General features: G+C 68.2%; 59 protein-coding genes, 2 pseudogenes and 1 riboswitch (1 of these 62 cut by a window edge). Of the genes and pseudogenes, 32 read left to right on the top strand and 29 right to left on the bottom strand.

Features of this window, described 5'->3' with window-relative positions:
- Positions 1-248 (top strand): ClpB D2-like domain containing protein (locus D5S18_RS25230; protein ID WP_120043585.1); only part of this gene is annotated, 248 nt, incomplete at its 5' end.
- Between the two features lie 59 nt (positions 249-307).
- Here D5S18_RS25230 and D5S18_RS25235 read toward each other — a convergent pair.
- From D5S18_RS25235 to D5S18_RS25245, 3 genes are all read right to left on the bottom strand, one after another.
- Positions 308-1,102, bottom strand: a complete 795-nt coding sequence (locus D5S18_RS25235) for an LLM class flavin-dependent oxidoreductase (protein ID WP_203236905.1) — start codon at positions 1,100-1,102, stop codon at positions 308-310.
- Positions 1,103-1,173: 71 nt separating this feature from the next.
- The gene (locus D5S18_RS25240; protein ID WP_120043586.1) at positions 1,174-1,836 is read right to left on the bottom strand and encodes a response regulator transcription factor; all 663 of its coding nucleotides are present in this window, start codon (positions 1,834-1,836) and stop codon (positions 1,174-1,176) included.
- 20 nt (positions 1,837-1,856) lie between these two features.
- On the bottom strand, positions 1,857-3,269 hold the full coding sequence (locus D5S18_RS25245) for a histidine kinase (protein WP_345789818.1): 1,413 nt from the start codon (positions 3,267-3,269) through the stop codon (positions 1,857-1,859).
- A 117-nt stretch (positions 3,270-3,386) separates the two neighbouring features.
- On the opposite strand from D5S18_RS25245, the gene D5S18_RS25250 reads away from it, so the two are divergent.
- From D5S18_RS25250 to D5S18_RS25260, 3 genes are all read left to right on the top strand, one after another.
- A complete protein-coding gene (locus tag D5S18_RS25250) occupies positions 3,387-4,289 on the top strand; it encodes an ABC transporter ATP-binding protein (RefSeq protein ID WP_120043653.1) in 903 nt (300 codons plus the stop codon).
- Positions 4,286-5,134 carry an ABC transporter permease subunit gene (locus D5S18_RS25255; protein WP_120043587.1) on the top strand — a complete coding sequence of 283 codons (849 nt, stop codon included), beginning with the start codon at positions 4,286-4,288 and terminating at the stop codon, positions 5,132-5,134. The genes D5S18_RS25250 and D5S18_RS25255 overlap by 4 nt, the downstream gene beginning before the upstream one ends.
- 139 nt (positions 5,135-5,273) lie before the next feature.
- Positions 5,274-5,717: an OsmC family peroxiredoxin gene (locus tag D5S18_RS25260; RefSeq protein ID WP_120043588.1), complete on the top strand. Its 444-nt coding sequence runs from the start codon at positions 5,274-5,276 to the stop codon at positions 5,715-5,717.
- Between the two features lie 48 nt (positions 5,718-5,765).
- Here D5S18_RS25260 and D5S18_RS25265 read toward each other — a convergent pair whose 3' ends face one another.
- From D5S18_RS25265 to mhuD, 4 genes are all read right to left on the bottom strand, one after another.
- Positions 5,766-6,233 carry a hypothetical protein gene (locus D5S18_RS25265; RefSeq protein WP_120043589.1) on the bottom strand — a complete coding sequence of 156 codons (468 nt, stop codon included), beginning with the start codon at positions 6,231-6,233 and terminating at the stop codon, positions 5,766-5,768.
- 35 nt (positions 6,234-6,268) lie between these two features.
- On the bottom strand, positions 6,269-7,027 hold the full coding sequence (locus D5S18_RS25270; RefSeq protein ID WP_120043590.1) for a CbtA family protein: 759 nt from the start codon (positions 7,025-7,027) through the stop codon (positions 6,269-6,271).
- Entirely contained in the window at positions 7,018-7,212 is a 195-nt protein-coding gene (locus D5S18_RS25275) for a CbtB domain-containing protein (RefSeq protein ID WP_120043591.1), read from the bottom strand. Before D5S18_RS25275 ends, D5S18_RS25270 begins: the two co-directional genes overlap by 10 nt.
- Positions 7,213-7,243: 31 nt before the next feature.
- Positions 7,244-7,374: riboswitch (cobalamin riboswitch) on the bottom strand.
- Positions 7,375-7,417: 43 nt separating this feature from the next.
- Positions 7,418-7,729: a mycobilin-forming heme oxygenase MhuD gene (gene mhuD / locus D5S18_RS25280; protein ID WP_120043592.1), complete on the bottom strand. Its 312-nt coding sequence runs from the start codon at positions 7,727-7,729 to the stop codon at positions 7,418-7,420.
- 56 nt (positions 7,730-7,785) lie between these two features.
- Between mhuD and D5S18_RS25285 the strand changes: the two genes are divergently transcribed.
- On the top strand, positions 7,786-8,523 hold the full coding sequence (locus D5S18_RS25285; RefSeq protein ID WP_120043593.1) for an alpha/beta fold hydrolase: 738 nt from the start codon (positions 7,786-7,788) through the stop codon (positions 8,521-8,523).
- A 154-nt stretch (positions 8,524-8,677) separates the two neighbouring features.
- Here D5S18_RS25285 and D5S18_RS25290 read toward each other — a convergent pair whose 3' ends face one another.
- Positions 8,678-9,562 (bottom strand): HhH-GPD family protein, encoded by an 885-nt coding sequence (locus D5S18_RS25290; protein ID WP_120043594.1) that lies wholly within the window; start codon positions 9,560-9,562, stop codon positions 8,678-8,680.
- 97 nt (positions 9,563-9,659) lie between these two features.
- Here D5S18_RS25290 and D5S18_RS25295 point away from each other — a divergent pair, with 97 nt between their 5' ends.
- The gene (locus tag D5S18_RS25295; RefSeq protein ID WP_120043654.1) at positions 9,660-10,283 is read left to right on the top strand and encodes a carbonic anhydrase; all 624 of its coding nucleotides are present in this window, start codon (positions 9,660-9,662) and stop codon (positions 10,281-10,283) included.
- Positions 10,284-10,470: 187 nt separating this feature from the next.
- The gene (locus D5S18_RS25300; RefSeq protein WP_120043595.1) at positions 10,471-11,193 is read left to right on the top strand and encodes a hypothetical protein; all 723 of its coding nucleotides are present in this window, start codon (positions 10,471-10,473) and stop codon (positions 11,191-11,193) included.
- Between the two features lie 119 nt (positions 11,194-11,312).
- Here the strand turns inward: D5S18_RS25300 and radA are convergent, their stop codons facing one another.
- Complete coding sequence (gene radA, locus D5S18_RS25305; protein ID WP_120043596.1) at positions 11,313-12,848, bottom strand: DNA repair protein RadA; 1,536 nt, start codon at positions 12,846-12,848, stop codon at positions 11,313-11,315.
- A 135-nt stretch (positions 12,849-12,983) separates the two neighbouring features.
- Complete coding sequence (locus tag D5S18_RS25310; RefSeq protein ID WP_239003991.1) at positions 12,984-13,742, bottom strand: copper chaperone PCu(A)C domain-containing protein; 759 nt, start codon at positions 13,740-13,742, stop codon at positions 12,984-12,986.
- 303 nt (positions 13,743-14,045) lie between these two features.
- On the opposite strand from D5S18_RS25310, the gene carD reads away from it, so the two are divergent.
- From carD to D5S18_RS25340, 6 genes are all read left to right on the top strand, one after another.
- Complete coding sequence (carD, locus tag D5S18_RS25315) at positions 14,046-14,534, top strand: RNA polymerase-binding transcription factor CarD (RefSeq protein ID WP_120043598.1); 489 nt, start codon at positions 14,046-14,048, stop codon at positions 14,532-14,534.
- Between the two features lie 2 nt (positions 14,535-14,536).
- Positions 14,537-15,232, top strand: coding sequence for a 2-C-methyl-D-erythritol 4-phosphate cytidylyltransferase (gene ispD / locus D5S18_RS25320; RefSeq protein WP_120043599.1), 696 nt, complete (start codon positions 14,537-14,539; stop codon positions 15,230-15,232).
- 11 nt (positions 15,233-15,243) lie between these two features.
- Positions 15,244-15,711 (top strand): 2-C-methyl-D-erythritol 2,4-cyclodiphosphate synthase, encoded by a 468-nt coding sequence (gene ispF / locus D5S18_RS25325; protein WP_120043655.1) that lies wholly within the window; start codon positions 15,244-15,246, stop codon positions 15,709-15,711.
- Between the two features lie 64 nt (positions 15,712-15,775).
- On the top strand, positions 15,776-17,179 hold the full coding sequence (gene cysS, locus D5S18_RS25330; RefSeq protein WP_120043600.1) for a cysteine--tRNA ligase: 1,404 nt from the start codon (positions 15,776-15,778) through the stop codon (positions 17,177-17,179).
- Positions 17,179-18,150 (top strand): 23S rRNA (guanosine(2251)-2'-O)-methyltransferase RlmB, encoded by a 972-nt coding sequence (gene rlmB / locus D5S18_RS25335; RefSeq protein ID WP_120043601.1) that lies wholly within the window; start codon positions 17,179-17,181, stop codon positions 18,148-18,150. The genes cysS and rlmB overlap by 1 nt, the downstream gene beginning before the upstream one ends.
- 43 nt (positions 18,151-18,193) lie before the next feature.
- A complete protein-coding gene (locus tag D5S18_RS25340) occupies positions 18,194-18,472 on the top strand; it encodes a DUF4190 domain-containing protein (protein WP_120043602.1) in 279 nt (92 codons plus the stop codon).
- A gap of 69 nt (positions 18,473-18,541) precedes the next feature.
- Here the strand turns inward: D5S18_RS25340 and D5S18_RS25345 are convergent, their stop codons facing one another.
- From D5S18_RS25345 to kstR, 7 genes and pseudogenes are all read right to left on the bottom strand, one after another.
- A complete protein-coding gene (locus D5S18_RS25345; RefSeq protein WP_120043603.1) occupies positions 18,542-19,345 on the bottom strand; it encodes an enoyl-CoA hydratase/isomerase family protein in 804 nt (267 codons plus the stop codon).
- Positions 19,346-19,369: 24 nt separating this feature from the next.
- Positions 19,370-20,560 carry an acyl-CoA dehydrogenase family protein gene (locus tag D5S18_RS25350; RefSeq protein ID WP_120043604.1) on the bottom strand — a complete coding sequence of 397 codons (1,191 nt, stop codon included), beginning with the start codon at positions 20,558-20,560 and terminating at the stop codon, positions 19,370-19,372.
- A 75-nt stretch (positions 20,561-20,635) separates the two neighbouring features.
- Positions 20,636-21,472: a metal ABC transporter permease gene (locus tag D5S18_RS25355; protein WP_439651173.1), complete on the bottom strand. Its 837-nt coding sequence runs from the start codon at positions 21,470-21,472 to the stop codon at positions 20,636-20,638.
- Between the two features lie 206 nt (positions 21,473-21,678).
- A pseudogene (locus tag D5S18_RS25360) lies at positions 21,679-22,500 on the bottom strand (metal ABC transporter ATP-binding protein); the annotation flags it as partial.
- 8 nt (positions 22,501-22,508) lie between these two features.
- The gene (locus tag D5S18_RS25365; protein ID WP_120043607.1) at positions 22,509-23,393 is read right to left on the bottom strand and encodes a metal ABC transporter solute-binding protein, Zn/Mn family; all 885 of its coding nucleotides are present in this window, start codon (positions 23,391-23,393) and stop codon (positions 22,509-22,511) included.
- Positions 23,394-23,605: 212 nt separating this feature from the next.
- Complete coding sequence (gene otsB, locus D5S18_RS25370; protein WP_120043608.1) at positions 23,606-26,176, bottom strand: trehalose-phosphatase; 2,571 nt, start codon at positions 26,174-26,176, stop codon at positions 23,606-23,608.
- A 279-nt stretch (positions 26,177-26,455) separates the two neighbouring features.
- On the bottom strand, positions 26,456-27,100 hold the full coding sequence (kstR, locus tag D5S18_RS25380; RefSeq protein ID WP_120043610.1) for a cholesterol catabolism transcriptional regulator KstR: 645 nt from the start codon (positions 27,098-27,100) through the stop codon (positions 26,456-26,458).
- Between the two features lie 145 nt (positions 27,101-27,245).
- On the opposite strand from kstR, the gene D5S18_RS25385 reads away from it, so the two are divergent.
- The 8 genes and pseudogenes from D5S18_RS25385 to D5S18_RS25420 all read left to right on the top strand — a co-directional run bounded on the left by D5S18_RS25385 (position 27,246) and on the right by D5S18_RS25420 (position 35,183).
- Entirely contained in the window at positions 27,246-29,591 is a 2,346-nt protein-coding gene (locus D5S18_RS25385; protein WP_120043611.1) for an acyl-CoA dehydrogenase family protein, read from the top strand.
- A gap of 20 nt (positions 29,592-29,611) precedes the next feature.
- Positions 29,612-30,676 (top strand): acyl-CoA dehydrogenase family protein, encoded by a 1,065-nt coding sequence (locus D5S18_RS25390; RefSeq protein WP_120043612.1) that lies wholly within the window; start codon positions 29,612-29,614, stop codon positions 30,674-30,676.
- Positions 30,661-31,821: an acyl-CoA dehydrogenase family protein gene (locus tag D5S18_RS25395; protein WP_120043613.1), complete on the top strand. Its 1,161-nt coding sequence runs from the start codon at positions 30,661-30,663 to the stop codon at positions 31,819-31,821. The genes D5S18_RS25390 and D5S18_RS25395 overlap by 16 nt, the downstream gene beginning before the upstream one ends.
- Before the next feature lie 16 nt (positions 31,822-31,837).
- The gene (locus D5S18_RS25400; protein ID WP_120043614.1) at positions 31,838-32,770 is read left to right on the top strand and encodes a bifunctional MaoC family dehydratase N-terminal/OB-fold nucleic acid binding domain-containing protein; all 933 of its coding nucleotides are present in this window, start codon (positions 31,838-31,840) and stop codon (positions 32,768-32,770) included.
- The gene (locus D5S18_RS25405; protein ID WP_120043656.1) at positions 32,770-33,177 is read left to right on the top strand and encodes a MaoC family dehydratase; all 408 of its coding nucleotides are present in this window, start codon (positions 32,770-32,772) and stop codon (positions 33,175-33,177) included. Before D5S18_RS25400 ends, D5S18_RS25405 begins: the two co-directional genes overlap by 1 nt.
- On the top strand, positions 33,170-34,348 hold the full coding sequence (locus D5S18_RS25410) for a lipid-transfer protein (RefSeq protein ID WP_120043615.1): 1,179 nt from the start codon (positions 33,170-33,172) through the stop codon (positions 34,346-34,348). Before D5S18_RS25405 ends, D5S18_RS25410 begins: the two co-directional genes overlap by 8 nt.
- Before the next feature lie 170 nt (positions 34,349-34,518).
- Positions 34,519-34,650: pseudogene (locus D5S18_RS36645) on the top strand (type II toxin-antitoxin system prevent-host-death family antitoxin); the annotation flags it as partial.
- Between the two features lie 113 nt (positions 34,651-34,763).
- On the top strand, positions 34,764-35,183 hold the full coding sequence (locus tag D5S18_RS25420) for a type II toxin-antitoxin system VapC family toxin (protein ID WP_120043617.1): 420 nt from the start codon (positions 34,764-34,766) through the stop codon (positions 35,181-35,183).
- A 93-nt stretch (positions 35,184-35,276) separates the two neighbouring features.
- Here D5S18_RS25420 and zapE read toward each other — a convergent pair whose 3' ends face one another.
- Positions 35,277-36,299 carry a cell division protein ZapE gene (gene zapE / locus D5S18_RS25425; protein WP_120043618.1) on the bottom strand — a complete coding sequence of 341 codons (1,023 nt, stop codon included), beginning with the start codon at positions 36,297-36,299 and terminating at the stop codon, positions 35,277-35,279.
- Positions 36,300-36,362: 63 nt separating this feature from the next.
- Here zapE and D5S18_RS25430 point away from each other — a divergent pair, with 63 nt between their 5' ends.
- Positions 36,363-36,938: a TetR/AcrR family transcriptional regulator gene (locus D5S18_RS25430; RefSeq protein ID WP_120043619.1), complete on the top strand. Its 576-nt coding sequence runs from the start codon at positions 36,363-36,365 to the stop codon at positions 36,936-36,938.
- Positions 36,939-37,064: 126 nt separating this feature from the next.
- On the top strand, positions 37,065-37,769 hold the full coding sequence (locus tag D5S18_RS25435; protein ID WP_120043620.1) for a VC0807 family protein: 705 nt from the start codon (positions 37,065-37,067) through the stop codon (positions 37,767-37,769).
- Here the strand turns inward: D5S18_RS25435 and chsH3 are convergent.
- Together chsH3 and kstD are read right to left on the bottom strand one after the other, a co-directional pair.
- Complete coding sequence (chsH3, locus tag D5S18_RS25440; RefSeq protein ID WP_120043621.1) at positions 37,753-38,616, bottom strand: enoyl-CoA hydratase ChsH3; 864 nt, start codon at positions 38,614-38,616, stop codon at positions 37,753-37,755. The genes D5S18_RS25435 and chsH3 overlap by 17 nt on opposite strands.
- The gene (gene kstD / locus D5S18_RS25445) at positions 38,616-40,289 is read right to left on the bottom strand and encodes a 3-oxosteroid 1-dehydrogenase (protein ID WP_120043657.1); all 1,674 of its coding nucleotides are present in this window, start codon (positions 40,287-40,289) and stop codon (positions 38,616-38,618) included. Before kstD ends, chsH3 begins: the two co-directional genes overlap by 1 nt.
- 104 nt (positions 40,290-40,393) lie before the next feature.
- On the opposite strand from kstD, the gene D5S18_RS25450 reads away from it, so the two are divergent.
- From D5S18_RS25450 to dmpG, 4 genes are read left to right on the top strand one after another with little or no spacing between them, the layout of a single operon-like run.
- The gene (locus D5S18_RS25450) at positions 40,394-42,025 is read left to right on the top strand and encodes an FAD-binding protein (protein WP_203236906.1); all 1,632 of its coding nucleotides are present in this window, start codon (positions 40,394-40,396) and stop codon (positions 42,023-42,025) included.
- 3 nt (positions 42,026-42,028) lie between these two features.
- Positions 42,029-42,814, top strand: coding sequence for a 2-keto-4-pentenoate hydratase (locus D5S18_RS25455; RefSeq protein WP_120043622.1), 786 nt, complete (start codon positions 42,029-42,031; stop codon positions 42,812-42,814).
- 9 nt (positions 42,815-42,823) lie between these two features.
- Complete coding sequence (locus D5S18_RS25460) at positions 42,824-43,735, top strand: acetaldehyde dehydrogenase (acetylating) (protein ID WP_120043623.1); 912 nt, start codon at positions 42,824-42,826, stop codon at positions 43,733-43,735.
- Between the two features lie 10 nt (positions 43,736-43,745).
- A complete protein-coding gene (dmpG, locus tag D5S18_RS25465) occupies positions 43,746-44,777 on the top strand; it encodes a 4-hydroxy-2-oxovalerate aldolase (protein WP_120043624.1) in 1,032 nt (343 codons plus the stop codon).
- Between the two features lie 38 nt (positions 44,778-44,815).
- On the opposite strand, the gene D5S18_RS25470 is transcribed toward dmpG, so the two are convergent.
- From D5S18_RS25470 to D5S18_RS25480, 3 genes are all read right to left on the bottom strand, one after another.
- Complete coding sequence (locus D5S18_RS25470; protein WP_158607954.1) at positions 44,816-46,084, bottom strand: sensor histidine kinase; 1,269 nt, start codon at positions 46,082-46,084, stop codon at positions 44,816-44,818.
- A 77-nt stretch (positions 46,085-46,161) separates the two neighbouring features.
- Entirely contained in the window at positions 46,162-46,524 is a 363-nt protein-coding gene (locus tag D5S18_RS25475; protein WP_120043626.1) for a hypothetical protein, read from the bottom strand.
- On the bottom strand, positions 46,524-47,717 hold the full coding sequence (locus D5S18_RS25480; protein ID WP_120043627.1) for a 3-ketosteroid-9-alpha-monooxygenase, oxygenase component: 1,194 nt from the start codon (positions 47,715-47,717) through the stop codon (positions 46,524-46,526). The genes D5S18_RS25475 and D5S18_RS25480 overlap by 1 nt, the downstream gene beginning before the upstream one ends.
- A gap of 195 nt (positions 47,718-47,912) precedes the next feature.
- Here D5S18_RS25480 and hsaA point away from each other — a divergent pair, with 195 nt between their 5' ends.
- From hsaA to hsaB, 4 genes are read left to right on the top strand one after another with little or no spacing between them, the layout of a single operon-like run.
- Positions 47,913-49,076, top strand: coding sequence for a 3-hydroxy-9,10-secoandrosta-1,3,5(10)-triene-9,17-dione monooxygenase oxygenase subunit (gene hsaA / locus D5S18_RS25485; protein ID WP_120043628.1), 1,164 nt, complete (start codon positions 47,913-47,915; stop codon positions 49,074-49,076).
- A gap of 31 nt (positions 49,077-49,107) precedes the next feature.
- Entirely contained in the window at positions 49,108-49,980 is an 873-nt protein-coding gene (hsaD, locus tag D5S18_RS25490; RefSeq protein ID WP_120043629.1) for a 4,5:9,10-diseco-3-hydroxy-5,9,17-trioxoandrosta-1(10),2-diene-4-oate hydrolase, read from the top strand.
- Positions 49,980-50,885 (top strand): iron-dependent extradiol dioxygenase HsaC, encoded by a 906-nt coding sequence (hsaC, locus tag D5S18_RS25495; protein ID WP_120043630.1) that lies wholly within the window; start codon positions 49,980-49,982, stop codon positions 50,883-50,885. Before hsaD ends, hsaC begins: the two co-directional genes overlap by 1 nt.
- Complete coding sequence (gene hsaB, locus D5S18_RS25500; protein ID WP_120043631.1) at positions 50,882-51,484, top strand: 3-hydroxy-9,10-secoandrosta-1,3,5(10)-triene-9,17-dione monooxygenase reductase subunit; 603 nt, start codon at positions 50,882-50,884, stop codon at positions 51,482-51,484. Before hsaC ends, hsaB begins: the two co-directional genes overlap by 4 nt.
- A 4-nt stretch (positions 51,485-51,488) precedes the next feature.
- Here hsaB and D5S18_RS25505 read toward each other — a convergent pair whose 3' ends face one another.
- Positions 51,489-51,899: a PIN domain nuclease gene (locus tag D5S18_RS25505; protein ID WP_120043632.1), complete on the bottom strand. Its 411-nt coding sequence runs from the start codon at positions 51,897-51,899 to the stop codon at positions 51,489-51,491.
- The gene (locus D5S18_RS25510) at positions 51,896-52,111 is read right to left on the bottom strand and encodes a type II toxin-antitoxin system VapB family antitoxin (protein WP_120043633.1); all 216 of its coding nucleotides are present in this window, start codon (positions 52,109-52,111) and stop codon (positions 51,896-51,898) included. Before D5S18_RS25510 ends, D5S18_RS25505 begins: the two co-directional genes overlap by 4 nt.
- A 98-nt stretch (positions 52,112-52,209) precedes the next feature.
- On the opposite strand from D5S18_RS25510, the gene D5S18_RS25515 reads away from it, so the two are divergent.
- A complete protein-coding gene (locus D5S18_RS25515; RefSeq protein ID WP_120043634.1) occupies positions 52,210-52,854 on the top strand; it encodes a response regulator transcription factor in 645 nt (214 codons plus the stop codon).
- On the opposite strand, the gene D5S18_RS25520 is transcribed toward D5S18_RS25515, so the two are convergent.
- The 4 genes in view from D5S18_RS25520 to D5S18_RS25535 are tightly spaced (at most 34 nt apart) and all read right to left on the bottom strand, a layout consistent with a single transcriptional unit that may run on beyond the window.
- The gene (locus D5S18_RS25520; protein WP_120043635.1) at positions 52,851-53,603 is read right to left on the bottom strand and encodes a DUF427 domain-containing protein; all 753 of its coding nucleotides are present in this window, start codon (positions 53,601-53,603) and stop codon (positions 52,851-52,853) included. The two genes, D5S18_RS25515 and D5S18_RS25520, sit on opposite strands and share 4 nt — an antisense overlap.
- 26 nt (positions 53,604-53,629) lie before the next feature.
- Positions 53,630-54,061 carry a MarR family winged helix-turn-helix transcriptional regulator gene (locus tag D5S18_RS25525; protein WP_239003992.1) on the bottom strand — a complete coding sequence of 144 codons (432 nt, stop codon included), beginning with the start codon at positions 54,059-54,061 and terminating at the stop codon, positions 53,630-53,632.
- 34 nt (positions 54,062-54,095) lie between these two features.
- Positions 54,096-55,130: an acyl-CoA dehydrogenase family protein gene (locus D5S18_RS25530; protein WP_120043637.1), complete on the bottom strand. Its 1,035-nt coding sequence runs from the start codon at positions 55,128-55,130 to the stop codon at positions 54,096-54,098.
- Positions 55,127-55,474, bottom strand: partial view of an acyl-CoA dehydrogenase family protein gene (locus tag D5S18_RS25535; protein ID WP_120043638.1) — the final stretch only. The gene runs 642 nt beyond the window's last position; 348 of the gene's 990 nt are visible here — the last part of the coding sequence; its start codon lies off the right edge, out of view; the stop codon is at positions 55,127-55,129. The genes D5S18_RS25530 and D5S18_RS25535 overlap by 4 nt, the downstream gene beginning before the upstream one ends.

Here is a 55,474-nt window from a genome sequence, read left to right on the forward strand (position 1 = left end):
TGGGTGCGCGGCCGTTGCGTCGCACGATCCAACGCGAGATCGAGGACCAGCTCTCGGAGAAGATCCTGTTCGGCGAGATCGGTCCCGGACAGGTCATCACCGTCGACGTCGAAGGCTGGAACGGCGAGGGTTCGGGCGAGGACGCCAAGTTCGTCTTCGCCGGCAAGGCCAAGCTGACCAAGCCCGAGCCGGTCGAGGACAAGCCGGTCGCGGCCCTCGCGGGCGATACGGCGGCTGCCGCAGAGTAGTCCATACCGAGACCCCCGCTACCGATTCGCTTCGGTAGCGGGGGTTTTCGGTTGTACACCTAGTCCAGTAGCGCGCGGACCGGCGCGAAAGCGGCCGCGAGGTCTTCGGGAACCAGCACCTCGTCGATGCCGAGCGCGTCCCGGCGGGCCGCCAGGGCCGCGGCGGCGCTGCCCGGATCCGGATCGAGGAATCCGGCCGCGCCCGCCGCCCGCAGTTCGTCGGCGGTGTGGCCGAACTGCCGGGCGATCCAGGTGGGCACCTGGTCGCCCAGGCCGACCAGTTGATGACCGAAGCGGATATCGCGGTCGGTGTTGTCGCGCACCACCCGCACCATCTCGGCCAATTCGGATTCGGTGGTCAGCGGTCCGGCGGCGAGGATGATCCGGTCGGCTACGGTCGCGGCCGCCGCCAGCATCCGCGGGCCGCTCGCGGCGATGACGACCGGCGGCGCGGGATCGACGCCCGCACGCACCGCGGCGACCGTCGCCAAGAGGTGGGCGCGCCGCTCAGCCGCGGAACCCCAAGGGCGGCCCAGTTTCTCGGCCTCGCCCGCCGCGTCGGGGCGGCCGATGCCGATACCGAGTTCGAACCGGCCCGCCGAGAGCAGTTGCAGCGCGGCCACCTCGCGCACGGTGGCGGTGGCGGTCCGCAACGGGGCGGCCAGCACATGGGGGCGCAGTCGCAGCGTTGCGGTGACCCCGGCCGCCGCCGCCAGCGTGGGGAACGGCGAGGCGATGTGGAGGGTGTCCGGCAGCAACAGTGTGCGATAGCCGTCGCGTTCCGCCTGCTGGGCGAGGTCTGTCCATTGCGCCCCGGATCGAGGGGTGGCGATGAGACCGAATTGGATGGGCATATCCCAAGCCTGCACCCCGCTGCGGCACGAGACATCGGATTGGCGGCGTAGCTCGAGCTACGCGTGGCGGACTATTGCCAACCGGGACGGACCAGTCCGGATTCGTAGGCCAGCACGACGAGTTGGGTGCGGTCGCGGGCGTCGAGTTTGGTGAGGATGCGGCTGACATGGGTGCGGGCCGTCGCCGGACTCATGAACAGGCGCGCGCCGATCTCGGCATTGGTCATTCCCTCGGCGACCAGGGTCATGACCTCGCGTTCCCGGTCGGTGAGTGTGGACAGGGCAGCGGGCGGCGGCTCTTTGGCGTGGGCGGAGAATTCGGCGATCAGGCGACGGGTGACGCCGGGGGACAGCAGCGCCTCACCGGCGGCGACGACCCGCACGGCGCGCACCAGGTCCGCCGGTTCGGTGTGTTTGACCAGGAATCCGGTCGCGCCGACGCGCATGGCCTCGAAAACGTATTCGTCGAGTTCGAAGGTGGTCAGCACCACCACGCGGACCTCGGACAGTGCCGGGTCGGCCACGATCATCCGGGTGGCGGCCAGCCCGTCCAGCAGCGGCATGCGGATATCCATCAGCACCACGTCGGGGACCAGGGCGCGCGTGCGCTCCACGGCCTGTTCGCCGTTCGCGGCCTCGCCGACCACCTCGATACCGTCCTGCGCCGCGAGCAGCGCGACGAAGCCGCCGCGCACCAGCGCCTGATCGTCGGCCACCAGCACTCGAATGCTCATCGCGCCCTCCGCTCGATAATTCAGCTCGGCCGGACGCCGGGCGGCACGCTCACCGCATCGGCCGCCCGGTCTTCTCGCTGCGGGCCTGGCGCGGGCCGGGCCGGGGGTGCTTCGCTACCGGGTTCGTAGGCGGGCAGTCGGGCCGCCACCCGGAAGCCGCCGCTGGGGCGCGGCCCGGCGGTGAGCGCGCCGCCGAGCGCGTGCGTGCGCTCGCGCATGCCGAGGATGCCGTTGCCGCCCGATCCGGTGCGCGGCGGGTTCTCGGTGGGACGGGTGTTGTCGACGGTGATATCGACCGAGTCGGCGGTGTAGCGGACGGTGACGGTGGCCGCCGCGCCGGGCGCGTGGCGTACCACATTGGTCAGCGCCTCCTGGACGATCCTGGAGGCCGCCACATCGATGACGCTCGGCAGTTTCCGCGCCTCGCCGACCACCCTGGTGCCGACGACGAGTCCGGCGGCGCGGGTGCGCTGTAGCAGCGCGTCCAGGTCGTCGATGCTGGGCGCGGGCGCGCGCGGTGCGGGGCGGACCGGCGGTTCGGGTTGTCGCACGGTCGAATACCGTTCCGGCGCACCGATATCGCGTCCGAAAAGGCCGAAGATCCGTGTATTGGAAGGGTCTTCGTAGCGGCCGGGTTCGCTGTCCGAAACCGGCTGCACCGGTTCGTATTCCGCCCCGGCGAGTCCGGTTCCGGACCGAATCGAGTGCAGCAGTGTGTGCACGTCGGCGAGTGCGTCCTTGCTGGTGGTCTTGATGGTGGCCAGTGCGGCGGCGGCCTGCTCGGGTTTGCGATCGAACAGTTCCAGCGCCACCGAGGACTGCACATTGATCAGCGAAAGACTGTGTGCCAGAACGTCGTGCAGTTCGCGCGCGATGGCGAGGCGCTCCTCGCTGGCGCGTCTGGCCCGCTGTGCCTGTTCGTCGCGATGCGCCGCCTCGGCCCGCTGGCGCCGGGCCAGCAGCGCCGCCGAGCGCTGGCGGATGCCCTCGGCGATGAGCACCAGCACGCTCAGCCAGGCGGCCAAGGCGAAGATCATCGGCCAGTGCGGGGGATAGCCCATGGCCACGGGCAGCGGGAAGACCAGGCACAGGAACCCGAGCGGCGCCACGGGATAGGTCCACCAGCGCGATCCGGTGGTCGCGGCGGTCAGGAAGGCGACGACCAGGCTCAGGAAGATCGGTCCGTACCCGTATCCGGCCATGATGTAGGCCAGGCAGATGCCGACGGCGAACCACAGCACCGGCACCGGCTGGTATCTGCGCCACAGCAGCGCGGCGGGGCCGACGAGCAGCAACAGGTAGCCGAACAGGCCCAGCGGATGCATATCGGGCTGCGCCCGATTGGCGAAGGACCCGCCGAGGACCACCACCGCGGTGACGGCCAGTGCGACCCCCCAGTCCCGCGCGAGCAAGCGACCTGTCAACCCTGGCACCTTCACATGAGTCAGCCTATTGCGCCGAACCCGATTGCGAAGTCCGCCTGGAAACGTAGCCTCGACATCGCTCGCCGACGGATGTGTCGGCGCACCGTCGCGGCGGATGCTTCGGACATGACCGATTCGATCGTGGTCACCGAGGGGTTGACCAAACGCTATGGTGCGCAGACCGCCGTGGACGCGGTGCGCATGCGAGTAGGGGCCGGGGAGATCTACGGATTCCTCGGGCCGAACGGTGCGGGCAAGACGACGACGCTGCGCATGCTGGTCGGTCTGATCCGGCCGAGTGCGGGTCGCGCGACGGTGCTGGGCCGCCCGCCCGGCGATCCGGCGGCATTGCGCCGCATCGGTGTTCTCATCGAGGGACCGGGTTTCTACCCCTACCTCTCCGGTGCGGACAACCTGCGTGTGCTCGCCGATTACCGGGGACTCGGCGGCGCGGCGGTGGCCGAGGCGCTGGACCGGGTCGGGCTCACCGCGCGGGCCGGTGACCGGTTTCGCACCTATTCGCTGGGTATGAAGCAGCGACTGGGGGTGGGCGCCGCCCTGCTCGGCCGCCCCGACCTGCTGATACTCGACGAGCCGACCAACGGCCTCGATCCGGCGGGTATGGCCGAGATGCGGGAGTTGATCGTCGCGCTCGCCGCCGACGGGCACACCGTGGTGCTGTCGAGTCATCTGCTCGGCGAGGTGCAGGAGATCTGCGACCGGGTCGGGGTCATCTCCGGCGGTCGGCTGCTCACCGAGTCGACGGTGGCCGAATTGCGCGGCGCGGCAACCATTCTGCTGCGCGCCGACCCGCTCGAGGTGGCCTACCCGGCGGTGCGGGCGGTCCTCGGCGCGCGCCATGCACTGATGACGGACAGGGGAATTCGGATCGAGGCCGGAGCCGATTTGGCGCCGGTGGTGGCTCGGGCGGTCGTCGAATCGGGGGCGCGGCTGCTCGAGCTGCGCATCGATGAGAAGTCCCTGGAGGAAGTGTTTTTCGAGATGACTCAACTGGAGGTCGCGTCATGATCGCGCTACTCGCCTGCACCAGAGCCGAATTGCGGCGACTGGGCCACTGGCCCGCGTTCTGGATCGTGCTCGGCGTCTGGCAGGCGCTGAACCTGGTGTTCGCCTACGTATTCAATTATCTGGCCTATTCCAGCGGAGAGTCGAGCCGGATGTCGAATGGCCTGCCGCGCGAACAACTGCTGGGGCAGATGCTGCCCTCGGCGGTGCCCGAGGTGTTCACCCAGGGGATGGCGATGTTCGGCGGTGCGCTCGTGCTGGTGCTCGGTGCGCTCGCGGTGGGCAGCGGATTCGGTTGGGGTACTTGGAAAACCGCGTTCACGCAGGGGCCGCCGCGCGCGGCGGTGCTCGGTGCGACGATGCTGGCCCTGCTGCTGGTGGTAGTAGCGCTGGTGTGCGCGGTATTCGTGGTCGACACCGGGGTGGCCGCGGTGATCGCGGGCAGTCAGGGCGCGTCCCCGGCATTGCCCTCGCTGTCGCGTGCGTTGCTCGGGATCGGCGCCGGGATCGCGATCCTCGGCATGTGGACGCTGCTCGGGGCGCTGATCGGCGCGGTGGCGCGCGGACCCGCGCTCGCGGTCGGGCTCGGGCTGGTCTGGGTGCTGGTGGTGGAGAATCTGCTGCGCGGTGTCGGCAGTATTTTCGCGCCGATCAGGGGTGTCACCGATCATCTGCCCGGCACCGCGGCGGGATCGCTGGCCGGTGCCATGCGCACTGTTGCGGGGTCCGCGACGCCGGGGGTACTCGATACCCTCTCCGGGTCGCAGTCGGTGATTCTGCTGGCGCTCTATGCCGCCGTCTTCGTGATCGGAACGCTGTGGCTGTTCCGGCGGCGCGATGTGGCGTGACAGGTCTCCGAACGGCCTGCCGCACACCGATTCTCGGCACCGTGCGGTGTCAGTTCCGATCGGATCCCGCCGCCACAGCGCCGAAAGCGGGCGCGACGGGTAGGTTCGTGCTGAATCGATCAACGGCGAAAGGAATGCGATGCCCACACGTACCGCGCGCACCGCTTGGACCGGCACCCTCCAGGAGGGGACGGGACAGGTGGAGCTGGCCAGTTCCGGCGTCGGCAAGTACGACGTCTCCTTCCCCAAGCGCTCGGCCGACAACGCGGACGGGACCACCAGCCCGGAGGAATTGATCGCCGCGGCGCACTCCTCCTGCTACGCCATGGCGCTCTCGGCGCAGATCGGCAATGCGGGCGGCACTCCCGAAAGCCTGGATATCACCGCTGATGTCACCCTCGGCCCCGATCCGGCGGGCGGGTTCCGGATCAGCCGGATCAAGCTGACGGTGCGCGGCCGCGCCTCCGGTATCGATGCCGCCCAATTCGCCGAGGCCGCCGCTGCGGCGAAGGCGGGCTGCCCGGTCAGCAAGGCGCTGGCGGGCGTGGACACCATCGAACTGGACGCGGTCTTCGAATCCTGAACGCGAGCACCCGGTTTCCCGCCGATCGGGAAACCGGGACGCGACCTGCTACGGCCGAAAATAGGCTCGGCTGTCGGCGCGATACATGGCGCCGATGGCCACGAAGACGGCCGCGATGTGGATCAGGCGCAGCAGGCCGACCAGCACCGCGTCGGCGCTCACGCCGTCGAATAGCGCGTCGGGATGGTAGAGCACCGCTTCGATCGGCCCCACGAGCAGCGAGGCCGACCCGAAGACGCCGATTCCGACGGTGAGCACGGCCCGCGCCCAGCGCGCGCCGTGCGTCATCCGCACCGCGACAATGAAAACCACCGCGTACACCGCCAGACGCACGCCGACATTGATACTGAGCCCGACCCCGTTCGGCTCCGGCTCTCGCAGCGCCGCCGTCACATGTTCGATCCCCTCACCGACCCCGGCCAGCAGCGCGGTCACCACCGCGACGAAGGCCACCAGCACCCCGCGCGGCGGATTCTGGCGTGGTCGGGCGGGAACGAAGAAGGCAGTGCCGGTCATGGAACCGACACTGCCCCGGCACTTCTCGACGCGGATCAGACTGCGGTAGTGATACCGGCTCGTACGGCGGTATCACGTCCCGACGCGAAATCAGTGAGCACGGCGAAACCAAGTGCCAGCGCGGCCCACAGCGTGGCCGTCTCGCCGAGGGAGACCGCGCGGAACTGCCACAGCAGCGTCGCGGGGAAGTCGGACTTCACCTCGTTGATACCCGGCAGCAGAATGTAGCCGACCGCGACGATCACCAGGAACGCCGCGACCCCCGCCGACAGTCGAACTGTATCGCGTTGGGCGCGCAGCACCTTGAACAGGTACACCCCCGCGCCGACGGCCGCGAAACCGAGCAGCACCGCCGCGAACCACAGCAGCGTGCGCTGGTTGATGGTGTCCGGCTCACCCACGGCAGGTGGATTCGCCGGATATTTGAAGAACGGCACCGCGACAATGGCGGCCCAGCCGCCGAGGCCGAGCAGCAGCGCCAGTTTCGGACCCGGCAGCGCGGTGTGGCGTCGGGCGAAATGCGCGGCCGTACCGAACAGCGCCCCGAGCGCCAGCCCGGCCAATCCGAGTGCGAGGAACTGACCCGCCTTCTGGCCGGTGCGGCTGACCAGCGGCTCCCCCTCGTGGGTGTGACCGCCGGATTCGGTGGCGCTGTGTGCCTCCTCGATCGCGATGGCCGCGTCCACCTTGGGCTCGCCGAGGGTGAAACCCACGGTGGCGGCCAGTAAACCCGCGATCAGACCGGCGAGCAGGCCGCGCAGCAGCAGTGTTCTGAGCGGTCCGGTCAGTGGCACGGCACGCCCAGCAGGTGGCGTCCGTCGTGCATCAGCTCGTGCAGGTACATCCCGCTGCGCGAGATGACGCCCTGGTCGAAGCCGACCAGGTACAGCGTGAGCAGTGCGAGCAGTACGACACCGGCGGCGACGAGCAGCGTCGACAGGGAATCGGTCGCCCGGCTGGGCGAGTGCGCGATGGCCATTCGAGTCCTCCTTGGGATGTGCGCGTCCCATCGGGTTGTGCGCGAAGATGCCGGTGTCTGGCTGTCCGGCACCGGGACTCGGTGCGTGGATCACAGTGGCGCGACCGCTCCGGATTCACACCGGATTACCGCAGCACCCTCGCTTTCCCTCGAACTGTGACACTCGCCGCCGGGCGGCGTCAATATGTGGCGGGCGCGCGTCCCGCTAGTTGGACTTGGCCGCCACGTCCAGCACGACCTCGAATTCCAGCAGCGAGGCGCCGGTGGCGACCGGCTTGCGCTCGGATCCGGCGTGCGCGGCCTTGGCCGGGCCGTCGCGCCAAGCGGCGAAGGACTCCTCCGAATCCCACTGCGTGACAACGAAGTAGCGATTCTCGCCCGCCGTCGGCCGCAGCAGTTGGAAGCCGAGGAAACCGGGCGAATTCTCCACCGCGTGCGCGCGATGGGCGAAGCGCTGCTCCAACTCCGGGCCCGCGCCCTCGGGGACCTCGATTGCGTTGATCTTCACAACAGCCATGACTCCGACAATACGGCGGTGCGCGGCCGCCGCGCGGGTGCGGGCAGAATCGGGCGGTGCTATTCGAACAGGGCGGGGCGGGTAGGCCGATCCTGCTGTTGCACGGGTTGATGGGCAGCGCCCGCACCTGGGGCGACCATATCGACTGGTTGCGCGGCTACGGCCGGGTCTACACCTTCGACGCCGCCGGGCACGGCCGCCCGGCCCCGGAGCAGCTCACCACCGAGGCGTTCGTCGCCGATCTGGCCGAGGCCACGGCCGGTATCGCCGAGCCGATGGTCCTGATCGGACATTCGATGGGCGCGCTGCACGGCTGGGTCTTCGCCGCGCACCATCCCGACCGGGTGCGCGCGCTGGTGGTGGAGGATATCGCCCCGGATTTCCGCGGCCGCACCGCGCGCGACTGGGCGGCCATGATCGAGGCGTGGCCGCAACCGTTTCCGGACGCGGACGCGGTGCTCGACTACTTCGGCCCGGTGGCAGGCCGGTACTTCCTGAATTCGTTCACCCTCGGCCCGGACGGATACCGGTTGCACGGGTCGGTGGCCACCTTCCGGGCTATCTCGGAGGAGTGGGGATCACGCGAGTTCTGGCGCGAATGGCGGTCGCTGCGCATGCCCGTGCTGCTGCTCGAGGGCGAGCATTCGATCACCCCGCCGGGGCAGATGCGGGAGATGGCGCGGGTGCATCCGGATGCCGAGTACGTGCTGGTCCCGGATTCCGGCCACCTCGTGCACGACGATCAGCCCGCGCGGTATCGCCAAGTCGTCGAGCGCTTCCTGCGTCGCGTCTAGACCACGGCTCGAATTCCGACCAGCGCGGCTGCGGCCTAGCTCGCCGCCTGGCCGCATCGTCGCCCCCGATAAACCCCGGTATCGCGAACTTCTCCGCCTTGCCGGGCGACGAGCTGAGCCACGGATGCATCCGAATGAGCCTCCGAGAAAGGGCCTAGACACCACCCTCGCCTGCCAGGGCGAACAGTCCGTCGGCGGTCTGCTCGATCAGGCCGTCGACGAGCAGAGAATCCAGAGCGCGGTCGCGCTGGCCCGGATCGCGAGTCCAGGCCAGGTCCAAGCGAATTCGCTCCACCGGACCGGTGGCGGCGCGCAGCACGTCGAGCAGTCTGCCCCGTGCCTGACGATCGGTGCCTTCGTATTTCTGTGTGCGCCTGACGGTTTCGGCGGCCGGGCGGCCCTTCTCGACCCACGAGCACCGGGGCAGCGGGCAGCGGGAGCAGTCGGGGGTGCGGGCGGTGCACACCAGCGCACCCAATTCCATCAGCGCGGCCGAGAAGGTCGCGGCACGGGAAACCGACCGCGGCAGTAGGGCTTCGGTCTCGGCGAGATCGCGCGCGGACGGATTGCCCACCTCGCGGCCGTGTACGGCGCGCGCGACCACGCGGCGAACATTGGTGTCCACCACCGGAACCCGCTGGCCGTAGGCGAAACAGGCCACGGCGCGCGCGGTATAGGCGCCGATACCCGGCAGCGCGAGCAGCAGTTCCACGTCGGCGGGCACCGCGTCGCCGTGTTGTTCGGCCAGCACCCGCGCGCACTCGTGCAGCCGCAGCGCCCGACGCGGATAGCCGAGCTTGCCCCAGGCGCGCAGCACCTCGGCCTGCGAGGAGGCCGCCAAGGCCGAGGGAACAGGCCAGCGCGCCACCCACTCGCGCCAGATCGGCTCCACCCGCACCACCGGCGTCTGCTGGAGCATGATCTCGCTCATCAGGATCTGCCAGGCGCTCACACCGGAGCGCCGCCACGGCAGCTCGCGGGCCTCGTCGCGGTACCAGTCGAGCAGCGCCGCCGCATCGATACCGCCCTGTTCCGCCACGTCTCACCATCTCCGTTTGGACCGGATCGTCCGGTGTTCACCATCGGGTTGCCAGTCGAACTCGCTGGTAGCCGATGCCCCGTGCACAATGGGTTCCATGTCGCAGCTCACCCCGATCACGGCTTGGAAATCGCTCAGGGAAGGCAACGACCGCTTCGTCACGGGCAACCTGCTGCATCCTAGCCAGGGCGCGGCGGATCGGGCCAAACTCGTCGACGGACAGCATCCGGCCGCCATCCTGTTCGGCTGCGGTGACTCCCGCGTGGCCGCCGAACTCATCTTCGACCAGGGCCTCGGCGATATGTTCGTGGTCCGCACCGCGGGACACGTGGTCGACAGCTCCGTGCTCGGCTCGATCGAATACGGCGTTCACGTGCTGAACGTGCCGCTGATCGTGGTGCTCGGCCACGACAGTTGCGGGGCGGTCAAGGCCACGCTGGACGCGCTCGACGGCGGCGAGGTGCCGGGCGGATTCATTCGCAGCGTGGTGGAGCGGGTCACCCCGTCCATTCTCGTCGGCCGCCGCGAAGGTCTGACCACCGTCGACGATCTGGAGGCCAGGCATGTCGTGGAGACGAGCCGACTGCTCATGCAGCGGTCGATGATCATCTCCCAAAGGGTGGCCACCGGTGAATGCGCCATCGCCTGCGTGACCTACCGGCTCTCCGAGGGGCGGGTCACCTTGCAGCGGGTGGTCGGCAATGTCGGCGAATCCGCCTGAGTCCGGCCCGAACCCGACCGGTCGCGCCTGAGCCGCATTGGTTCGGGCGGGTCCGAATCGGGTCGAATTCGCCCCGATTCGGTGGGACTCGGCGAGCCGCGCAATGTACCTGCACCGTGCGTGCCGCCTCATCCGACACGCCGGGGTCCTCAGCGGCTGTGCCCGGCCGTGCCCTTACCGTTGAGGCGTGCTGGAACCCACTGGACCGCTGCCTCCGGAGATCTACTGGCGTCGCCGCGTTTTCGCCATCGCCGCATTGGTGCTGGCACTCGCGCTGGTGATCTGGGTGGCGCTCATGGTCGCTCGGCGCGGTTCGTCCGAGCCCGCGGCGGCCGCGGCGAGTTCGACCCCCGCCGCGTCGCACCGCTCCGCTGAGCCGAGCAAATCGGGTGATCCGGCCAATAAGTCCGCCGAGGCCGCCGCCGCCGGAAAGCCGTCGGCAGGCGCCGAAGCGAGCCCGGTCAAACCGTCCGGCCCGCCCGTGACCTCCGCGGCCGTGCTCGCCGCCCCACCGCCCGGCCAATGCCCGGACCAGTCGCTCGCGGTGAAGGTGACGGTGGAGCAGCCCACCTACAAATCCGGTGAGCAGCCGGTGTTCTGGATCGTCATCACCAATATCTCGCAGGTGGCGTGCTCGCGCGATCTGGGTTCCGGGCTCCAGCAGGTCTCGGTGCAGACTCTCGACGGACAGCGCCGCATGTGGTCGAGCACCGACTGCTACCCGGACGGTCAGCCCGATATCCGCGCGCTGAATCGCGGTGAGCAGGCTGGTTTCACCGTCACCTGGTCCGGATCGACCTCGCAGCAGACCTGCGCCGGTGAACGCGTCCAGGTCCCGGCCGGCGCGTACGCCGTTGTCGCCCAACTCGGTTCCATTCGCAGCGCGGCGGAGCCGTTCAATATCGCCTAGTAGGCGTGTCGGCGCAGCCGTCTTTGAACCCGCACGGGGCCGGGGCGGGGTCCTAGGTGGTGCTGTCGGCGAGGCAGTCCGCAGACCTGCGCATGGCCGGAGCGAAGGCGGAGGTACGCCTAGGACTCCGGGGGGACATCGTCGAACATGTCCGGCTCGCGGTCGAATTCGGCGCTGTTGGCGCGCAACGTCTCGTGCTGGGCGCGAATTCGCTTGGCCAATGTGGTTTCCGAACTGTTGACCGGGGCAGGGCCGCTGCCGGGGGCGCCGTCGGAGCCCTTGGCGCGCTTGGCCAATCCGGCCAGCCGCAGCGCCGACTGGACATCGGCGACCTCGTGCACCTTCATCGTGACGCCCTTGCGTTCGACACCGGGCGGCACCAGCGCCGTGGTGAAGCCCAGCCGCTCGGCCTCCGCCAGCCTGCGCGACACGCCCGAGACTCGACGCACCTCGCCTGCCAGCCCGACCTCGCCGAGCAGCACCCAGCCCACCGGCAGCGCCCGCTCGCGGGCCGCGCTCGCGATGGCCAGGGCGATGGCCAGGTCGGCGGCGGGTTCGTTCAGACGCATACCGCCGACGGTGGCGGCGTAGATATCGTGTTTGCCCAGGAACATTCGGGCGCGGCTCTGCAGCACGGCGAGCACCATGGCGACCCGGTTGTAGTCCAGTCCGCTGACGGCGCGGCGCGGCGAGGGGATCTCGGTGCCGACCGTGAGGCCCTGCACCTCGGCCACCAGGGGCCGCTTGCCGTCCATGGCGACGGTCACCGCCGTACCGGATACCGATTCGGTGCGGTGGTGCAGGAACAGTCCGGACGGATCGGCGACGCCCGCGATGCCGTCGTCGTGCAGTTCGAAACAGCCGACCTCGTCGGCGCTGCCGAAGCGGTTCTTGATGCCGCGCACCATGCGCAGGGTGGAGTTCTTGTCGCCCTCGAAATGCAGGACCACGTCGACCAGGTGTTCGAGGGTGCGCGGACCCGCGATGGCCCCGTCCTTGGTGACGTGGCCGACCAGCAGCACCGCCGTGCCGCTCGCCTTCGCCAGCGCGGTGAGGGTGGCCGCCACCGCGCGCACCTGGGTGACCCCGCCGATCACACCGTCGGTATCCGGGGCCAGCATGGTCTGCACCGAGTCGACCACCAGCAGCGTCGGCCGCACCTGCTCGACATGTCCGAGCACGATCGACAGATCGGATTCGGCCGCGAGATAGACCTTTTCGTGCACCGCGCCGGTGCGGTCCGCGCGCAGGCGCACCTGTCCGGCCGATTCCTCGGCCGTCACGTACAGCGAGATCTCCTCGCGCTGATCGGCCCAGCGGTGCGCGACCTCGAGCAGCAGCGTCGACTTGCCGACGCCCGGTTCGCCCGAGAGCAGCACCACCGAACCGGGCACGATGCCGCCGCCGAGCACCCGGTCCAACTCCGCCACGCCCGTGGGCCTGGCTTTGGTGACCTTGGCGTCGATCCGGGAGATGGGTGCGGCGGCGGTGCTGGGCAGCATGGCCTTGCGTCCGCCGGGACCGGCGACGGCGGCGGCGGAGAGGACCACCTCGTCGACGGTGCCCCACGCGCCGCAGTCCGGACATTTGCCCACCCATTTGGCGACCTCGTGCGTGCAGGCGGAGCACCGGAAGATCTGCTTGGTCTTGGCCACAGCCGCACCTTACGGATCGGTGCCGACACCGGATTCGGCGGCGCGCCGCCCCGCAGGCCCCGATACGGGGGCGCCAGTGTCCCTGGTACGCGAAAACGGCTGCCGCGCAGGGCGACAGCCGTTTCGGCGATGGGGTCAGTGACCGCCCTTGTGCTCGCCTTCGGCGGCCTTGTCGGAGGTGTCGCCCTGGCGCTCGGTCAGCGGACCCGCGTCGACCGGGACCTGCACGCCGACGGTGCCGTTCTGCTTGAAGTTGAAGGTCACCGTGTAGGTGAGGCCCGGACCGATATCCCTGGTGAGTCCGGAGATCTCGATCATGGCCGGGTTGGCGGCCGGATCCTCGGCCTTCTCGCCCGCAGGGCGGGCGGCGGTGGGGCTCGCGCCGTGGCCGGTGGCGGGCGCGGCGGGCGAGGTGGTCGGCGCGCCCGCGGGGGCGCTGGTGGCCGCGGCGGCCGGTGCGGCGTGGCCGCCTGCCTTGGCCGCGGCGACGACCGTGTGCTGCGGTTCGATGACCACCCCGGACTTGCCCGCAGGCGCGGTGAGTTTCACATCGCCGAGATCGGTTTTGACGCTGATGAGTTCGTCGGTGACGGTTTCGCTGTTGTTGATGATCGACAGCGCGATCAGCGCCTTGCCGCCCTTGGCGTTGTTGTATTCCGGACCGGCGCCTGCGCCGGGGTACACGATGTGCACATTGCGCAGCGCGATCCGGCCGATCTCGGCGTGGTTGCCGTTGATGGCGGGGACCTGGTTCGCGGTTTGGGAGACCTGGCCCGCGCCGCAGCCGGACAGGGCCAGCGCCGCACCGGCGGCCAACGCGGCTACCGGCGCCATCCGACGCCACTTCGACGTCCGCGCCCCCGACGCGGCGGTCACAGCTTTCAGGGCAGTCACGATGTCCTCCATGTCCGGCGAGGTGCGGGCGGGCTCGCTCCGCTCGGGAGCGTAATAACTAGGGAGCGTAGTAGTTCCCTCGGCGTCGTGGTCGTCGGGGCTCGCGATCAGGGCGCGTCGCGCGGGCGGGTGCCGGCGTGTCGCGCGGGTGTGCGTCGAAGCCGTTCTGGCACAACGGAATGCACATCGGATCTGTTCTGTCAACCCCGACGGTGCCCTCGTTGTGGCCCTGACCTGCACAGTTGATCGCGCCGTTATCGAGTCGCATGTTAAACTGTGAACATCGAAAGGGGCACGGGACACATGATTTTTAAGGTCGGAGACACCGTCGTTTACCCCCACCACGGAGCGGCGCTGATCGAAGCAATCGAGACTCGCACCATCAAGGGTGTGCAGAAAGAGTATCTGGTCCTGAAGGTCGCGCAAGGAGACCTGACTGTTCGCGTTCCCGCGGAGAACGCCGAATATGTCGGCGTTCGCGATGTCGTGGGCCAAGAGGGTCTCGACCGAGTCTTCCAGGTGCTGCGCGCGCCGCACACCGAGGAGCCGACTAACTGGTCTCGCCGCTACAAGGCCAATTTGGAGAAGCTGGCCTCCGGCGATGTGAACAAGGTCGCCGAGGTCGTTCGCGACCTGTGGCGCCGCGAACAGGATCGCGGCCTGTCCGCGGGCGAGAAGCGCATGCTCGCCAAGGCGCGTCAGATCCTCGTCGGCGAGCTCGCGCTCGCCGAGGGCACTGACGACGGAAAGGCCGAGATTCTGCTCGACGAGGTTCTGGCCGCGGCGTCCTGACCGTGCCCGAGCCCTCCGGCGACGCATCCGTCGTCGCATTGGTTCCCGCCGCCGGTCGCGGAGTTCGCCTGGGTGCCGACGCGCCCAAAGCGTTCGTCGCGGTCGGCGGCGTCCCGATGGTCCGGCTCGCCGTCGATGGGCTCTTGGCCTCCGGCGCGGTGGATCGGATCGTCGTCATGGTTCCCCCCGAATTCGTGGCGGGTGCGGTTGCCCTGCTGCCCCCCTCGGATTCGGTCGATGTGGTGGTCGGCGGGGCCGAGCGCACCGATTCGGTGCGCGCCGGTATCGCCGCTGCCCCCAATGCCTCCTACTACCTGGTGCACGATGCCGCCCGCGCCCTGACCCCGCCCGCGCTGATCGCGCGGGTCGCGGCCGAGTTGCGGGCGGGTCATCCGGCCGTGGTGCCCGCGCTGCCGGTGGTGGACACCATCAAATCCGTCGATGCCGAGGGCGTGGTGACGGGCACTCCGGAGCGGGCGCGGTTGCGCGCGATCCAGACACCGCAGGGTTTCGCCGCCGATCTACTGCGCGCCGCCTATGCCGCCGATCTCGTCGCCACCGATGACGCGGCCCTGGTCGAGCGGCTCGGCGCGCGGGTGCGCACCATCTCGGGCGACCCGCTGGCTTTCAAGATCACCACGCCGCTGGATCTGCGGCTGGCCAACACGTTGCTCGGCCACCCGGCGGGTCTGTCGTGACCGCGCCGGAGCTGCGGGTCGGCATCGGCAGCGATGTGCATCCGATCGAGGTGGGCAGGCCGTGCTGGATGGCGGGTCTGCGCTTCGACGGCGATGACGGCTGCTCGGGTCATTCCGATGGCGATGTGGCGGCGCACGCGCTGTGCGACGCGCTGCTCTCGGCCGCCGGTCTGGGCGATGTCGGCGCGGTTTTCGGCACCGGTCGCCCGGAGTGGGCGGGCGTGTCGGGCGCGGCCATGCTGCAGGAGGTGCGGCGGCTGCTCGAGGCGGAGGGTTTCGCGACGGTCAATGCCGCCGTGCAGGTCATCGGCAATCGGCCCAAGATCGGTCCGCGCCGGGCCGAGGCGCAGCAGGTGCTCGGTGAGCTGCTGGGCGCGCCGGTCTCGGTCTCCGGCACCACCTCCGACGGACTCGGTCTGACCGGCCGCGGCGAGGGTATCGCCGCCATCGCCACCGCGCTGCTGCGATCCTGTCGGTGACCGTGCTCCGGCCGAGTGCGGCCGGGTCCGTTGACCGACCTCCCACCAGCTAGGATCGACTGCCGTGACGCTGCGCCTCTTTGATACCGACACCAGGACCATGCGCGAATTCGCGCCGCTGGTCCCCGGATGTGTTTCGGTATACCTGTGTGGGGCGACAGTGCAGGGCGAGCCGCATATCGGACATATGCGCAGCAGTGTGGCCTTCGATGTGCTGCGGCGCTGGTTGCTGGCCCACGATCAGGATGTCCGTTTCATCCGGAATGTCACCGATATCGACGACAAGATCCTGCGCAAGGCCGAGGAGGCCGGGCGGCCGTGGTGGGAGTGGGCCGCCACCTGTGAGCGCGCCTTCAACCACGCCTACGAGACGCTGGGCGTGCTGCCGCCCTCGGCCGAGCCGCGCGCGACGGGCCACATCACCCAGATGGTCGAGATGATGCGGCGGCTCATCGAGCGCGGACACGCCTACGCCTCGGCGGGCAATGTCTATTTCGATGTGCTCAGCTACCCGGATTACGGCAGGCTCTCCGGTCACCGCATCGACGATGTGCATCAGGGCGAGAGCCTCGGCGCGGGCAAACGCGATCCGCGCGATTTCACCATGTGGAAGGCGGCCAAGCCGGGTGAGCCGAGTTGGCCATCGCCGTGGGGGCCGGGTCGTCCCGGCTGGCATCTGGAGTGCTCGGTGATGGCCGAGTACTACCTCGGCGCCGAATTCGATATCCACTGCGGTGGTTTGGATCTGGTCTTCCCGCACCACGAGAACGAGATCGCCCAGTCCAAGGCCGCCGGGCACGGATTCGCCCGGTATTGGCTGCACAACGGCTGGGTGACCATGTCCGGGGAGAAGATGTCCAAATCGCTGGGCAATGTGCTCTCGGTGCCGAATGTGCTCGAGCGGGTGCGCGCGGTGGAGTTGCGCTTCTACCTCGGCAGCGCCCACTACGCGTCGATGCTGGAGTATTCGGACAAGGCGCTCGCCGACGCGGCCCAGTCCTATCAGCGCCTCGAGTCGTTCGTGCACCGGGTGGTCGAGCGGGCGGGCGCGGTGCCGGTCGGCAAGTGGACCGATGCCTTCGCCGAGGCCCTCGACGACAACCTGTCCGTGCCGCGCGCGCTGGCCGAGATCCACGGCGCGGTCACCGAGGGCAATCGCGCGCTGGACGCAGGCGCGGTCGATGCCGCGCGCGACTCGGCCGCCCAGGTGCGCGCCATGCTCGCCATCCTCGGTGTCGACCCGCTGGACCCGCACTGGTATCGCCCGCAGGACAATTCGGCCGCGCTCGCCGCGCTGGATACCCTGATCGGCGCGGAACTCGACCGCCGTCAGCGCGCCAGGGCCGAAAAGGACTGGGCCAGTGCCGATGCCGCACGCGACCGATTGCAGGCCGCGGGCATCGAGGTGACCGACACCCCGAACGGCCCCGAGTGGTCGCTGAGCGTACCCACCGGAAAGGCTGATTGATGGCAGGCAATTCGCAGCGTCGCGGCGCGACTCGTAAGACCGGCAGCAAGAAGGGAGCCGTGGTCGGCTCCGGCGGCAAGCGCAGGCGCGGGTTGGAGGGACGGGGGGCCACCCCGCCCGCCGAGCAGCGCACCAAGCACCCTGCGGCCAAACGTGCGGCCGCCAAAGCCAAAGCGGCGCAGGTCAAGTCGGGCGCGCAGCCGGGGCGGCCCCCGGCCCGCCGCACCGAGGACGGTCCCGAGGTGGTGCTCGGCCGCAATCCGGTCCTGGAATGTCTGCGCACCGGCGTGCCCGCGACGGCGCTGTACGTCGCGGTGGGCACCGAGAACGACGACCGCCTCACCGAGAGCGTGAAACTGGCCGCCGATGCGGGCATCTCCATTCTGGAGGTGCCGCGCACCGATCTGGATCGGTTGAGCCACAACGGTTTGCATCAGGGGCTCGCGCTGCAGGTGCCGCCCTACCGCTACGCCCACCCCGATGACCTGATGGACAAGGTGCGCGGCTCGCAGGAGCCCGCACTGCTGGTGGCGCTGGACAATATCTCCGATCCGCGCAATCTGGGCGCGGTGATCCGCTCGGTCGCCGCCTTCGGCGGGCAGGGTGTGGTCATCCCGCAGCGGCGCAGCGCGAGCGTCACGGCGGTGGCCTGGCGCACCAGTGCGGGCGCCGCGGCCAGGCTGCCGGTCGCGCGTGCCACGAATCTGACTCGCACGCTGAAGGATTGGGCAGGCAAGGGCATTCAGGTGGTGGGTCTGGACGCGGGCGGCGACACTGCTATCGACGATTTCGACGGCTCGGTGCCGACGGTGGTCGTGGTCGGTTCGGAAGGTAAGGGCCTCTCGCGCCTGGTGCGCGAGAACTGCGACCAGATCCTGAGCATTCCGATGGCTGGTCCGGTGGAATCGCTCAATGCCTCGGTGGCCGCGGGCGTGGTGCTCGCCGAAATCGCGCGCCAGCGCCGGCGGTGAAGGTTACCCACCAAAACGGCTAGCGCCCCGTAGAATTCGGCTGGTGGTCATACCCAACACGGTGCCGGGCAACCCGGTAGAGCATCCCAATGCCACGGCCGTGCTGTTCCTCGGCGCGGCGAGTCTGCTGTGCTGCGGTGTGCTCGGGCCGGTGGCCTGGGCCATGGGCAAGCGCGCGCTCGACCAGATCGAGGAGTCCGGTGGCGCGTACGGTGGCCGGGCACAGGTGCTGGTCGGCTATATCCTGGGCATTGTCACGACGGTCTTCATGGTCGTCATCGCGATCGTCTTCTTCCTCATGCTGCTCGGCGGCAATGCTTGATCAAAGTGACTTGATCAGAGCGGCTCGATCAAGCCGGCTCAACGAAGCAGCTTGATCGAGCCGGTTTGATCAGGCGAGGCCGGGGCGCTCGTTTCCGGTGTCCCATGCGGGCCATTCGCCGCTGACGCTGCCCGACCAGTTCGGCTGGCGGCGATCCTTGAAGGCGGCCATGGCCTCGCCGCCGTCGATCCCGCGGTCCACATGGTGATTGAGGTCGGTCTCCAATTTTCCGACCACGGCCGGGGTCATACCCAGACCTTCCCACAGCAGCCGCTTGGACAGCGCGACAGGCAGCGGGGCCGAACCGTTGGCCAGATCGTGCGCCACGGCGAGCGCGGTGGGCAGCACCTCGGCGGCCTCCACGCAGGCATTGGCCAGGCCAAGGGATTTGGCCTCGTCACCGTCGAAGGTGCGGCCGGTGAGCAGGATGTCGGCGGCATTGGCCATACCGATCAGGCGGGGCAGGGTCCAGTGCGCGTAGCCGTCGGCCAGCACGCCGCGCCGCACCTGATTGAGGCCGTAGACGGCGTCGCGCGCGACATAGCGCAGATCGCACTGGAGGGCCAGCGCTAAACCGATGCCGACCGCATGCCCGTTGACGGCCGCGATCACTGGTTTGCGCACCCGCCACGGCGCGGGTTCGATGGTCGCGCTGACCTCGCCTATCCGATTCGACAGGTCCGCGCCCGCGCAGAAGGCGGGCGGGGTCCCGGTGATGACCACCGCCCGGATGGCGTCCTCGGCGTCGCAGCGCCGCAGTGCCGCGCCGAGCGCCGCGGCCATCGCAGGGGTGACGGCATTCTGCTGGGCGGGACGGTTCAGCGTGAGCACGGCGGTGCCCCCCGAGACATCGACGAGCAATTCCGAACTCATGCCATCGGATGGTAGTCGGCTTGCTCAGTTGTCCCGCAAGATCTTCCGGCCGATCGCGTACTTGTGCACTTCGGTGGGGCCGTCGTAGAGGCGGAAGGCGCGCATATCGCGGAAGATCATCTCCACCACCGTCTCATCGCTGATGCCGATACCGCCGAGTACCTGCACGCAGCGGTCGGCCACCTTGAAAAGCTCTTCGGAGACGAAGGATTTGGCCATCGAACTCTCGTGGCGCGCCTGCTCGCCACGGTCCATCAGCCAGCAGGCGTGCCAGATGGTGAGTCTGCACTGATGCAGGGCGATCTCGTTGTCCGCCAGCAGGAACGACACACCCTCGTGCTCGCCGATCGGTTTACCGAAGGCGGTGCGGGTCCTGGCGTGCTCGATGGCGATGTGTTGGGCGCGCTCGGCCGCACCGAGCCAGCGCATGCAGTGGGTGAGCCGGGCCGGGGCGAGTCGCAATTGCGCGTAGCGCAGGGCTTTTCCGGTCTCGCCCAGCAGTGCGGAGCGCGGCAGCACCAGGTCGTCGAATCGGACGACGCCGTGTCCTGCCACGTAGTTGCGGTCCATTGTGTTCATGGTCCGTTCGATGACGATGCCCGGTTGGTCGCCGTCGGTGAGGAAAAGGGTGGGTCCTGGTTCGAGTCCAGCCGCGGCGAGTTCGGGGGATGGGGCCAAGCGGGCCATGATGATCCAGGTCTTCGCGCCCTTGGCGCCGGTGATCAGCCATTTGCGACCGTTGACGGTGAAATTCGCGCCGTCGAAGCGGGCCTCCGTATTGAGCTGTGCCGGATCAGAACCCGCGCCGCAGGGTTCGGTCATGGCGAAGACCGAACGCTGATGGCCGTCGAGCATCGGCCGCAGGTACCGCTCGGCCTGCTCCGGATCGGCGATCTTGCCCAGCAGGAACATATTGCCCTCGTCGGGGGCGGCGCAGTTCATGGCGACGGGACCGAGGGTGGACCAGCCCGCGGCCTCGTAGAGCACCGCCTGCTCCAGGTGGGTCAGTCCGCGCCCGCCGAATTCCTTGGGGGCCTGGATGGTCAGCAGATCCTCGGCGCGCGCGAGTTCGACGAGGTCCCGGCGCAGTTCATCGGTGGGGCCGTGCGCGGTCAGGCGCGGATCGCGTTCGAAGGGGATGACGCGGTCGGTGACGAAGCGGCGCACCCGGTCGCGTTCGGCGACGAGGTCGGCGGGTATCGAGAAGTCGATCATCGGTGGTCACCTTCGTTGATGGACGCGTGGGTCCGAGCATACGAAATCGGGACCGACTACTGAAGGCACCCGCCATCAATGGGCGCGTGCCAAGGCCCGCCTGCGCGGTCCGATCACCCGACACACCAAATAGATGCCGAAGGAGATGGCGGTGACGAAGGTGGACACCGGAACTCCCGGCGCGAGCGAGAGCAGGATCCCGCCCACCGCGGCCGTCTCGGCGAAGACCACCGCGAGCACGGTGGCCCGCACCGGATTCGCGGTCAGTTGCGCCGCCGCCGCGGCCGGAGTGATCAGCAGCGACAACACCAGCAGCGCGCCGACGATCTGCACGCCGAAAGCGGCCGTGATCCCCAGCATGACGGCGAAGACGATGGACAGCGCCCGCACCGGAACCCCGCGCGCCACCGCGACTTCCGGATCGGCACTGGCGAACAGCAGCGGCCGGTAGACCACCGCCAGCACCGCCAAAACCGCGACCGTGCAGGTGATCAGCAGCGCCAACCCGCTGTAGCCGACGCTGACCACCTGACCGGTGAGCAGCGAGAATTTCGATCCGGCCCGCTCCGGCCCCAGCCACAGGAACAGCACCGACAGACCCAGTCCGAACGAGAGCACCACCGCGATCACCGAATCGCGTTCCCGCGCGCGGGTTCCCAGCACACCGAATAGCAGCGCCGCCACCACCGAACCCGCGATCGCGCCGAAGCCGACGCCGACCCCGGCCAGCAGCGCCGCCGCCGCGCCGGTCAGCGACAGTTCGCTGGTGCCGTGCACGGCGAAGGACATCTGCCTGCTGATGATCAGCGGCCCGATCACCCCCGCCAGCAGTCCGAGCAGCGCGGCCGCCAACACGGCCTGCTGGACGAAGTCGTAGCCGAGCAGGTTGGCGGTGGTGCCGAAATCGAACATCCTGGTGAAGACGCCGGAGAGCTTGTTGTTCACGAGCGCACCCCCACTCGCTCCGATTCGCCTGCCGCGGTCATGGGTTCGCCCGCGGTGCTCGCGGATTCGGGGGTGGTTGTGGCGTGTTCGTTCGCCGCCGTGGCGGTAGCAGGCTCGGATTCGGGCGCGTTCGGCGTGGATTCGCCTCGGGCGGCCTCGGATTCGTGATGTCCACCGAGCGCGTCGATGGTGTCGCCGGTGCCGACGACCACGAGCCGCCCGCGCACCCGCAGCACGTCGACCTCGGTGCGGTACAGCTCGGAGAGCACCTCGGAGGTCATCACCTCCTCGGGCGTGCCGATGCGGAACTTGCCGTCGACCAGGTAGAGGACCTTGTCCACCAGCGGCAGAATGGGATTGATCTCGTGGGTGACGAAAAGCACCGCGGTGCCGTGGGTGCGGCGACGTCGGTCGATCAGTTCGGCGACCAGGCGCTGATTGGCCAGGTCGAGGCTGAGCAGCGGTTCGTCGCAGAGCAGCACCTTGGGATCGCCCACCAGTGCCTGCGCCACCCGCAGCCGCTGCTGCTCGCCGCCGGACATGGATTCCAGTGGGGCATGCGCGAATCGCTCCGCGCCGACGGCGGTGACGGCGGCGGCGATCTTCGCCCGGCGCTCCCGGCGGCCGCGCAGACCCAGTCCCCAGTGGTGTCCGTCGACGCCGAGGCCGATCAGGTCGACCCCGCGCAACTGCACTCCGGTCTCGAACGACTTCTGCTGCGGGATGTACCCGATATCCGGATTGCCCAGGCGCGCGGGCGCTCCCGCGATCCGCACCGAGCCGGCGGCCAATTGCACCTGACCGAGCAGCACCTTCAGCAGTGAGGTCTTGCCGGTGCCGTTCGGGCCGAGGATGGCGACGAATTCGCCCGCGCGAACCGCGAGATCCAGTCCCTGCCACAGGGTTCGGTCGCCATAGGACAGCCGGGCGGCGTCGAGCCGGACCACCGGTTCGACGCCGCCCCGACCATGGTCGGTCGAGAGTGAATCGCTCATGATCTCCCTCAGCTCAGCGCCTTGGCCAGTGCCTGCGCGTTATCGGTCTGCCACTGCACGAAATCGGTGCCTGCGGGCAGGGTCTCGGTGACCTCGACCACGGCGACACCGGAGCGCTTGGCCAGCGCCGCCAGATCCTTGGTGATCTTGTCCTCGGTCTGGGTGTTGTAGACCATGGCGCGAACCTGCTTGCCGGAGAGCATGTCCCGCACGGCGGCCACATCGGCGGGCGTCGGATCGGTGCCCTGCTCGATGGCCTCCTGGAAACTGCGCGGCGTGCGATCCTCGGCATTCGCCGCGCGCAGCAGGTAGTGCGCGATCGGTTCGGTCTGGAGCACGGGCGATTTCGGATGGTCGGCGGCGATCCTGTCCGAGGCGGCGGTGATCGCGCCCAGTCGGTCGCGGAAGGCGGCGGCGCGATCGGTGTAGTTCTTGGCGTGTTCGGCGTCGATCTCGCCGAGCGCGGCGGCGATGCGGTCGGCGACCTTCCCGACGATCGTCGGGTCGTACCAGACGTGCTCGTTCTTGTCGGACTGGTCGGTGCGCGAGTCGAAGGCGGCCACCGACTTCTTGTCGCGCCCCGCGATGGCCTTGGTGGCGAATTCGTCGTAACCGCCGCCGTTGTAGACGACCAGTCCGGCATCGCTGAACTTGGCCGAGTCGGCGGCGGTGGTCTCATAGGAGTGTGGATCGGCGCTCGGGTCGGCGATGATGGCCTGCACCGCGGCGTCGGCTCCGGCGACGGCGGCCGCGACACTGCCCCAGACATTGGTCGAGGCGACCACGGTGGGTTTGCCGGAATCCTTTGTGCCACCGCCACATGCGGTGAGCGTGGCCGCTGCGGCCACTCCCGCGACGATGCCGACAATGCGAAGGGCAGATCGTGACTTCACGCGGGAACTCCTGGGGTGACACGGGCACAGCGGGTCGGACGGGCAGCACGGCTACGGACTGCCGAATGAGTACGGGTTCGCATCACCGACCCATATCAGCCAGTAATGGAAATCGTTTCCACTATAACCTAGCATCCGTCCAAGTCGCATCCGCACCCCGGATACGAATCAGGCCCGCGAACTGTGGTCCGCGGGCCTCTACCAGGGGTGATTCAGACCAGCGCCTCGACGGGCTGGCTCAGGAGCTGGGCGCAGCGCAGCAGGCCCAGGTGGCTGTACGCCTGCGGGTGATTACCCAGCGAACGCTCGGCGATCGGATCGTATTCCTCGCTGAGCAGACCGGTCGGACCCGCCGCGTCGACGAGTTGCGCGAACAGCGCCTCGGCGTCCGAGCGCCTGCCGATCAGCAGGTACGCCTCGACCAGCCAGGCCGCGCACAGATGGAACCCGCCCTCGCCGCCGGGCAGGCCGTCGTCGTGGTGATAGCGGTAGACGGTCGCGCCGCTGCGCAACTCGGCCTCGGTGGCGACCACGGTCGCGGCGAAGCGCGGATCGGACGGGTCGATCAGACCGCTGAGTCCGATATGCAGCGTCGCGGCGTCGAGATCGGTGCCGTCATAGGCGGCGGTGTAGGACCTGACCTCATCGTTCCAGCCATGTTCCTTGACCTCGGCGGCGATGGTCTCGCGCAGGATCTCCCACGCGGGATCGATCGGCCGGTCGAAACGGTGCGCGAGGGTGAGCGCGCGATCGACGGTGAGCCAGCCCATGACCTTGGAATAGACGTGATGGCGCGGATTGCCGCGAATCTCCCAGATACCGTGATCGGGTTCCTGCCAGCGCCGCTGCACCGCGGACACCATGGCCGAGACCAATTCCCAGTCCGGATCGGGCAGCGCCTTGCCCGCATCGGTGATGCCCTTGAGTTCGCGCGCGTGCGACAGGCTGGCGATGAGATCCACGATCGGACCGAAGACGTCCAGCTGGACCTGCATATTCGCGGCGTTGCCGACGCGAACCGGGCGCGAGCCCGCGTAGCCGGGCAGTTGGTCGATCGATGCCTCGGGCGGCAGCGTCTCGCCGTAGATGGTGTAGAGCGGATGCAACCGCTCCGGTCCCTGCAGCGTCTCCAACACCCGGTGCACCCAGCCGAGGAAGTTCTCCGCCTCCTCCAGCGAACCCAGCGAGACCAGCGCCTGCGCGGTCAGCGAGGCATCGCGCAGCCAGCAGTAGCGGTAATCCCAATTGCGCACGCCGCCGATGTCTTCCGGCAGCGAGGTGGTGGCCGCCGCCAGGATCGAACCGGACGGCGCGTGCACCAGCCCGCGCAGCGTGAGCGCCGAACGCTTCATCAGATCCGGCTTCAGCGGCGGCAGATCCAGGCCCGCCGACCACTGGCCCCAGTAGCTCTCGGCCAGTTTGCGCCGCTCCGGCTCGCTGGTCATGGCCGGGGCGAGATCGGCCGTGCCGCAGCGCATCTCCAGGACGATCGGACCATTCGACGGATCGATCACCGCGCGCGCGGTGTGATGCATCCCGTCGTCGATGATCTCCCACTCCACACCGGGGGAGCGCAGCACCATCGGGTCGTTGGTGCCCTGCACCCGCAGGCCGGTGGGACCCGCCTTGATGGTCACCGGCACCTGCCCGAACTCGGGACGCGGTGCGAAGGTGACCACCGCCTTGGCGTCACCGGTGATGACCCTGGTGAGGTCGGTGCGGTCGCCGGTCACGTCGTGCGGCAGGTAGTCGACGACCTGCAGACTGGCCCAACGGGTTTCGACCGTCATGGTGCCATCGACATAGCGCTGCGAGAGTGGCAGTCCCGACCGCTCGGGGGCGATCGTGAAATGTCCGGCCTGCGGGCCACCGAGCAGATGGGCGAAGACCGCGGCCGAATCCGGTTCCGGATGGCAGAACCAGGTGACGGTGGCGTCGGGGGTGAGCAGCGCATTGGACCGAGGGCTGGCCAGCATGGTCAGCCGCTCGATTCGGGGGGCGCTGGCACCGGCCAACCAGGTGCGCCGCTCCTCGAGCAGGAAGGCCAGGGCGCGCGCCACCTCCTCGGTGCTGGACACGCGGTAGCCGGCCAGGGTGTCGCCCTCGCCGACCTTGATGCCGACATCCGGTCCGGACAGGACGCGGAAGGCCTTCTCGTCGGTGACGTCGTCGCCGAAGAACACCGCGGCCGAGGCGCCCGCCTCGTGCCGGACGGTATCGAGCGCCGCGCCCTTGTCGGTGGGCACGACCGCGAGTTCGATCACGGCCTTGCCCTCGGTGACCTGCACGCCCACCCAACTGGCCGGACCCTGTCTGGCCTGGGTGAGCGCGCGGCGGCCGATCTCGGGACCGGCATTGCGCACATGCAGGGCGATGCTCGCGGGCTTGGTCTCCACGCTGACGCCGGGATTCTCGGCGGCGATCCTGGTCAGCGCGGCGGTGACCTCTTGCAGCAGATGTTTGGCGTCATTGTCGATGGCGTGCACGAAGCCGACGTCGAATTCCGAACCGTGGCTTCCGATGAGTTGCACCTCGACCGGCAGTCGAGACAGTGCCGCGAGATCGCGCAGCGCGCGCCCCGAGATGACGGCGGCCGTGGTCGCGGTGAGGCCGGCGAGCGCGCGTAGCGCGTTCACCGATTCCCGGTGGGGATAGGCCTTGGTCGGGTCGGAGACGATGGGCGCGATCGTCCCGTCGTAGTCCGATGCGACCAAGAGCCGTGGCACGCGCGCGACCGTCGACAATGCACGGCGAAGTTCCAGTGGCAGATCCTGTGCGCTCACGCGTCCAACCTAGTGATCGGAGGAGGATTTTCAGGGGCGGGAGAAACAATACTGTGTTGAATTTGCCGCACCGTGCCGCGCCGGTATGCGTGCGCACGATTGCGACGCGCGGACACCGCCGCTGCGCGTGATCATCCCCGCTCGCGCCGCCGCGGACAAGTGCAGCGTGGCCCGGCTCGCACCGGGGCGGCGCCGTGGCTGGGATCTCCCGAGTATGGAATTTGCCGGATATCCGCTGGTGACGTGGCCGCCGGATAGCTGTCCGGCGGCGGACGGTTCCTAGGAGCGCTCGCCCAGCAGCAGATCCACGGTGAGTTCCAGGCGTTCGGTGACATCGGTGGCCGAGGCCCGGCGGGTAAGCCACGCAACGAGATTCGACAGCCATACATCGCTGATTACCCTGGCGATCGCCAATTGACGCTCGGTGGGTTCGCCGTCGTTCATGGCGCGGGCGAAGACGCGGTCCATCACCTTGCCGACCCGATCCACCTCGGCCGCCGCCGAGGCGTCGGCGAACATGAAGGCGCGGGTCATGGCCTCGGTGAGCAGCGGGTCGCGCTGCATCATCCGGGTGATCTGGGTGAGCAGCAAATGCATGCGCTCCTGCGGCGTCTGTCCGGCAAGCGGCTTGCGTTTGCCCTCGATCTGCTCGAACTCCCGCGAGAGCGCGGAGACCAGCAGGTGCACCTTGGACGGGAAATATCTGTACAGGGTGCCGACGGCGACATCGGCGCGTTCGGCGACGGCGCGCATCTGGACGGCGTCGTAGCCGCCCTTGGAGGCCAATGCCAGGGTCGCGTCCAGGATGCGTTTGCGACGCTCCCGCTGTGCGGCCGAACTCAGTTCGTCCTCGCTGAGGGTGGTGACCGTGGTCGGGGCCGCCCCATTCGAGTCGGCTGTCTGCGATCGGGAGGGACTGGCCATTGCTGAGAGTCCTTTCCTGAAACGTCGTTTCGTCGGCTGGCGTTGGCATTCGGTCGATAGGCAGCGCGTCTCTTGACTTCCGCCCGACGATGATATTAGAACATGTTCTAGGTGTGGGAGTCACGCCGGAAAGGCGGTATGGACTGTGACCATCGCCACCACTGACGAGCATAAAGCCGTGCAGGAGTCGATGCGCGGGTGGGCCGCCTCGGTACGCCCGATTGCAACAATGCGGGAGCGTTCCGGGGATTTCTGGCGCTTGTTCTGGCCGGGGCTTACCGAGCTGGGCATATTCCGGGTCGCGGTGGACGAGGTGGCGGGCGGTGCGGGCGGAACCGTCGGCGACCTGGCGGTATTGGTCGAACAGGCCGCGCACGACCTGGTCGGTGGACCGATCCTGACCACCGCGGTGGCCGGGTTGGTCACCGGTGGCGCGCTGGCGGAGAAGCAGCCCTGCGGGATCGGACTGGACGGAATCTTCAACGCCTGCGCCGAGTCTGACGACGCTGTCGGGGCGGTTCCCTTCTCGGGCAGCGTACCGCCCGCGGTATCCGGCATCGACTCGGCATCCAATGGTGTGTTGCTCGATGGTGTCTGGGAGTCGGTGCTCGGCGCGGACGCGGATACCGCCGTCCTGCTGCCCGCGCGGACGCCGAAGGGGTTGCGCTGGTGTCTGATCGAGCCGGGGGCCGCCGGGGTGCGGGTCGAGGCGCTTGCCCCGGTTGACCTTTCGGTGCCATTGGCGCGTGTGCACTGCACCGCCGTGTCGGTGCCCGACGCGCGGATATTCGGTTCCCCAGTCGCGGTTGGGGATCTGGTCGTCGCCTTGGCCGCGGCCGAACTCGCGGGCGTCGCGGGGTGGTGTCTGCGGACGGCAGTGGACTATGCCAAAGTGCGCGAGCAGTTCGGGCGCAAGATCGGTGGCTTCCAGGCGGTGAAGCACCTGTGCGCGTGGATGCTGTGCCGCACCGAGATGATTCGCTCCGTCGCCGCCGATGTGGCGGCGGCTGTGGATGAATCGTTGGTGCGGGCCGGTGGTCGGCCGGAAGAGGTGGACAGCCGGGAAGCTATGGCAGGTCCCGAGGCTGTGGATAACCCAGGGGCTGTGGACAACTCGACCGTATCTGTGGAGAACTCCGCTTTCACTGTGGACAACCGGTCCGAACTGCCCATCGCGGCAGCCATCGCGGCGGCCACCGCGCTGGATGCGGCTGTGGATACCGCGAAGGATTGCATTCAGGTACTCGGCGGCATCGGCTTCACCTGGGAGCACGACGCGCACCTGTATCTGCGCCGGGCGATCGCGCTGCGCCAACTGCTCGGCGGCGGGGCGCGCTGGCGGGCCAGGGTGACCGAGCTGACCCGCGCGGGCGCGCGCCGAACCACCGGGGCCGAGCGGGTGCTCGCCGCCGAAGACGTTGTGGCGGTGTCGGACTCGTGGTTGGACAAGCTGCGGGCCGAACTCGCGCAGATCGCCGCGCTGCCCGAACCGCGGCGGCGCGCCGCGCTGGTGGACGCGGGCCTGGTCATGCCGCACTGGCCGCAGCCCTACGGGCGCGGCGCGAATTCGACGGCAGGGCTGGTGATCTCGGAGGAGTTGCGGCGAGCGGGTATCGCCGCGCCGGATCTGGTCATCGGCGGTTGGGCGGTCCCCACGCTGCTGCGCCACGGCACGCCCGAGCAGATCGAGCGCTTCGCCCTGCCGACGCTGCGCGGCGAGATCATCTGGTGCCAACTGTTCAGCGAACCGGAAGCGGGTTCGGATCTGGCCGCGCTGCGCACCACCGCCAAACGGGTGGATGGCGGCTGGCTGCTCAATGGACAGAAGATCTGGACCTCGGAGGCGTCCAAAGCCGACTGGGGCATCTGCCTGGCCCGCACCGACGCCGCCGCCCCGAAGCATCGCGGCATCAGCTACTTCCTCGTCGATATGCGCTCGGCCGGATTCGATCTGCGGCCACTGGTGCAGATCACCGGGCTGGCCCGATTCAGCGAGGTCTTCCTCGACGATGTCTTCGTCCCCGATGACGGTCTGGTCGGCGCGCTCCATGACGGGTGGCGCATCGCCCGCGCCACCCTGTCGCACGAGCGGATCGCCATGAGCGGCAATGGCATCGGAGACGAGTTGCAGACGCTGATCGACTCGCTGCCCGCATCCGGTCCCGGCGCCGAATTGCGCGAGGACCGGCTGGGCGGCTTCATCGCCGAGGCGGTGGCCGGACTGCTGCTCGAACAGCGCGCCGCGGTGCGGACCCTGGCGGGCGGCGACGCGGGCGCGCAGAGCAGCGTGCGCAAACTGGTCGGTGTGCGACATCGGCAGGCGGTGGCCGAATTCGCCGCCGAGACGATGGGACCCGCAGGCGCACAGGATAATCCGGCGGTTACGGAGTTCCTGCAGACGCGCTGCCTGTCCATCGCGGGCGGGACCGAACAGATCCTGCTGACCGTGGCCGGGGAGCGCATCCTCGGACTGCCGCGCGACGACGGCTGATCGAGAACAGGGAGTACAGCGTGGATTTCACCAGGGACGACAGTCAGGACGCGGTGGCCGAGGTCGTCGTGAGCCTGCTCGAGCGGAATCCGGCGCGCGATATGGCGCTGTGGCCCGCGTTCGTCGACGCCGGACTGCCCGCGGTGGCGCTGCCCGCGCGCTTCGGCGGCGATGACATGGGGCTACCCGAGATATCGGTGCTGCTCACCGAATTGGCGACCGACGCGGTCGCCGTGCCCGCGCTGCCCACGCTGGCCTTCGGGGTGCTGCCGCTGCTGGGTGTGTTGCCGGATCGGTTGGCGGAGCGGATCTATCCGGAGGTCGCCAAGGGCGCGGTGCTCACGGCCGCTTTCCACGAGCCGGGCGCGCCCTTCGCGGCGGCGCCGAGGACGAGTGCGGTGGCGGACGGGAATTCGGTGCGGATCACCGGCCACAAGGTCGCCGTGCCCTATGGCGAACAGGCGCGCTGGCTGCTGGTTCCGACGGACCGCGGTGTCGCGCTGGTCGATTCGGAGGCCGAGGGGCTGACCAAAACCGCCTCGCCCGTCTCGGGAGCCGCGCCCGAATGCACAGTCCGGCTCGACGATGTTCTGGTCGCCGCCGATCAGGTGCTGTCCGTCGATCTCGGCGCCTGCCATCGAATCGCGCTGGCCGCCATCGGTTCGGTGGCCGACGGCCTGCTGAAGGGCGCCATCGCGCTCACCGCCGAACATCTGCGGACCAGACGGCAATTCGGTAGACCCCTGGCCGAATTCCAGGCGGTGGCCCAGCAGATCGCGGACCTCTACGTCACCTCGCGTACCCTGCACGTGGCCGCGCTCGCCGCGAATTGGGCGCTCGCGCTGGATGATCCCGATGCCGAGCGCCGGGAGCGGACCGACGACGACCTCGACATCCTGGCCTACACGGTGTCGGCCGAACTGCCGCGCGCCATGCAGAAGTGCCATCACCTGCACGGCGGACTCGGTGTCGATATCACCCATTCGATGCACCGCTACTACTCACAGGCCAAGGATCTCACCCGCTGGTTGGGTGGCGCGTCCTTCCGGCTCGACCGACTGGGGGCCAGATGTTCATCGATCTAACCGTCGAGCAGCGCGCGCTGCGCGACGAATTGCGCCGGTACTTCACCGATCTCGTCACCCACGACGAGCACGAGCAAATGGCGGTCAATCGACACGGCGACGCCTATCGGGCCGTGGTGCGGCGCATGGGTGCGGATGGGTGGCTCGGGGTCGGCTGGCCGAAGGAGTTCGGCGGTCAAGGGTTCGGGCCGGTCGAACAGCAGATCTTCTTCAATGAGGCGGTGCGGGCCGATGTTCCGCTGCCGCTGGTCACCCTGCTCACGGTCGGGCCGACGCTGCAACAGTTCGGCACCGAGGCCCAGAAGCGTCGGTTCCTACCCGGAATCCTGTCCGGGGAAATCCATTTCGCTATCGGCTACTCCGAACCCGAGGCGGGCACCGACCTCGCGGCGCTGCGCACGAACGCGGTGCGCGACGCCTCCGGCGACTGGATCGTCAACGGGCAGAAGATCTTCACCACCGGGGCGCACGAGGCCGACTACATCTGGCTGGCCTGCCGGACCGGTTCGGTGCCATCGCGGCATCGGGGCATCTCCATCCTGATCGTCGACACCGCGGATCCGGGCTACTCCTGGACGCCGATCATCACCTGCGACGGCGCGCACCACGTCAACGCCACCTACTACGACAATGTGCGGGTGCCCGCGGATCTGCTGGTGGGCGAGGTGGATCGGGGCTGGCGGCTCATCACCACCCAGCTCAATCACGAGCGGGTCAGCCTCGGACCCTCCGGCAAGATCGAACAGCTCTATGACCGGGTGCGCGAATGGGCGGCGCGGCGCGGTGTGCTGGACGCGGCCGATGTGCGACGCTCGCTGGGCCGGGTGCACGCCATGGCGCGGTTGAACGAACTGCTGAACTGGCAGGTCGCCGCGACGGTGGACGGTGAACAGTCCACGGTGATCGCCGATGCCTCGGCCACCAAGGTGTTCTCGACCGAATCGCTGCAGGAGGCGGGACGGCTGGCGGAGGAGATCGTCGGCCGCCACGGCGATCCCGCCGATCCGGAGACCGCCGAACTGCTCGTCTGGCTCGACCGGCGGACCAAGCAGAACCTGGTGGTGACCTTCGGCGGCGGCGTCAACGAGATCATGCGCGAACTGGTCGCCACCGCCGGACTGAATCTGCCTCGGGTGCCACGATGATCCGAAGGAGTCGCGCATGACGAACGCCATTACACCCGAAGAGATCTCGGCGGCGGCCTCGGCCATCATGGCCGAGGGCGACTGCGCGGCGCGGCGCGGGCGCGATCCGGTCAACCAGCCGATGATCAACAACTGGGTCGAGGCGATCGGGGATGCCAACCCGATCTATGTCGACGAGGCGGCGGCGGTGGCCGCCGGACATCCCGGCATCGTGGCCCCGCCCGCCATGGCGCAGGTGTGGACCATGTTCGGGCTCAATGGGTCCCGCCCCCAGGACGATCCGCTGGGACGAGCCAACGAACTGTTCGACGCCGCGGGCTACACCTCCGTCGTCGCGACCGACTGCAGGCAGACCTATCACCGGTATCTGCGAGTGGGGGAGCAGGTTTCGGTGGTCAGCAGGCTCGCCGACATCAAAGGACCCAAACGGACCGCGCTCGGGGAGGGGTGGTTCCTCACCTTCCGGATGACGTGGCAGGTCGGCGACGAGATCGTCGCCGAAATGCTGTTCCGGCTGCTGAAATTCGCGCCGGGCGCCGCGCAGCCCGCCGCATCCGGTGCACGGGTCAAGCCGCTTGTCTCGCAGGACACCGAATTCTTCTGGGACGGGACCCGGCTCGGGGAGTTGCGGATTCAACGCCTGCCCGATGGGACGCTGCGGCATCCGCCCGTTCCGGCGCTGTGGCTCGACAAATCCGAGACCACCGACTACCTCGTCGCGTCGGGGCGCGGCACCGTATTCAGCTACGTCGTCCACCACGCGCCGAAAGTGCCGGGGCGGCGACTGCCGTTCGTGGTCGCGCTGGTGGAATTGGAGGAGGGTGTGCGCATGCTGGGCGAACTGCGCGGCATCGAGCCGGATCGGGTCGAGATCGGATTGCCGGTTCGGGTCGCGTTCGAGAAATTGGATGCCGAGGCGACACTGCCGTATTGGACGGTGGTCGCATGATCGCCGAACCCGTCGTCGAGGTCGGTACGGTACTGCCCGAGTTGGTGATTCGCGCCGATCCCACCTTCATAGTCAGTACGGCCCTGGCCACCAGGGACTTCCAGGATGTGCACCACGACAGGGACAAGGCGGTGGCGCGGGGGTCCAAGGACATCTTCGTCAATATCCTCACCGACACCGGCCTGGTTCAGCGCTTCGTCACCGATTGGGCCGGGCCGAGCGCGATCGTGAAATCCCTGGCGCTGCGGCTCGGCGTGCCGCTCTACGCGGGCGACACCTTGACCCTCACCGGCGTGGTCACCGCCGTCGCGGGAGCCGACGTTCATATCGAGGTGATCGGACGGGATGAACTCGGCGATCACATCACGGCACAGGCCGTGCTCACCTACCGGGGTGCACATGACTGAACAGGGTCTCTCGGGTCGCGCCGCCATCGCGGGGATCGGCGCCACCGACTTCTCCAAGGACTCCGGCCGCAGCGAATTGCGTTTGGCCGCGGAGGCGGTGCGGGCCGCGCTCGACGACGCGGGGCTCACCCCCGCCGATGTCGACGGGCTGAGCACCTTCACCATGGACACCAATACCCAGGCCGCCGTGGCACGAGCCGTCGGGATCGGGCAGTTGAAGTTCTTCAGCCACATCGGATATGGCGGCGGCGCGGCCTGCGCCACCGTGCAGCAGGCCGCCATGGCGGTAGCCACCGGAGTCGCCGATGTGGTGGTCGCGTACCGGGCGTTCAACGAGCGCTCCGGATCCCGATTCGGACAGTTCTCCACCGCTTTGGCGGCCGCGCCCACTTCCTCCGGAATCGATGCGGGTTGGTCCTATCCGCAGGGCCTCGGCACGCCCGCCGCGCAGGTCGCGATGGTCGCACGCCGGTATATGCACGTATATGGCGCTACCAGTGCGGATTTCGGGCGGGTCGCGGTGGCCGATCGCAAGCACGCGGCGGTGAATCCCGCCGCCTTCTTCTACGGCAAGCCGATCACGCTGGCCGAACACCAGAATTCGCGGTGGATCGCCGAACCGCTGCATCTGCTCGACTGCTGCCAGGAATCCGATGGCGGTGTCGCCATCGTGGTCACCAGCGTGGAACGGGCTCGTGACCTGCCCCGGCCTGCCGCCGTGATCGCCGCCGCCGCACAGGGGTCCGGTGCGGACCAGTACGTGATGACGAGCTACTACCGCGATGCCATGACCGGTCTGCCGGAAATGGGTTTGGTCGGCGAACAACTGTGGGCGCAAAGCGGTTTGCGTCCTCAGGATATGCAGGCGGCAATTCTCTACGACCACTTCACGCCGTTCGTGCTGATGCAGCTCGAGGAACTCGGATTCTGCGGCCGCGGCGAAGCGCGGGACTTCATTGCCGACGGGGCGATCGAGATCGGTGGCCGCCTGCCGCTGAACACGCACGGCGGACAGCTCGGCGAGGCGTATATCCACGGGATGAACGGCATTGCCGAGGCGGTGCGCCAGATTCGCGGCAGTTCGGTGAATCAGGTCGCCGACGCACGCAATGTGCTCGTCACCGCCGGGACCGGCGTTCCTACTTCGGGATTGGTCCTCACCGCCGACTGAGTGGTCGCGATCGAGTAGGTGCGGCGCTACGGGTGCGACCGCTGCAGCGAGAGCGGCAGGCCTGCTACCCGCCAAAGCGGCTGGGCGGCGACCACGAAAGCGTCTGGACGGCACGGCCCGAAAGTAGTAACGTACCTACATGGCGGGAAGGTAGTGATATGGCGAGCACTATGACTAGTCGCGAGTTCAATCAGGATTCCGGTCGTGCGAAGTCTGCCGCGGCCGATGGGCCCGTTGTAATAACGGATAGGGGTCGTCCCGCTTATGTTCTGCTGACATATTCCGACTATGAAAAATTGGTAGGGGGCACCGTGACGATGATCGATCTGCTCGCATTGCCGGAAGGCGTCGAGGACGTCGAACTCGAACTACCGGATCGGAAGACCGATTACGGCAGGGCAATGGATTTCGACTGATGTTCCTGCTGGATACCGTCGTTGTCTCCGAGCTGAGAAGGGCGAAGACGGGTCGGGCGGACAAAAACGTCATGGCCTGGGCCAAAGGGGTTTCCGTCGCGAGCCAGTACATCTCGGTCACCACCCTGGAAGAACTCGAAATCGGTGTCCTCCGGGCCGAACTCCGAGATCCGGTGCAGGGCAAGGTGCTACGCGACTGGTTGGACGGGCAGGTGGTGCCGTCCTTCAGCGAAAGGCTGCTGCCGACCGACGTTGCCGTGGCTCGGCGCTGTGCCGCATTGCATGTCCCGAAGAATCGACCGGCCAACGACGCCAAGATCGCGGCGACCGCACTCGCGCATGGCATGTCCGTCGTGACCAGAAATGTGCGCGATTTCGAACCGATGGGGGTACGGATCATTAATCCCTGGGAGGTGTAGGGAGGGCGCGTCCCGGCCGCGAATCATGGTGTGGCTCAGGTTGATTCGCCGCCATCAGACCTGCGCATTGCAGGAGCGAAGGCGGAGGTACGCCTACTTCGCGGCTACCGGTGCCGCGAGCGGTAGCTCGCCGAGACGACTGGCGGTTCTGGCCAGGTCGGGGACGCCGCGCACGCCGTCGACGAGTTCTGTCGGCGGTAGTGTCGCGTAGATGGTCAGTTCGCGGTCGGCGTCGTAGAGCACGTCGATCAGATTGACCAGGCGCGTGGCCCAGTCGGGTGGGACAGCTGCCAGGGGCGGGATATCGCGCAGGGTCCAGCGGTGGAAACGTCGGGCCAGTTCGACGTAGTCGGCGGCGGAGGTGGGGGTGCCGCAGAGGGCGGCGAAATCCATGGCCAACTCATCGGTGCCCGCCATCATTGGTAGTGGATGTGCATCGCTGTGGATAGCTTGCGCGGCGTAGTTGTCGACGGGTGCGCGGGCCTCGAGTTGGTGGGTGCCGATGCGGATGGTGGTGTATCCGGCGGTCGGGGCCGGTTGCACGAAGTATTGCCCTGCGGTGAAGCCGCGGGCGGCCCGGATCCGGTGGGGTTCGGCGGTGCGGTAGTCGGTGGGGCCGTCGACGGTGCGGATGTCGAGGTGGGTGCGGATGGCGGCGATGGTCGGGAGGAATTTGTCGTGGAACAGCGGGTTGGGGAGTAGTTGTTCGGGCGGGTAGTTCGAGGTGACCACCAGGGTGATGCGCCGGGCGAATAGTGCGCGCAACATGCGCGCGATCAGCATGGCATCGCCGATATCGTGCACGTGGAATTCGTCGAAACAGACAACCAGGGCGGCGCCGAGGAGTTTGTCGATGGCGGTGTCGAGTGCGCCGAATTCATGGGTCGTGCGGTGCAATTCGGCAAAGAATTGGTGAAAGTGATAGCGGCGCTTGTGGTCGGAGTTGATCGAGGCGTAGAAGCGATTCAGCACCAGGGTTTTGCCGCGTCCAGGGCGGCCGTGCAGGTAGACGCCGCGTTGTCCGCGCAGCGGACGGCCGCGCCGATCCAGTAGCGCGGCCAGGTGGTCCGCGGCCGCGCGCTGGTCGGTATCGAATGTGATGTCCCCGCCGTTCATGGCGACCTCCTTGTCCTCTACAGTTGTAGAGGGTCGGCCGTGCGGCCGCCAGGGAAGGTGACGATGTCCACAGCCGACCGGCGGGCGCTGATAGTCGACGCCGCCATCGATCTGATTGCCGCGCAGGGCCTTCGGGCACTGACCCACCGCGCGCTCGATGCCGCGCTCGAACTGCCCGCCGGCTCGGCCTCCTACTATTTCCGCAGCAGGCGCGCACTGCTCGCAGGCATTGTCGAGCGGATCGCCGCCCGCTCCCGTGCCGACTTCCTGGCAGGCGGCTTCGACACCCCGGACCTGCGGGACCGCGCCGCGCTCGCACGCGCCATTGCCCGGTGGCTCGATCGCCTACTCGCCGAGCGCCGCCATCACCTCATCGTCCGGCACGCCCTGATCCTCGAACTGCGCGCCGACCCGGAACTGCGCGCCCGGTTGGCGCACGGCCTGTTCTCGGCCGAGGGCGCCCGAGACCTGTTCGCGGCACTCGATTTCGCCGATCCGGACGCGGCGGCCGCCGACTTTCTCGCCGTCCTGGAAGGCGCGGTCTTCGATCGTTTCGCGGGTGCGCGCGCCGATCTGCCCGCGGGCACCCCGCAGAACGTCGACGAACTCGCTGCCCTGCTCATTCGGTTTCTGGCCTGAACGTCGCAGCGCGGCACCGACCATGACACCTGTCATGGTCGGGTCGTGATATTCGGCAGATTCGGCGCGGGACCGGCGACCGTAGCGTTTGTGACGACCGAAAGCGGCACGTCAAGGAGTACACCAATGACTACGGTACCGACCGGGAACGAACCGAAGGCAGCGTCGTCGGTGGCCAAGCCCGTCCTCGCCAGTGTGCTCATGCCGCTGGTGCGCGATATCGGGCTGCCGCTCGGCGCGTATTTCGGCACGAAGGCGCTGGGCGGCTCGGATTTCACGGGGCTGCTGGCGGGTTCGCTGATCGCGGCGACGATCCTGGGCTATTCGGCGATCAGGGCGCGGCGCTTGGACGGTATGTCATTGCTGCTGCTGGTGGTTTTCGCGTTCGGACTCGTCTCCTCGCTGATCACCGGTGACGCTCGGATGATGATCCTGAAGGATTCGGTGGGCACCGTATCCGTCGGCCTGGCGCTGCTGGTGAGCGCGCTGGTGGGGCGGCCGCTGACGTACTACGGTGCGCGCCGGGCGATGGCGGCGCGCGGACCGGCCGCCCTCGCGGATTTCGAGCACCGCTACCAGAACAAGCCCGCGCTGCGGCGGACCATCAAGCAGTCCGGAATCCTTTGGGGGACAGGCTTGACCGCCGAGGCGGTGGCGCGGGCGGTACTGGCCTTCCAACTGCCCGTCTCCACCATGGTGTGGTTGTCGAGCGTGCTGATGGTGGGCACCATCGCCCTGCTGATGCCGGTGAGTATCGCACTCGGCCTGCGCAACAAGCGGGCGGATGCGGCAGGGGGCGCCGAGGCGGCGGCGGTCAGCTCCGCAGCGTGAGGGTGACGTCGGCGAGGACCGGAGCGTCCGCGCGGTCGACAACCGTCGCGACGATGGTCAATTCGCCTTCCCCACACCAGATCCGGGTGCGCACCGTCTCACCCGGATACAGCACGCCCGCGAAGCGCGCGCCGAATCCGGCGACCCGGCTCGCATCCCCGCCGAGCGCCGCGTCGGTGGCCGCTTTGCCCACGATCCCGTAGGTGCACAGTCCGTGCAGGATCGGATTGGGAAACCCTGCGGCGCGGGCGAATTCCGGATCGGAGTGCAGCGGGTTGCGGTCCCCGCAGAGACGATAGAGCAGTGCCTGCTGGGGGAGTGTCGGGGTCGCGACCTCGTAATCCGGTGCGCGATCGGGAAGTTCGCTCTTGCCGCTCGGCCCGCGTTCGCCGCCGAAACCGCCCTCGCCCTTGGCGAAGATGGCCGAGCGCGCGGTCCACAGTGGTTGGCCGTCGGATCCGGTGGCGGTCTGCTCCTGGACGATCACCGCCGCCGACCCCTTGTCCCAGACCTCGACGATACGACCGGTCGTGACGGCGTTGCCCGCGGCGGGAATCGGGCGGTGCACCCGCACTTCCTGGCGGCCGTGCACGACTTTCGCCAGATCGATATCGACACCGGGAAAGCTGACCCGCGGCGGTTCGGTCTCGCCCAGGGTGGGGGCGACGGTGGCGAAGGTGGGCAGCACCTGCGGTTCGCGATCGTCGAGGTAGCGCAGTTCGGTCGGGTCGGTCCAGTGCGCGCCCGCGCCGATGCCGAGGTGGTAGAGCTGGATATCGGTGGGCGTCCAGGAGAATTCGCGGCCGGGCAGTTCCGCGCCGAGTGCGCGGGCGGGATCGATGGGCATCAGTTGCTCTCCTTTTCACCGACCATATCGAGCACGGCCAGGTAGCCGAAGGTCAGGGCCGGGCCGATGGTGGCACCGGGACCGGCGTAGGTGTGTCCCATGACGGGCGCACTGGTATTGCCGCACGCGTAGAGCCCCTGGATCACCGATTTGTCTTCGCGCAGTACCCGTCCCGAGGTGTCGGTGAGCAGTCCGCCCTTGGTGCCGAGGTCGCCGGGGACGATCTGAACCGCATGGAACGGCGCCTGCGTGAGCGCGCCGAGGCACGGGTTGGGCTTGTTGGTCGGGTCACCGTAGTAGCGGTCGTAGGCGCTGTCGCCGCGTCCGTAGTCGGAATCCTCTCCGGTGGAGGCGAATTCGTTGAAGCGGTCGACGGTGGCCCGCAGCCGATCGGCCGGGATGCCGATCTTGGCGGCGAGTTCGGCGACGGTGGGTGCGGAGGACACCACGCCTTTGTCCACCCAGCGTGACGGAAAGCGCTGTCCCGGTTGCAGTCCGGCGAAGATATAGCGGTTGCGGTAGCGCTGGTCGAAGATCAGCCACGCCGGGATGTTCTCGCCGGGACCTTCGCCCTGGCCGAATTCGCCGCCGTACATACGGTGCACGGCCTCGACATAGGGTGCGGACTCGTTGCCGAAGCGCTCGGCGCGGTCGTTGACGATCAGGCTGCCGGGCAGATTGCGTTCGGCCAGGCAGAACCACGGGCCACCGGTCAGCGGAACCGAAGGACCCCACCAGGCGTCGGCCATGAAATCCACGGCCGCGCCGAGCTTCTGGCCCGCGCGAATGCCGTCGCCGGTATTGCCGCCGGCGCCGGTGGTCCATTCGGTGCCAATGGGTTCGCGCTGATACTTGTGGCGCATCTCGGCATTGTGCTCGAATCCGCCGCTGGCCAGCACCACCCCGCGCCGGGCGCGCACCTCGACCTCGCTGCCCTCGTGCCGGACCAGCACGCCGACGACCACGCCGTCCTCGATGATCAGATCGGTCAGCGGCGTCTGCAACAGCAGTGGAACTCCGGCGTCCAGCAATGCCTTGCGCAGCGGCGCGACCAGCGCCTGCCCCCGGCCGACGAGCCGCTGTCCGAGTGCACGTGCCTTGACGGTCCGCGCGCCGACGCGCAATACCCGCAGGAATCCGCGTACGGTGCGGCGATGCAGGTTGAGCCACTTGTAGTCGGCCTGGGTGACCACCACATTCAGCGGCGCCTTGGCGACATCGGGCTGCATGCGGCGGGCCTCGTCGCCGAGGATCTTGGTGTTGAACGGTCGCGGTTCGACCGAGCGGCCGAGCGGACGTCCGCCGGGGGCCTCCGGGTAGTAGTCGGAATAGCCGGGGACCCATTGCATGCGCAACGGGGTGCTGCGCAGCAGGAAGTCGAATGCCTCGGGACCCCGGTCGATGTAGGTGTCGATCCTGGCCTTCTGGACCTTGTCGCCGATGATGCTGTGCAGATAGGTGCGTGCGGCCTCGAGGTCGCCCTCGTCGACCCGGCCCAGGGCCGCGTTGGTCGGAATCCACACCCCGCCGCCCGAGCGCGCGGTGGAGCCGCCGTAGTACTCGGTTTTCTCGACGATCACCGCGCTCAGGCCGTGGTGCGCCGCGGTGAGGGCGGCACTCATCCCCCCGGCCCCACTGCCGACGATCACCACATCGTATTCCCGATCAATCATGTAGAACACGTTATAGAATGACTGCGCTGTTGGTCTATGTCGTGTGGCAGCAGACTTGTGAACCGCAAGAAAACTTGTTTCAGTTTAAGACCGGAGTTGAGTATATGGCGCTGGAATGGGACCTGGCCGCGGATACCGTCGTGATCGGCTTCGGCGCGGCAGGCGCGGCCGCGGCCATCGAAGCCGCGAATGGCGGCGCGCAGGTGCTCGCGCTGGACCGGTTCGCGGGCGGCGGGGCCTCGGTTCTGTCCGGGGGCGTGGTCTACGCGGGCGGCGGCACCTCGGTGCAGCGCGCGGCCGGGGTCGCGGATACGCCGGAGCAGATGCTCGCGTATCTGCGGCGCGAGGTCGGCGACGCCGTCACGCCCGCGACGCTGAAACGCTTCGTCGACTCGAGCCCCGCGATGATCGATTGGCTTGCCGCGCAAGGTGTTCCGTTCGAGGCTTCGCTGTGCCCCTACAAGACCTCGTATCCGAGCGATCGCTACTACCTCTACTACTCCGGCAGTGAGCTCTCCGGTTTCGGGCGCGCGGTGGCCGAACCCGCGCCGCGCGGCCACCGGGCCAAGGGCAGGGGCACCTCCGGCAAGCAGTTGTTCGGCCCGCTCGCCGCCTCGGCCGCCCGACTCGGCGTGCGAGTCGAAACCCTCACCAGGGCCACGCGATTGATCACCGACGACAATGGCGCGGTCATCGGGGTCGAATGCGCGACCCTGCGCGACGCGCCCGGCGGTGTGCGCGCCCGCTACACCCGGATGGCGAAGATCGCGGCCAAGCCCGGCATCTACTACAAACCGTTGCGCAGAGCGCTGGAACGCGAACTCGACGCGCTGGATCGCCGCCACGCCCGCACGATTCGGGTGCAGGCGCGCCGCGGCGTCATCCTCAGCGCGGGCGGATTCATCGCGAATCGGGCCATGGTCAAGGAATTCGGTCCGAACTATCGCGGCGGACTCGTCCTGGGCACCACCGCCGACGACGGCAGCGGTATCACCATGGCCCAGCAGGTGGGTGCCGCGACCGACCGCATGGGCAATATCTCGGCCTGGCGATTCATCCTGCCGCCCAGCGGATTCACGGGCGCGATACTCGTCGGGGCGGACGGTCGCCGGGTCATCGACGAATCCCGCTACGGTGCGGCGGTCGGCCACGCGCTGATCACCGAGCACGGCGGCAAAGGTTGGCTGCTCGTCGACGACACCCTCATGCGCACGGCGATCGGCGAGATCAAGCGGCAGTCGACCTGGTTCCAGCGCGCCCAGTTCGAGGCCATGCGCCGCTCGGCGGTGCGCGGCGGCACCCTCGAGGTCGCGGCGGCGAAGGCGGGTATCGATCCGGCGGGGCTGCGCGCCACCGTGAACGCGCACAACGCCGCCATCGACGCGGGCGAGCCCGATCCGGTGGGCAAGCCGGCGGAATTCACCAAACCTGTTCGACAAGGACCGTTCTGGCTGCTCGACGTGGGGATCAAACCCAGCCTGACCAACCCGTGCGCGATGCTCACCCTCGGCGGTGTGGTCGTGGACGAGCAGACGGGTGCGGTGAAAACGGCCGAGGGAAACGATATTCCGGGCCTCTACGCGGCGGGCCGCACCGCGGTCGGCCTGTGCTCGGACTCGTATGTGAGTGGTCTGTCGCTGGCCGACTGCCTCTTCTCCGGTCGACGCGCGGGCCGCTCGGCGGCGGGTATCGAACCGGTGGAAAGCGATAATGCCATTACAGCGGAAGGGAATTGAAGCGTGCTGTCCGATGCGGTGCGAACCGAACTGGCCGGGGCGCTCGCGCGCGCCGAGCGTGCGAGGATCCCGATCGACCCGCTCATCGCCGGGTACCCGGATATCGATGTGGTCGATGCCTACGAGATCCAGTTGATCAATATCGGCCGCCGCGTCGCGGCGGGCGCGCGCGTGGTCGGCCACAAGGTCGGTCTGTCCTCGGCGGCCATGCAGGCCATGATGGGGGTCGATGAACCGGACTATGGCCACCTCCTCGCGGAAATGGAAGTCCGCGAGGATATTCCGGTCGAGGCGGGCCGATACCTGTACCCGAGGGTCGAGGTGGAGGTCGGCTTCCTGCTCGGCGCGGATCTGCCCGGCGCGGACTGCACCGAGGCCGACGTGCTGGCCGCCACCGTCGCCTACGCACCCGCGATCGAACTGATCGATTCGCGGATCAAGGACTGGAATATCGGTCTGTGCGACACGATTTCGGATAACGCGTCCTCGGCGGGATATGTCCTGGGCGCGGCGCGGGTCGCGCCGTCGGCCCTCGACAGCAAGGGGATCGATGCGGTGCTGACCCGCAACGGCGAGGTGGTGGCCGAGGGGCGCAGCGACGCCGTCCTCGGCGATCCGGTGATCGCCGTGGCGTGGTTGGCGCGCAAGGTGTCCGGATTCGGGGTGCGGCTGCGGGCGGGCGATATCGTGCTGCCCGGCTCGTGCACCCGCGCCATCGACGCTCGCCCCGGCGATGCCTTTCACGCCGAGTTCGCCGGACTCGGTTCTGTCCGTTTGCAATTCACGTAGGAGACCGTCGTGTCCGAGAACGGGACCGTCACCGCCGCGATCATCGGGTCAGGCAATATCAGCACCGATCTGCTCTACAAACTGCTGCGCTCGACCGCGATCGAGCCGCGCTGGATGATCGGCATCGATCCCGACAGCGAGGGGTTGAAGCGGGCGCGCGGGCTCGGGCTGAGCACCTCGCACGAGGGCGTCGACTGGCTGCTGGCGCAATCGGAGCGCCCCGACCTGATCTTCGAGGCGACCTCGGCCTCTGTGCACCGTGCCGCCGCGCCGCGCTACGCCGAGGCCGGTATCCGCGCGGTGGACCTCACCCCGGCCGCCGTCGGCCCCGCCGTGGTGCCGCCGGTCAATCTGGACGCGAATATCGAAGCGCCCAACGTCAATATGATCACCTGCGGCGGGCAGGCCACCATCCCGATCGTCGCCGCCGTCTCGCGGGTGGCGCCGGTGGCCTACGCCGAGATCGTCGCCTCGGTGTCCTCGGTCTCGGCCGGACCGGGCACCAGGGCCAATATCGACGAATTCACCAAGACCACCAGCCGGGGCGTGGAGACCATCGGCGGGGCCGAACGCGGCAAGGCCATCATCATTCTCAATCCGGCCGAGCCGCCGATGATCATGCGCGACACCATCTTCTGCGCGATACCGGAGGACGCCGATACGGCCGCCATCGCCGCGTCCATCCACCGGATGGTCGCCGACATCCAGCACTATGTGCCCGGCTACCGCCTGCTCAACGAGCCGCAGTTCGATCCGCCGTCGGTGATATCCGGTGGTATGGCGCGGGTCTCGGTCTTCGTGGAGGTGGCGGGCGCGGGCGATTTTCTACCGCCCTACGCCGGGAATCTCGACATCATGACCGCCGCGGCGACCAGAGTGGGCGAGGTCATCGCCAAGCAGATCGTCACGGCCAGGGTTTAGGAGCGAAACTATGGTCTATTCAGCCGAACTCGATATTCGCGTCACCGATACCTCGCTGCGCGACGGCTCCCATCACAAGCGCCATCAGTTCACCGCGACCGAGGTGCGCGATATCGTCGCGGCGCTCGACGGGGCGGGCGTGCCCGTCATCGAGGTGACCCACGGCGATGGGCTGGGCGGCTCGTCTTTCAACTACGGATTCTCCAAAACGCCCGAGCAGGAACTGATTACGCTCGCCGCCGAGACGGCCAAGCGGGCCGAGATCGCGGTGCTCATGCTGCCCGGCGTCGGGGTGAAGGAGGATATCCGGATCTCCAAGGACAATGGCGCGTCCATCTGTCGCATCGCCACCCACTGCACCGAGGCCGACGTCTCCATCCAGCATTTCGGGCTGGCGCGCGAGGTCGGCCTGGAAACCGTCGGCTTCCTCATGATGTCGCACTCCCAGCCGCCCGAGGTGCTGGCCAAGCAGGCCAGGATCATGGTGGACGCGGGCTGTCAGTGCGTCTACGTGGTGGATTCGGCGGGCGCGCTCGTGCTCGAACAGGTGACCGACCGGGTCGCCGCGCTAGTCGCCGAGATCGGCGCCGATGCGCAGGTCGGCTTTCACGGTCACGAGAACCTGGACCTCGCGGTGGCCAACTCCGTCTTCGCGATTCGCGCCGGGGCCACCCAAATCGACGGTAGTGCGCGCCGTTTCGGCGCGGGTGCGGGCAACACACCCGTGGAGGCGCTGGTCGGGGTCTGCGACAAGTTGGGAATATCGACCGGGATCGACTTCTTCGCCATCGCCGATGCCGCCGAGGAGGTGGTCCGGCCCGCCATGCCGCAGGAATGCCTGCTCGACCGGCAGTCGCTCATGATGGGTTATGCGGGCGTCTATTCCAGCTTCCTCAAACATGCCGAACTGCACGCCGCTCGCTACGTAGTCTCGGCCGCCGAGATGCTGGTGCGCGCCGGCCGGCGCAAACTCGTTGGCGGGCAGGAGGATCAGCTCATCGATATCGCGCTGGAATTGCAGCGCGAACAGGTGACGGCCTGACGTAGCGCTGCCCGAAGGCGCTCGGGCAGCGCGCAATGTCATCCGCGCAACGGGATTTCAGCGGTGATCACCGTGGGTCCGCCCACCGGGCTGTGCACATCCAGTCTGCCGTCCACCCCGGCGAGCCGATCCGCGAGGCCCGAAAGCCCGTGCCCCTTGCCGAGATGCGCGCCGCCCACACCATTGTCGGTGATCCGCACCCACAGCGTCGCGCGGTCGCGTGTCACGGTGACGGTGCAGACCGAGGCGGCCGCGTGCTTGGCGACATTGGTCAGCGCCTCGCTCGCGGTGAAGTACGCGGCGTTCTCCACCGCCTCCGGCAGCCGATCGGACTCGCCCAACGTGGAGTCGATTGTGGTGGGGATGGGGCTGCGGGCCGCTGCGGCGGCGAGGGCCGCGGTCAGTCCGCGATCGGTGAGGACCGGCGGGGCGATGCCGCGCGAGACCGTGCGCAACTCGTTCAGCGCGGCGTGACTCTGCTCCAGCGCCTCGTCCACCAAAGTCCGTGCGGCCTCCGGATTGTCGTCCATGCGGCGGCGCACGGCCTCCAGATCCATGGTGAGTCGGACCAGACGCTGCTGCGGGCCGTCGTGGATATCGCGCTCCACCCGACGCAGTGTCTGCGCCTCGGCCTGCACCACGGCGCTGCGGCTGGCGGTGAGCTGTTCGGCGCGTTCGCGCAGCGCCGCCTTCTCATTGGTCAAAAGCGCCTTGGCCAGCAGGATGTGCAGGCCGACCAAGCCGTGCAGTACCCGAGGCGCACTCGCCAGGAAGAGCAAGCCGAGAACCGTCTGCCCGGCGATGGTGACCACCTTCGCCGAGGACCCGTGCAAGCTGAGGGCGTTCGCGATGCTCACACCGCCCACTCGGTCACCGCCCACTTTGTCCAACAGATACCAGCCGTACAGCGGATAGAGGCTGCCGAGGACCGCCCACAGCGTCCACCAGACGGTGACGCTCCAGGTGAACAGTGCCACGGGCAGTGCGACGATCCCGAACACCAGATCCCGCCACCGCTGCCCATCTGTGAGTACGGCGCGCATGCGCTGGACCGGGCGTCCGGACCCGACCGCGTAGTGACCCGCGGGCAGCGTGGCCCCGGTATGGGCGAGTCGCCGCCGCTCGAGCTCGGCGAATCCGCGTGCCACCGTCAACGTGCCGACCAATAGCGGCACACCGACCCAGATCACGACGGTGCCGATGCCGAGCAGCAGGGCGCACGCCAGGACGGCGAAACTCGCCAACGCCAGGGCGAGGCCGGGCAGCAGGTAGGTGAGATCGCGTCGGACCTGGTGGTAATCGAACATGCGGCAAGAATGCCCGCCTGCGCGCCCGCCGCCCATCCGGCGGGCCGGTACGCGGGGGTGGGGTTAACCCCACCCGACTAATCGGGAACGCCGATCACACCCTCGTCGACGGCCCACCGGATGGTGCGCTCCAGTTGGGGGCACGATTCCGGGCGGCCGGGACCCTGTGCGCTCAGGCCCGCGAAGAACGGGCAGCGCGCGCCGGGCGCCTCGGTCCACTCGACCGAGGTCTGATGCGCGCTGCTCTTGTGGACCCGCAATTCGGTGGCACAGGTCCGACACGCCAGCGGCGTCAGCCCCTCCTCCAGGTAGCGCCGCTTGTCGAGGACCGTCTGCGCGCGCACCTCGGCCTGCCGCTCGGGTCGATCGGCGAAGTCGGGAGCCTTTGCCCACTTACCGGCGCCCAACCGCTCGGCCCGGCCCGCGACGCTCCCCGCCATCAGAGACTCGCCCCCGCTTCTTCCTCGCGCTTGCGCCGCAGATTCTCCGCGACCTCCATTTCCCAGACCTCGTTGGCTTTGGTGGTGTCCACTTCGAATTCGTAGCGCTGGGTCATCTTCTCGGTGACCTCGGCGGTATCCACATAGAACTGGTCGTACCAGCGGCGCAATTGATAGACCGGACCGTCCTCGTCGCACAGCAGTGGATTCTCGACCTTGGACTTGTGCCGCCAGATCTCCACATCCTGCATGAAGCCGACACTGATGCCCTCGGTCATCTTCTCGGCGATGTTCGCTGCGGCGGCGGCGTCGATGCCTGCGGGCTTCTCGACCGACAAACCCCATTGCAGCACAAAGGAATCCTGCGTCACCGGATAGTGGCAGTTGATCAGCAGCGTCTTGATCTCGTAGCCGCCGTAGATATTCAACAGCGGGTTGATCATGTAGGACGGACCGTAGTACGAGGCCACCGATTTCAGCAGCGTATCCCCGCCGAACTTGACGCCCATACCGATATCGGGACGGCCCTTGGTCTCCAGGAATTGGGTCGCGACATGGCCTTCGAAAACGTTCTTGAAGTACGTCGGGAATGCGAAGTGAATGTAGAAGAAATGCGCCATATCGACGACGTTGTCGATGATCTCGCGGCAGTTCGCACCCTCGATGAGCAGCGAATTCCAGGTCCAGTCGGTCCAGCCGTCGCGAATGGTCTCGGTCCCGGCGCCATTGTCGTCGCGGTACGGACCCTCGGCGTAGGGGATGACGATCTCCGGCGCGGGCGGATTGCCCTCGTGGTCGTGCCAGACGAACAACTGGCCATTGCGTTCCAGCGTCAGCCACGAGCGGGTCCGGGCGAGTGGTGGAACCCTTCTGGCATAGGGGATCTCGGCGCATTTGCCCTTGCCGTTCCAGCGCCAGTCGTGGAACGGGCAGGCGATGTTGTCGCCCTTGATCGTGCCCATGCTGAGGTCGCCGCCCATATGTCGGCAATAGGCGTCGAGCACTTTCAGTTCGCCATTGGTGTCGGCCCACACCACGAGTTTGGTGCCGAATGCCTGCACGGAGTGTGGTTTGCCGTCGCGAAACGCCTTGGCCAGGCCGAGGCAATGCCACCCCCGCGCGTAGCGGGTCGGTGTGCTGCCGACATCGAGCTCCCGGATCTTCACACCGCTCCCTTTCGGGTTGACCGCCATCGCTAGTCCTCCTCCTCTGTACTAGAACACGTTACAGAAATGCCCTGTTTCACGCCAGCCGTTGTGGCCGCACCGTCGGAGAATCTGTCAACCAGGCGGGCGGGCACCGGTTCTCGACAGGAATAAGAACCTGTTCTAGTCTCAGAGGCACGTGAGTACCGGTTACCAATCGATAAGGCAGGAGCGGGTCCGGAAATGACGCAGGAAGTGACCGAGCGGGTCGAGGCGCTGTTGCCGATGCTGCGCGAACGCGCGCAGGAGGCCGAGGATCTGCGGCGCATCCCCGACGAGACCATGAAGGCGCTACAGGCCACCGGCTTCTTCCGGCTCCTGCAGCCCAAGCAGTGGGGCGGGCACGCGGCGGACCCGGTGCTGTTCTACGACACCGTGCGCAAGATCGCGAGCGCGTGCGGCTCCACCGGCTGGGTCGCGGGCATCCTCGGTGTGCACAACTGGCACCTGGCCCTGTTCGACCAGCGGGCGCAGCAGGAGGTGTGGGGCGAGGACACCGAGGTCCGCATCTCCTCCTCCTACGCGCCGATGGGCAGCGGCGCGGTCGTCGACGGCGGATACCAGGTCAATGGTTCGTGGGCCTGGTCATCGGGATCCGACCACGCCGACTGGGTGTTCGTGGGCGGACCCGTGATCAAGAACGGGCGGCCCGTCGACTTCGGATCCTTCCTCATCCCGCGCGCGGACTACCGGATCGACGATGTGTGGAATGTGGTCGGCCTGCGCGGCACCGGATCCAATACCGTAGTGGTCGAGGACGCTTTCGTGCCGACGCACCGGTTCCTGAGTTTCAAGAAGATGGGGGAGCTGGCCTCGCCCGGACTCGAGCAGAATAGCGATCCCGTCTACCGGATGCCCTGGGGCACAATCCATCCCGCCACCATCTCCACCCCGATCGTCGGCATGGGCTACGGCGCGTACGCCGCGCACGTCGAACATCAGGGCAAGCGGGTCCGCGCGGCCTACGCGGGCGAGAAGGCCAAGGAGGACCCGTTCACCAAGGTGCGTATCGCCGAGGCCTCCAGCGATATCGATGCGGCCTGGCGGCAGTTGTCGGGCAATGTCGCCGAGGAGTACGCCCTGCTGCTCGCGGGACGAGAGATTCCGTTCGACCTGCGGGCACGGGCGCGCCGCGACCAGGTCAGGGCGACCGGGCGGGTCATCGCCGCGATCGACAAGCTCTTCGAGAGCTCGGGAGCCACCGCGCTGGCCAACGGCACACCGCTGCAACGGTTCTGGCGCGACGCGCACGCGGGCCGAGTGCATGCCGCCAACGATCCCGAACGGGCCTACGTCATGTACGGGACGCACGAATTCGGCCTCCCCGTCACGGACACGATGGTGTGATGAACGGCGGACGCGGTATCGAGGAGCGAGTGTGACAACGACAGCGGAACTCACCCATGCGGCCACCTCGCGCTACGCGCAGGTCCGGCCCGACCTGAGACTGCACTACCACGAGGCGGGTGCGGGTCCGACCATCGTGCTGCTGCACGGCGGCGGACCCGGCGCCTCCGCCTGGTCCAACTTCGGCCGCAATATCGCGGTGCTGGCCAAGCACTTTCGGGTCCTCGCCGTGGATCAACCCGGCTTCGGACTCTCCGACAAACCCCTCGACCATCCCCAATACTTCGCGCACAGCGCGGCGGCGCTGAAAGACCTGCTCGACACGCTCGGCGTCACCGAACGGGTCCACCTGCTCGGCAATTCGCTCGGCGGCGGCGCCGCGGTGCGGTTCGCGCTCGACTTTCCCGAGCGGGCAGGCAAATTGGTGCTGATGGGGCCGGGCGGGTTGAGCCTCAATGTGTTCGCCGCCGACCCCACCGAGGGTGTGCGCAAACTCGCGGCCTTCAACGCCGAGCCCACCAGGGCCAATATGGAGGCGTTCCTGCGCATCATGGTCTTCGACCAGTCGCTGATCACCCCGGAGTTGATCGAGGAGCGCTTCGCCCTGGCGAGCACACCGGAATCGCTCGCCGCCGCGAGGGCGATGGGAAAGTCCTTCTCCGGAGCGGATTTCGAACTCGGGATGCTCTGGCGCGACGCCTACAGGCTGCGTCAGCCCGTGCTGCTGATCTGGGGTCGAGAGGACAGGGTCAACCCGCTCGACGGCGCGATCATCGCCACCAAGGTGATCCCGCGCGCCCAGCTGCACGTGTTCGGCGGATGCGGACACTGGGCGCAGGTCGAGCGGTTCGACGAATTCAACCGGCTCGCACTCGATTTCCTGTCGACCGGCAAGGGGAAATGATGGGTATTCGTTCGCTCGGCTACCTGCGCATCGAGGCCACCGATATGGCGGCCTGGCGCGAATACGGGCTCAAAGTACTGGGATTGGTCGAGGGCAAGGGCGCCGACCCCGACGCCCTCTATCTGCGGATGGACGAATTCCCGGCGCGGCTGGTGATCGAGCCCGGCGAGCAGGACCGGTTGCGGGTCTCCGGGTGGGAGACTGCCAACGCCGGTGAACTGCAGGATATTCGGGATCGATTGGCGGGGGCGGGGGTGCCGTTCAAGGAGGGGACGGCGCAGGAGAACGCGGATCGGTGCGTCGACGAGCTGATCGTCTTCGAGGATCCCTCCGGCAACACCCTCGAGGCGTTTCACGGTGTCGCGCTGCAACATCGGCGGCTGGTGACGCCCTACGGGCAGCGGTTCGTCACCGAGGAGCAGGGGCTCGGACACGTCGTGCTCAGCACCAAGGACGACAAGGCGGCCCTCGAGTTCTACCGGGATGTGCTCGGCTTCCGGCTGCGCGACTCCATGCGGCTGCCACCGCAGATGGTCGGCCGCCCCGCCGACGGCGAACCGGCCTGGTTGCGCTTCTTCGGCTGCAACCCGCGCCACCATTCGCTGGCCTTCCTGCCCATGCCGACGCCGAGCGGCATCGTGCACCTCATGCTGGAGGTGGCCGAGGCCGATGATGTGGGGCTGTGCCTGGATCGCGCGCTGCGCCGCAAGGTGCCCATGTCGGCGACCCTCGGGCGGCACGTCAACGACAAGATGCTCTCGTTCTACATGAAGACCCCCGGCGGATTCGATATCGAATTCGGTTGTGAGGGTTTGGAAGTCGACGACACCGACTGGATCGCGCGCGAGTCGACCGCGGTGAGCCTGTGGGGTCACGACTTCACCGTCGGACAGCGGCCACGATGAAGGACGGGGCGGTGCACGAAAAGCCCACGCAAGCTTCCTATCCCGAGATCGACGCGCGCGCGTTCCGCGATGTGCTCGGTCAGTTCTGCACCGGCATCACGGTGATAACCACGTTCACCGCGACGGGCGCGCCGATCGGCTTCGCCTGCCAATCCTTCGCCGCCCTGTCCCTGGATCCGCCGCTGATCCTGTTCTGCCCCACCAAGACCTCCCGTTCCTGGTCGGCCATCGAAGAGTCGGGCCGCTTCTGCGTCAATATCCTCGCCGAGGAACAGCGCGACCTGTGCGCCCGCTTCGGTTCCCGCGAACCCGACAAATTCGCCGAAACCCCGTGGCACACTTCAGATCTGGCCCTCCCCGTTCTCGACGACACCCTCGCCGCCATCGAATGCGAGGTGGCGCGGGTCCTCGACGGCGGCGACCACCACATAGTTCTAGGCCGCGTCCTGTCCCTGACCGAACCCACCCCCACCAGCCGCCCCCTCCTGTTCTACAAGGGCCAATACACCGCCATAGAACCGGAGAAAACCACCCCGGCCCCCTGGCGCGCCGACCTCGACCACTTCCTCACCACAACCACCCTCGACACCTGGCTGTGACCCGTCAGGATCCCATCCACTGATGCGGCTGCCCGGTCACGCCGACGACGCAGTCGAAGTCGTGATCGCGATGCAGCAGGGTCAGGCCTCGCAGTTCGGCTGTGGCGGCCACCACCAAGTCGACCGGGCCTGCGCTGCGGTGTTCGCCACGCTTGGTGAGCGCCTCCTGGACCTCCCGCGCACGGTCGAAGGCGCGATCGTCGACCGGCTCCCAGCCGAAGAGAGTTCGCATTTGCTCGTTGATCAACTGCCGATCCGCGTGCGAGCGTGCGCTGTAGCCGAATTCCAGTTCGGTGATCGGACATACGGCGATAAGTCCGGCGACTGCGGCGGCTTGCCATGCCTCGGCGTGCGCATGCTGCCGCAGCAGGGGCGACAGCGCGCTCGTATCGATGAGAAACTGAGCGGCGCTCACCGCCGATAGTTCCGCTTCTCGTCGAGAATTGCCAAGTCGAGGGCACCCTCTGCGACTGCTTGCTGGAGTCGGGTCAATGCCATGGCGCGCCGTCGATTTTCCAGCACCTCTCGCAGCGCTGCGTTCACCGTGTCCTTCTTTGTCGCTGTCCCAAGGGTTTTGGAGACATCGGACATCAGTTGGTCATCGAGGTCGATTACGGTTCTGGTCATAGCACCCTCCCTTGATATCTAATACTGCATCAATGATATCACCGGAGATATATTGCTGTGCGGACAGCTTCGTGGGCGGCGCCCACTAGGCTGCGGGGATGCGTGTGGTGCTGGCGGAGGACTCGCTGCTGTTGCGGGAGGGGCTGGTTCGGCTGCTGGAGGAGGCGGGGGCCGACGTGGTCGCCGCGGTGGGGGATGGGGAGGAGTTGGTGCGGGCGGTGGTGGCGCATCGGCCGGAGGTGGCGATCACGGATGTGCGGATGCCGCCGTCGTTTCGGGCCGAGGGGTTGCGGGCGGCGTTGCAGGCGCGCCGGCTGGTGCCGGGGACGGCGGTGCTGGTGCTGTCACAGTATGTGGAGCAGTCCTACGCCTCGGATCTGCTGGCGGAGGCCGGGGTCGGGGGTGTGGGTTACCTGTTGAAGGACCGCATCTCCAAGCTGGAGGATCTATCGGATGCGCTGCATCGGGTGGCGCAGGGGGCGACGGTGCTCGATCCCGAGGTGGTGGCCGGATTGTTCGCGCGGCGGGCGCGGAGCCCGCTGGATGAATTGACCCCGCGCGAGCGGGAGGTGCTCGGACTCATGGCCGAGGGCCGCACGAACGCGGCCATCGCCAAACGCCTCGCGGTCACCGGTGGCGCGGTGGAGAAGCGTGTGTCCTCGATCTTCGCGAAACTCGGCCTGCCGCCCTCGACGGATGACCATCGCCGGGTCCTGGCCGTGGTCGCCTGGCTCAGTTCCTAGCTGAACAGGGTGCGGGGTCGGTCCTGAAGTTCGCCGTCGAGATAAATATCGACCTTCTCGTTGTAGAACGCGACCAGGCCCGCGATTTTCTCGCTCTCGGGCAGCGGGGTGCGATAGCCCCAGACGATATCGCGGTGTTCGGTCTCGCCGATGCGGACGGACCAGTACTCGGCGGTGCCCTTGTAGGGGCAGGCGGTGTGGGTGTCGCTGGGGCAGAGCAGGTCTTGGCGGACATCGGTGCGGGGCAGGTAGTAGCGCGGTGGCAGCCCGGTTTCGAAGAGGATGCGCGGGTTGTGCGAATCGGCGACGGTGACGCCGTCGATCTCCACCCGCACATGCCGGGAGCTGCCGAGGATGTCGACCCTCGTGTACGGGTCGCGCGGGTGGACGTAGATGGGCTCGTCCTCCTCGAACCATTCGTCCATGCGCGGGAATTCCAGCCGGACCAGCTCATTCAATTGGGGGAGCGGCGAATCGAGGTAGCGCACCGCCGCGCCCGCGGCGGTGATGCCGTCGGCCGCCACGTCGTAGACCGTCGCCTCGCCGCGGCTGGGCGAATGCTGGGTGGCGCCGGTGGGGATGAGTTCGGCGCGGATATCCGCGACGGGCAGGTAGTAGGTGGGGTAGTGCGGGCTCTCCCACACCAGAACCGGCCGCACCGAATCGGCCACCAGTCGTCCGCCGAGGTAGGCCCGTACGCGCTTGTGACTCGTCTCGACTTTGACGAGTCCCCGCTTGGGTTCGGTCATACCGCCCGAGGGTACTCCGGCCCTGTCTAGTGCCGCCCAGCCGTTTTCAAGGCGTCGAGCAGTTCGCTGAGTTCCGCGTCGAGCCGGGCCAACCGCTGCGGGTCGAATCCGGACAGGCGGGAGATGATGGCCGCGCCGAAGGCCCGGCGCGCCGATTCGAGGCGGGCACGCCCGGCCGGGGTGAGTTCGACGAGGACCGCGCGCGAATCCTGCGGGTCGCCGCGCCGGGTGGCGTATCCGTCCGCGACCAGCCTGCCGATCAGCGTCGTTGCCGCCGGCTGTGAGCATCGGTCTATTCGGGCGAATTCGCTGACCCGCACCGCGCCGTGCTCGTCGAGCACGGCCAGCGCCCGCATGATCGCGCGCGGTAGTTCCTCGCCGCTGATCACCCCGGCCAACCGGGTGAGCCGACCTGCGGTGACTAGGAGATTGACCACGCTGTCGTCCGCTGTGGTCACCTGAGTGGGCTGCACCCCGTCATTATTACATAAGCTAACTATCTAAAGCGGGGCGGCGGGCCGGTCCGAAGAGTTGCGCGTCGCCGTGGGCGCGCTTGAAGAACAGGTGCGCGTCGTGCTCCCAGGTGATCGCGATACCGCCGTGCAACTGGATGGTCTCGGCGGCGATGGCGCTGAACGCCTCGGAGCACTGTACCCGAGCCACCCACGCATCCTCGGCCGCGCTCGTGGCGGCCTCGGCCACCGCGGCGCTCGCCAGCGCGGCGGCGGACTTGGCCGACTCCAGCAGCACGTACATATCGGCCATGCGATGTTTGAGCGCCTGGAACCCACCGATGGGACGTCCGAACTGCACCCGTGATTTCGTGTAGTCGACCGTCAGCTCCAGGCACCGCTCGGCCGCGCCGACCTGCTCGGCGGCGACCGCGGCCCAGGCGATCTCGCGCAATCGGACGCGATCGCCCGCGCCGAGCGGCGTGGCTCGCACCGCGGCGAACTCGATTTCGGCGAGTCGGCGCGTGGGATCCATGGTGGGTACCCGGCGGCGCGTCACACCGGACGCGGTCGCCTCGACCTCGAACCAGCCCGATTCGGTGAGCACCACCAAGGTGTCGGCCGAGGCACCGTCCAGGACGTAATGTGCGGTGCCGGTGAGTGTTTCGCCATCGGCATGGACTCCACACCTATCCCATCCGGCGGGTCCGGCCCAGCAGACCGCGATCGTGCGCGTACCTTCGGCGACGCCGGGAAGCAGTCGCGCGCAGGCGGATTCGTCACCCGCCAGCAGTACGGCCTGCGCGCCGAGCACGGCCGAGCCGAGCATGGGCACACCGGCGAGGGTGCGCCCGAGTTCCCGCACCACCATGAGTGATTCGACCAGTCCGGCCCCGAAACCGCCGTACGCCTCCGGGATGGCCAGCGCGCCGACTCCGGCCTGCTCGCACAGCAGTCGCCACAGCGTCCGGTCATAGCCCGATTCGGTGTCCAGCGCGGCGCGCACCGCGTCCCGGCCCGCGTGCTTGTTCAGCAGCGCGCGCACCGAATCGGTGAACTCCGCCAGTTCGCTCATCGCGCATCCACCTCCGCACGCAGTGCCCGCGCGATCCGCGCCCGATGCGAATCCGCTGTGCCCCAGGCGGATCGGAGTGCGGTGACCCTGGTGAGCAGCAGCGACAGATCGTATTCGGCGGTGTAGCCGATGGCCCCGTGCACCTGCAAGGCCGTGCGGGCCGCGCGATGGGCGGCCCGGCCGCAGGCCAGCGCGGCGGCCGACACATCGCGTGCGCCCGTCGGGGTGCGCAGGGTGAGTGCCGCGCGCAGCAACAGTGGTTCGGCCAGTTCCAGACCGATGAGCACGGCGGCGACCTGCTGTTTGACCGCCTGGTACTCGCCGATGGGATGACCATACTGGCT

The organism is Nocardia panacis (assembly GCF_003598715.1).
GTDB classification, from domain to species: domain Bacteria; phylum Actinomycetota; class Actinomycetes; order Mycobacteriales; family Mycobacteriaceae; genus Nocardia; species Nocardia panacis.

Excerpts from the sequence above, each read along its gene's own strand:
- carD (WP_120043598.1), top strand. The coding sequence starts at position 14,046 with ATGATTTTTAAGGTCGGAGACACCGTCGTTTACCCCCACCACGGAGCG.
- D5S18_RS25530 (WP_120043637.1), bottom strand. The coding sequence starts at position 55,130 with ATGAGCGAACTGGCGGAGTTCACCGATTCGGTGCGCGCGCTGCTGAAC.
- zapE (WP_120043618.1), bottom strand. The coding sequence starts at position 36,299 with ATGAACGGCGGGGACATCACATTCGATACCGACCAGCGCGCGGCCGCG.
- D5S18_RS25480 (WP_120043627.1), bottom strand. The coding sequence starts at position 47,717 with ATGGCGGTCAACCCGAAAGGGAGCGGTGTGAAGATCCGGGAGCTCGAT.
- D5S18_RS25275 (WP_120043591.1), bottom strand. The coding sequence starts at position 7,212 with ATGGCCATCGCGCACTCGCCCAGCCGGGCGACCGATTCCCTGTCGACG.
- D5S18_RS25515 (WP_120043634.1), top strand. The coding sequence starts at position 52,210 with ATGCGTGTGGTGCTGGCGGAGGACTCGCTGCTGTTGCGGGAGGGGCTG.
- rlmB (WP_120043601.1), top strand. The coding sequence starts at position 17,179 with ATGGCAGGCAATTCGCAGCGTCGCGGCGCGACTCGTAAGACCGGCAGC.
- D5S18_RS25395 (WP_120043613.1), top strand. The coding sequence starts at position 30,661 with ATGTTCATCGATCTAACCGTCGAGCAGCGCGCGCTGCGCGACGAATTG.
- kstR (WP_120043610.1), bottom strand. The coding sequence starts at position 27,100 with ATGGCCAGTCCCTCCCGATCGCAGACAGCCGACTCGAATGGGGCGGCC.
- D5S18_RS25420 (WP_120043617.1), top strand. The coding sequence starts at position 34,764 with ATGTTCCTGCTGGATACCGTCGTTGTCTCCGAGCTGAGAAGGGCGAAG.
- D5S18_RS25470 (WP_158607954.1), bottom strand. The coding sequence starts at position 46,084 with ATGTTCGATTACCACCAGGTCCGACGCGATCTCACCTACCTGCTGCCC.
- chsH3 (WP_120043621.1), bottom strand. The coding sequence starts at position 38,616 with ATGCCCATCGATCCCGCCCGCGCACTCGGCGCGGAACTGCCCGGCCGC.
- D5S18_RS25355 (WP_439651173.1), bottom strand. The coding sequence starts at position 21,472 with ATGTTCGATTTCGGCACCACCGCCAACCTGCTCGGCTACGACTTCGTC.
- D5S18_RS25435 (WP_120043620.1), top strand. The coding sequence starts at position 37,065 with ATGACTACGGTACCGACCGGGAACGAACCGAAGGCAGCGTCGTCGGTG.
- D5S18_RS25260 (WP_120043588.1), top strand. The coding sequence starts at position 5,274 with ATGCCCACACGTACCGCGCGCACCGCTTGGACCGGCACCCTCCAGGAG.
- D5S18_RS25350 (WP_120043604.1), bottom strand. The coding sequence starts at position 20,560 with ATGATCGACTTCTCGATACCCGCCGACCTCGTCGCCGAACGCGACCGG.
- kstD (WP_120043657.1), bottom strand. The coding sequence starts at position 40,289 with ATGATTGATCGGGAATACGATGTGGTGATCGTCGGCAGTGGGGCCGGG.
- D5S18_RS25400 (WP_120043614.1), top strand. The coding sequence starts at position 31,838 with ATGACGAACGCCATTACACCCGAAGAGATCTCGGCGGCGGCCTCGGCC.
- D5S18_RS25345 (WP_120043603.1), bottom strand. The coding sequence starts at position 19,345 with ATGAGTTCGGAATTGCTCGTCGATGTCTCGGGGGGCACCGCCGTGCTC.
- D5S18_RS25510 (WP_120043633.1), bottom strand. The coding sequence starts at position 52,111 with ATGACCAGAACCGTAATCGACCTCGATGACCAACTGATGTCCGATGTC.
- D5S18_RS25520 (WP_120043635.1), bottom strand. The coding sequence starts at position 53,603 with ATGACCGAACCCAAGCGGGGACTCGTCAAAGTCGAGACGAGTCACAAG.
- D5S18_RS25430 (WP_120043619.1), top strand. The coding sequence starts at position 36,363 with ATGTCCACAGCCGACCGGCGGGCGCTGATAGTCGACGCCGCCATCGAT.
- D5S18_RS25240 (WP_120043586.1), bottom strand. The coding sequence starts at position 1,836 with ATGAGCATTCGAGTGCTGGTGGCCGACGATCAGGCGCTGGTGCGCGGC.
- D5S18_RS25295 (WP_120043654.1), top strand. The coding sequence starts at position 9,660 with ATGTCGCAGCTCACCCCGATCACGGCTTGGAAATCGCTCAGGGAAGGC.
- D5S18_RS25265 (WP_120043589.1), bottom strand. The coding sequence starts at position 6,233 with ATGACCGGCACTGCCTTCTTCGTTCCCGCCCGACCACGCCAGAATCCG.
- D5S18_RS25250 (WP_120043653.1), top strand. The coding sequence starts at position 3,387 with ATGACCGATTCGATCGTGGTCACCGAGGGGTTGACCAAACGCTATGGT.
- D5S18_RS25475 (WP_120043626.1), bottom strand. The coding sequence starts at position 46,524 with ATGGCGGGGAGCGTCGCGGGCCGGGCCGAGCGGTTGGGCGCCGGTAAG.
- D5S18_RS25255 (WP_120043587.1), top strand. The coding sequence starts at position 4,286 with ATGATCGCGCTACTCGCCTGCACCAGAGCCGAATTGCGGCGACTGGGC.
- D5S18_RS25450 (WP_203236906.1), top strand. The coding sequence starts at position 40,394 with ATGGCGCTGGAATGGGACCTGGCCGCGGATACCGTCGTGATCGGCTTC.
- hsaA (WP_120043628.1), top strand. The coding sequence starts at position 47,913 with ATGACGCAGGAAGTGACCGAGCGGGTCGAGGCGCTGTTGCCGATGCTG.
- D5S18_RS25410 (WP_120043615.1), top strand. The coding sequence starts at position 33,170 with ATGACTGAACAGGGTCTCTCGGGTCGCGCCGCCATCGCGGGGATCGGC.
- mhuD (WP_120043592.1), bottom strand. The coding sequence starts at position 7,729 with ATGGCTGTTGTGAAGATCAACGCAATCGAGGTCCCCGAGGGCGCGGGC.
- dmpG (WP_120043624.1), top strand. The coding sequence starts at position 43,746 with ATGGTCTATTCAGCCGAACTCGATATTCGCGTCACCGATACCTCGCTG.
- hsaB (WP_120043631.1), top strand. The coding sequence starts at position 50,882 with ATGAAGGACGGGGCGGTGCACGAAAAGCCCACGCAAGCTTCCTATCCC.
- hsaC (WP_120043630.1), top strand. The coding sequence starts at position 49,980 with ATGGGTATTCGTTCGCTCGGCTACCTGCGCATCGAGGCCACCGATATG.
- D5S18_RS25235 (WP_203236905.1), bottom strand. The coding sequence starts at position 1,102 with ATGCCCATCCAATTCGGTCTCATCGCCACCCCTCGATCCGGGGCGCAA.